Annotated in this window: 39 protein-coding genes (1 of these 39 running past the window's edge); 16 read left to right on the top strand and 23 right to left on the bottom strand. The window is 72.1% G+C overall.

The window, feature by feature from the left end; genetic code table 11:
- From GCN81_RS15185 to GCN81_RS15175, 3 genes are all read right to left on the bottom strand, one after another.
- A protein-coding gene (locus GCN81_RS15185) for a non-ribosomal peptide synthetase (RefSeq protein WP_156725143.1) crosses the window boundary here: on the bottom strand, nt 1–13955 show its 5' portion. The gene continues 664 nt to the left of window position 1, outside the view; 13955 of the gene's 14619 nt are visible here — the first part of the coding sequence; it begins with the start codon at nt 13953–13955; its stop codon lies off the left edge, out of view.
- 67 nt (nt 13956–14022) lie between these two features.
- Nucleotides 14023–15090 (bottom strand): iron-siderophore ABC transporter substrate-binding protein, encoded by a 1068-nt coding sequence (locus GCN81_RS15180; protein ID WP_197287646.1) that lies wholly within the window; start codon nt 15088–15090, stop codon nt 14023–14025.
- 76 nt (nt 15091–15166) lie between these two features.
- The gene (locus tag GCN81_RS15175) at nt 15167–16519 is read right to left on the bottom strand and encodes a lysine N(6)-hydroxylase/L-ornithine N(5)-oxygenase family protein (RefSeq protein ID WP_156725142.1); all 1353 of its coding nucleotides are present in this window, start codon (nt 16517–16519) and stop codon (nt 15167–15169) included.
- Between the two features lie 131 nt (nt 16520–16650).
- On the opposite strand from GCN81_RS15175, the gene GCN81_RS15170 reads away from it, so the two are divergent.
- The gene (locus GCN81_RS15170) at nt 16651–17598 is read left to right on the top strand and encodes a methionyl-tRNA formyltransferase (RefSeq protein WP_156725141.1); all 948 of its coding nucleotides are present in this window, start codon (nt 16651–16653) and stop codon (nt 17596–17598) included.
- Nucleotides 17598–18053: a MarR family winged helix-turn-helix transcriptional regulator gene (locus GCN81_RS15165; RefSeq protein WP_156725140.1), complete on the top strand. Its 456-nt coding sequence runs from the start codon at nt 17598–17600 to the stop codon at nt 18051–18053. The genes GCN81_RS15170 and GCN81_RS15165 overlap by 1 nt, the downstream gene beginning before the upstream one ends.
- A gap of 73 nt (nt 18054–18126) precedes the next feature.
- Here GCN81_RS15165 and GCN81_RS15160 read toward each other — a convergent pair whose 3' ends face one another.
- Entirely contained in the window at nt 18127–19635 is a 1509-nt protein-coding gene (locus tag GCN81_RS15160) for a dihydrolipoyl dehydrogenase family protein (RefSeq protein ID WP_156725139.1), read from the bottom strand.
- A 131-nt stretch (nt 19636–19766) separates the two neighbouring features.
- Between GCN81_RS15160 and trxA the strand changes: the two genes are divergently transcribed.
- Nucleotides 19767–20162, top strand: a complete 396-nt coding sequence (trxA, locus tag GCN81_RS15155) for a thioredoxin (protein ID WP_156725138.1) — start codon at nt 19767–19769, stop codon at nt 20160–20162.
- Between the two features lie 12 nt (nt 20163–20174).
- Here the strand turns inward: trxA and GCN81_RS15150 are convergent, their stop codons facing one another.
- Nucleotides 20175–21374, bottom strand: coding sequence for a thiolase family protein (locus tag GCN81_RS15150; protein WP_156725137.1), 1200 nt, complete (start codon nt 21372–21374; stop codon nt 20175–20177).
- Nucleotides 21375–21473: 99 nt separating this feature from the next.
- Entirely contained in the window at nt 21474–22541 is a 1068-nt protein-coding gene (locus tag GCN81_RS15145; RefSeq protein ID WP_156725136.1) for a LacI family DNA-binding transcriptional regulator, read from the bottom strand.
- A gap of 165 nt (nt 22542–22706) precedes the next feature.
- On the opposite strand from GCN81_RS15145, the gene GCN81_RS15140 reads away from it, so the two are divergent.
- The 6 genes from GCN81_RS15140 to egtD all read left to right on the top strand — a co-directional run bounded on the left by GCN81_RS15140 (nt 22707) and on the right by egtD (nt 29368).
- The gene (locus GCN81_RS15140; RefSeq protein WP_156725135.1) at nt 22707–24188 is read left to right on the top strand and encodes an amidase; all 1482 of its coding nucleotides are present in this window, start codon (nt 22707–22709) and stop codon (nt 24186–24188) included.
- 81 nt (nt 24189–24269) lie between these two features.
- Nucleotides 24270–24737, top strand: coding sequence for a type II toxin-antitoxin system PemK/MazF family toxin (locus GCN81_RS15135; RefSeq protein ID WP_156725223.1), 468 nt, complete (start codon nt 24270–24272; stop codon nt 24735–24737).
- 206 nt (nt 24738–24943) lie between these two features.
- Complete coding sequence (gene egtA / locus GCN81_RS15130) at nt 24944–26239, top strand: ergothioneine biosynthesis glutamate--cysteine ligase EgtA (protein WP_156725134.1); 1296 nt, start codon at nt 24944–24946, stop codon at nt 26237–26239.
- Complete coding sequence (egtB, locus tag GCN81_RS15125) at nt 26236–27582, top strand: ergothioneine biosynthesis protein EgtB (protein ID WP_156725133.1); 1347 nt, start codon at nt 26236–26238, stop codon at nt 27580–27582. The genes egtA and egtB overlap by 4 nt, the downstream gene beginning before the upstream one ends.
- Complete coding sequence (gene egtC, locus GCN81_RS15120) at nt 27582–28412, top strand: ergothioneine biosynthesis protein EgtC (protein WP_156725132.1); 831 nt, start codon at nt 27582–27584, stop codon at nt 28410–28412. Before egtB ends, egtC begins: the two co-directional genes overlap by 1 nt.
- Nucleotides 28409–29368, top strand: a complete 960-nt coding sequence (gene egtD, locus GCN81_RS15115) for an L-histidine N(alpha)-methyltransferase (protein WP_156725131.1) — start codon at nt 28409–28411, stop codon at nt 29366–29368. The genes egtC and egtD overlap by 4 nt, the downstream gene beginning before the upstream one ends.
- A gap of 199 nt (nt 29369–29567) precedes the next feature.
- On the opposite strand, the gene GCN81_RS15110 is transcribed toward egtD, so the two are convergent.
- Together GCN81_RS15110 and GCN81_RS15105 are read right to left on the bottom strand one after the other, a co-directional pair.
- The gene (locus GCN81_RS15110) at nt 29568–30116 is read right to left on the bottom strand and encodes a hypothetical protein (protein WP_156725130.1); all 549 of its coding nucleotides are present in this window, start codon (nt 30114–30116) and stop codon (nt 29568–29570) included.
- 333 nt (nt 30117–30449) lie between these two features.
- The gene (locus tag GCN81_RS15105) at nt 30450–31715 is read right to left on the bottom strand and encodes an extracellular solute-binding protein (RefSeq protein ID WP_456115048.1); all 1266 of its coding nucleotides are present in this window, start codon (nt 31713–31715) and stop codon (nt 30450–30452) included.
- A 211-nt stretch (nt 31716–31926) separates the two neighbouring features.
- Here GCN81_RS15105 and GCN81_RS15100 point away from each other — a divergent pair, with 211 nt between their 5' ends.
- Nucleotides 31927–32145, top strand: coding sequence for a dodecin (locus GCN81_RS15100; protein ID WP_156725129.1), 219 nt, complete (start codon nt 31927–31929; stop codon nt 32143–32145).
- A 34-nt stretch (nt 32146–32179) separates the two neighbouring features.
- Here GCN81_RS15100 and GCN81_RS15095 read toward each other — a convergent pair whose 3' ends face one another.
- On the bottom strand, nt 32180–32668 hold the full coding sequence (locus GCN81_RS15095) for a phosphatase domain-containing protein (RefSeq protein WP_156725128.1): 489 nt from the start codon (nt 32666–32668) through the stop codon (nt 32180–32182).
- Nucleotides 32669–32735: 67 nt separating this feature from the next.
- On the opposite strand from GCN81_RS15095, the gene GCN81_RS15090 reads away from it, so the two are divergent.
- Entirely contained in the window at nt 32736–33749 is a 1014-nt protein-coding gene (locus tag GCN81_RS15090) for an MsnO8 family LLM class oxidoreductase (protein ID WP_156725127.1), read from the top strand.
- Nucleotides 33750–33784: 35 nt separating this feature from the next.
- On the opposite strand, the gene GCN81_RS15085 is transcribed toward GCN81_RS15090, so the two are convergent.
- The 3 genes from GCN81_RS15085 to GCN81_RS15075 all read right to left on the bottom strand — a co-directional run bounded on the left by GCN81_RS15085 (nt 33785) and on the right by GCN81_RS15075 (nt 38027).
- On the bottom strand, nt 33785–35923 hold the full coding sequence (locus tag GCN81_RS15085; RefSeq protein WP_156725126.1) for a putative bifunctional diguanylate cyclase/phosphodiesterase: 2139 nt from the start codon (nt 35921–35923) through the stop codon (nt 33785–33787).
- Complete coding sequence (locus tag GCN81_RS15080; protein ID WP_156725125.1) at nt 35920–36732, bottom strand: SAM-dependent methyltransferase; 813 nt, start codon at nt 36730–36732, stop codon at nt 35920–35922. Before GCN81_RS15080 ends, GCN81_RS15085 begins: the two co-directional genes overlap by 4 nt.
- Nucleotides 36733–36974: 242 nt before the next feature.
- Complete coding sequence (locus GCN81_RS15075) at nt 36975–38027, bottom strand: SCO0930 family lipoprotein (RefSeq protein ID WP_156725124.1); 1053 nt, start codon at nt 38025–38027, stop codon at nt 36975–36977.
- A 284-nt stretch (nt 38028–38311) separates the two neighbouring features.
- On the opposite strand from GCN81_RS15075, the gene GCN81_RS15070 reads away from it, so the two are divergent.
- Nucleotides 38312–38839, top strand: coding sequence for a hypothetical protein (locus GCN81_RS15070; RefSeq protein WP_156725123.1), 528 nt, complete (start codon nt 38312–38314; stop codon nt 38837–38839).
- Nucleotides 38840–38952: 113 nt separating this feature from the next.
- Here the strand turns inward: GCN81_RS15070 and GCN81_RS15065 are convergent, their stop codons facing one another.
- Nucleotides 38953–39435 (bottom strand): hypothetical protein, encoded by a 483-nt coding sequence (locus GCN81_RS15065; protein WP_156725122.1) that lies wholly within the window; start codon nt 39433–39435, stop codon nt 38953–38955.
- A 309-nt stretch (nt 39436–39744) separates the two neighbouring features.
- Between GCN81_RS15065 and GCN81_RS15060 the strand changes: the two genes are divergently transcribed.
- Complete coding sequence (locus GCN81_RS15060) at nt 39745–40407, top strand: class F sortase (RefSeq protein ID WP_156725121.1); 663 nt, start codon at nt 39745–39747, stop codon at nt 40405–40407.
- Between the two features lie 41 nt (nt 40408–40448).
- Here GCN81_RS15060 and GCN81_RS15055 read toward each other — a convergent pair whose 3' ends face one another.
- The 3 genes from GCN81_RS15055 to GCN81_RS15045 form a co-directional block, all read right to left on the bottom strand.
- Nucleotides 40449–41324: a polysaccharide deacetylase family protein gene (locus GCN81_RS15055; protein WP_156725120.1), complete on the bottom strand. Its 876-nt coding sequence runs from the start codon at nt 41322–41324 to the stop codon at nt 40449–40451.
- Nucleotides 41325–41449: 125 nt separating this feature from the next.
- Nucleotides 41450–44797, bottom strand: a complete 3348-nt coding sequence (lysX, locus tag GCN81_RS15050) for a bifunctional lysylphosphatidylglycerol synthetase/lysine--tRNA ligase LysX (RefSeq protein ID WP_156725119.1) — start codon at nt 44795–44797, stop codon at nt 41450–41452.
- Between the two features lie 108 nt (nt 44798–44905).
- Nucleotides 44906–46117 carry a CapA family protein gene (locus tag GCN81_RS15045; protein WP_156725118.1) on the bottom strand — a complete coding sequence of 404 codons (1212 nt, stop codon included), beginning with the start codon at nt 46115–46117 and terminating at the stop codon, nt 44906–44908.
- 188 nt (nt 46118–46305) lie between these two features.
- Between GCN81_RS15045 and GCN81_RS15040 the strand changes: the two genes are divergently transcribed.
- Together GCN81_RS15040 and GCN81_RS15035 are read left to right on the top strand one after the other, a co-directional pair.
- Nucleotides 46306–46869: a sigma-70 family RNA polymerase sigma factor gene (locus GCN81_RS15040; protein ID WP_156725117.1), complete on the top strand. Its 564-nt coding sequence runs from the start codon at nt 46306–46308 to the stop codon at nt 46867–46869.
- A gap of 145 nt (nt 46870–47014) precedes the next feature.
- Nucleotides 47015–47521 carry a hypothetical protein gene (locus GCN81_RS15035; RefSeq protein ID WP_156725116.1) on the top strand — a complete coding sequence of 169 codons (507 nt, stop codon included), beginning with the start codon at nt 47015–47017 and terminating at the stop codon, nt 47519–47521.
- Nucleotides 47522–47574: 53 nt separating this feature from the next.
- On the opposite strand, the gene GCN81_RS15030 is transcribed toward GCN81_RS15035, so the two are convergent.
- The 6 genes from GCN81_RS15030 to GCN81_RS15005 form a co-directional block, all read right to left on the bottom strand.
- Entirely contained in the window at nt 47575–48780 is a 1206-nt protein-coding gene (locus GCN81_RS15030) for a sensor histidine kinase (protein WP_231626738.1), read from the bottom strand.
- Nucleotides 48777–50507, bottom strand: coding sequence for a sodium/solute symporter (locus GCN81_RS15025; protein WP_231626737.1), 1731 nt, complete (start codon nt 50505–50507; stop codon nt 48777–48779). Before GCN81_RS15025 ends, GCN81_RS15030 begins: the two co-directional genes overlap by 4 nt.
- Nucleotides 50508–50514: 7 nt before the next feature.
- Complete coding sequence (locus tag GCN81_RS15020) at nt 50515–50943, bottom strand: DUF485 domain-containing protein (RefSeq protein WP_231626736.1); 429 nt, start codon at nt 50941–50943, stop codon at nt 50515–50517.
- A gap of 102 nt (nt 50944–51045) precedes the next feature.
- Complete coding sequence (locus GCN81_RS15015) at nt 51046–51822, bottom strand: LytR/AlgR family response regulator transcription factor (RefSeq protein ID WP_156725114.1); 777 nt, start codon at nt 51820–51822, stop codon at nt 51046–51048.
- A 118-nt stretch (nt 51823–51940) separates the two neighbouring features.
- Nucleotides 51941–54016, bottom strand: coding sequence for a SpoIIE family protein phosphatase (locus GCN81_RS15010; protein WP_156725113.1), 2076 nt, complete (start codon nt 54014–54016; stop codon nt 51941–51943).
- Between the two features lie 53 nt (nt 54017–54069).
- Complete coding sequence (locus GCN81_RS15005) at nt 54070–55287, bottom strand: DUF6777 domain-containing protein (protein ID WP_156725112.1); 1218 nt, start codon at nt 55285–55287, stop codon at nt 54070–54072.
- Nucleotides 55288–55437: 150 nt separating this feature from the next.
- Between GCN81_RS15005 and GCN81_RS15000 the strand changes: the two genes are divergently transcribed.
- Nucleotides 55438–56880 (top strand): lipase maturation factor family protein, encoded by a 1443-nt coding sequence (locus GCN81_RS15000; protein WP_156725221.1) that lies wholly within the window; start codon nt 55438–55440, stop codon nt 56878–56880.
- 38 nt (nt 56881–56918) lie between these two features.
- On the opposite strand, the gene GCN81_RS14995 is transcribed toward GCN81_RS15000, so the two are convergent.
- Nucleotides 56919–57671: ABC transporter ATP-binding protein (locus tag GCN81_RS14995; RefSeq protein WP_231626735.1), on the bottom strand; the 753-nt coding region annotated here is incomplete at its 5' end.

Below are 57671 nucleotides of genomic sequence, written 5' to 3'. Positions count from 1 at the left end.
CGGTGTGGCACCGCCGGGCGTGGCCGGTCCGAAGGCAGCGCCAGTTCGGCTGGCAGGTCCGTGAGGGTCCGCTGCCAGTAGGCCAGTTGGCGGCCGCCGACGCTGTCGGGGTCGGTCAGGTCGCCGAGTACCTGGTGGGCCCAGTGGGTGTAGTCGGCGTAGCTCACCGGTAGCGGCGCCCAGTCGGGTTCCTGACCGCGGGTCCTGGCGGCGTAGGCCGTGGTGAGGTCGCGGAACAGGGGGACCACCGACCACTCGTCCACGGCGAGGTAGTGCATGGTCAGCAGGACGGCCTGGGTGCCGTCCGCGCCGGTCAGCAGTCGGGCCCGTACGGGTGGCTGGCGGGTCAGGTCCGGTGCCTGGGCGGCGAGTTCGGTGAGCTTGGCCTCCAGGTCGGTGCAGCGCAGGGCCTCCAGGGCGGGCGGTGCGACGTCGTCCTGGTAGACCGCCCCGTCCCGCTCGGCGAAGACCGTGCGCAGCGGCGCGTGCCGGGCCACCACGTCGCCGAGCGCGGCCGCGAGCGCGTCGGAGTCAAGGCCGCCGCCGGGCGAGCGCAGGACGAGCGCGTGGTCGTAGCCCGCGTGCCGTCGGTACGACGACCACTGCCACCGCTGTACGGGGGCGAGAGGCTGGGCCCCGCCGTCCGCTGGCCGCTCGGCCGGACTGAGCGGGGGCCTGGCGGCCGCCGCCCCCGCCAGCTTCTCGGCGAGACCGGCGACGGTCAGCGCGTCGAACACGTCCCGGATGCTCAGTTCGGCCCCGAAGACGGAACGGATGCGTCCCAGCAGCCGCATCGCCGCCATCGAATGGCCGCCCAGCGCGAAGAAGTTGTCGTGCACGCCGACGTCCGTCAGCTGGAGGATCTCCCCGAACAGCTCGGCCAGCCGGGCCTGCGCGGCCGTGGCCGGGCGGGCGTCGCCGGTCAGTCGCGTCCAGTCGGGCGCGGGCAGCGCCTTGCGGTCCAGCTTGCCGTTGGGGGTCAGCGGCAGCGGGCCGTCCAGCGGCACCACGAGGGCGGGCACCATGTACTCGGGCAGCAGCCCGGCGACATGGGTGCGCAGCGCCCGCGGGTCGAGGGCCGAGGCGTCGCCAGCCGGTGCGGCGTAGCCCACCAGGCGCACGATGTCGCCCGTACGGTCCGGCAGGACGACCGCCTGGCCGACCGTCGGATGCCCGGCGAGCGCCGCCTCGATCTCGCCCAGCTCGATGCGGAAGCCGCGGATCTTCACCTGGGTGTCGACCCGGCCGAGGAAGTCGAGCGTGCCGTCGTGGCGCCACCGGACCCGGTCTCCGGTGCGGTACATCCGGCTGCCAGCAGGCCCGTACGGGTCGGCGACGAACCGCTCCGCGGTCAGCCCGGGCCTGCCGAGGTAGCCGCGGGCCAGGCCGCGCCCGGACACGTACAGCTCACCCGGCACGCCCGGGGGGACCGGGCGGAGACGGTCGTCCAGCACGTAGCAGACCGTGTTGGGGTCGGGGTGGCCGATCGGCACCCGGCCGGTCGGCCTGCCACCCGCCTGGCGGGCGGGCCAGAGCGTGGAGTTCACCGTGGCCTCGGTCAGGCCGTACGCCGCGATCAGGTTGGCCGTGGCGCCGAAGCGCTCGAAGAGGTCCGGTGGCACGGTCTCCGTGCCGACCAGGATGGTCGACCCCTCGGGCAGTTCGCAGCCCGCGGGCAGCGCCGACACCAGCGAGGGCGGCAGGATCATGTGGCTGATCCGCTGGTCCGCCAGGAAGTCGGTGAGCGCGGGTCCCGCGACGCGTGCCTCATCGGAGATGAGGACGAGTCGGCCGCCCTGGCACAGCGCCATCGACAGCTCGAACACGAAGACGTCGAAACCGATCGACGCGAACTGCAGGACCCTGCTGTCGCGTTCCAGGCCCATCCGGTCGACCGCGGTGGCCACCAGGCTGGCGATGCCCTCGTGCGGAACGACCACGCCCTTGGGGCGGCCGGTCGATCCGGAGGTGTAGATCACGTAGGCGGCCTGGTGCAGGCGCACCGGGGGGACGTCCGGCGTGGTCTCGGGCAGCAGGGCGAGTTCGGCGGTGGTCTCGGGCGCGTCGAGCAACACCACGGACGTGCCCGCCACTTCGGGGATCTTCCCGGCCACCGGCTCGGTTCCCACGACGAGGGTGGCTCCGGAGTCCTCGATCATGTAGCGGAGCCGGTCGGCGGGGTGGGCCAGGTCGAGCGGGAGGAACGCGGCGCCCAGCTTGAGTACGGCGAGCACCGTGGCGACCATGTCGGCCGAGCGGGGCACGGCCACGCCGACCACGCTCTCGGCGGCGACCCCGCGCCCGGCCAGCAGCTGGGCGATACGGGACGCGCGGGCGTCCAGCTGGGCGTAGCTGACGGACCTGGCGCCGTCCACGACGGCCACCGCGTCCGGCCGCTCGGCGAGCCGCTGGGCGAACAGCGCGGGCAGCGGGGCCTCGTCGACCGCGCGGGCCGTGGCGTTGAAGCCCTCCAGCACCAACCGCCGTTCGTCGGCGGCGAGTACCTCGGCCTGGGAGACCGGGGCCTCCGGCTCGCTCACCACGGCCGCGACGAGCCGTCGCAGGCGCTCCCCGAGCCGCTCCGCGGTCGCCTGGTCGAACAGCTCGGTGGCGAACTCCAGACGGCAGCCGAGCGCACCCACGTCCCCGTCTCCGTCGACGGCGCCAGCCCCGGCCCCGCCCGCTGGCACCTGCTCGGTGAAGCTGAACACGAGGTCGAACTTGGCCGACTTGATCCGGAACGGCTGGTACTCCACGGCGAGTCCGGGCAGCTCCAGCGCGTCCCCGGTGCGGCTGTGGTAACCCACCATCACCTGGAACAGCGGGTTCCGGGAGAGCGAGCGGGTCGGGTTGAGCCGCTCGACGACGGACTCGAAGGGGACGTCCGCGTGCGAGAACGCGGCGAGGTCGGTCTCCCGGACCCGTGCCAGGAGTTCGGTGAAGCTGGGGTCGCCGCTCAGGTCGGCGCGCAGCACCAGGGTGTTGACGAAGAAGCCGACCAGGTCGTCGAGCGCCTCGTCGCTCCGTCCGGCGATGGGCGAGCCGAGCGGGATGTCCGTTCCGGCGCCCAGCCGGTGCAGCAGCGCGGCGACGGCCGCGTGCACCACCATGAACATGCTGGCGCCGCTCTCCCGGGACAGCCGCTTCAGGCCCCGGTAGGACGTGCCGTCGAACTCGATGTCGAGCTCGGCACCGGTGAAGGACGGACGTGCCGGACGGGGCCGGTCGGCGGGCAGCTCAAGCTCCTCGGGCGCGCCCTCCAACGCCGTGCTCCAGTAGTCCAGTTGCCGGGCGGCCAGGCTCTGCGGGTCGGCCGGGTCACCGAGGAGACGCTGCTGCCACAGCGCGTAGTCGGCGTACTGGACGGGCAGCGGCTCCCAGTGCGGCGCCGTGTCGGACCGCCGGGCGGCGTAGGCCGTGGCGAGGTCGCGCAGGAACGGCCGGTCCGACCACTCGTCGGTGGTGATGTGGTGCAGCAGGGTGACGAGGATGTGGTCGTCGGGCGCGATCTCGATGACGGTCGCGCGCAGCGGCAGTTCGACGGCGAGGTCGAACGGGCGGTTGACGGCGGCGTCGATGAGGGCCGCCGCATCCTCCTCCCGCGCCCGCACCACGTCCACCACGGGCCGCGCCTGCTCAGCGGGCAGGACGCGCTGGAAGGCCTGGCCGTCGCGCTCGGCGAAGACCGTCCGCAGCGCTTCGTGACGGGCTGTCACATCAGCGAGTGCCGCGCGCCACGCGTCCACGTCGAGCGGTCCGCGCAGCCGCATCACCAGCGGGAAGTTGTACGCGGCCGAGGTGCACTCGATCTGCTGGATGACCCACAGCCGCTGCTGGGCGTGCGAGAGCGGCAGCTCGGCGGGCCGCTCACCCGCGGTCAGCGCCGGTCGGTCGGCGGTGGGTGCGCCACTCGCGCGCTCCACCAGCTCGGCGACGGTCGGCGCCTCGAACAGGTCGCGGATCGCGAGTTCCGCCGAGAGGGCGGTACGGGCCCGGCTGATCAGCTTCGTCGCCAGCAGCGAGTGGCCGCCGAGGTCGAAGAAGTCACTGTCGATGCCCACGCTGCCCTCGGGGAGTCCGAGTACCTCGGCGAAGAGCGCGCAGAGCGTCTCCTCACGGGGCGACCGGGGCGGGCGGCTGCTGCTCGACCCGGTGAAGTCGGGGGCGGGCAGGGCCTTCACGTCCAGCTTTCCGTTGACGGTCAGCGGGAGCGCCTCGACCGGCACCAGCGCGGCCGGGACCATGTAGTCCGGCAGCCCGGCCTTCAGGTGCTCGCGCAGCGACGCGAGCAGCCGCTCGCCCGCCGTGTCGGCCTCGCCCTCGCTCTCGCCCAGTACGGCAGGGTCCGTCGGCACGACGTACCCGACCAGGCGCTTGGAGCCGGCGCGCTCCGCCACCACGACCGCCGCGTGCGCGATCTCGGGATGTGCGGCCAGCGCGGAAGTGATCTCGCCCAGTTCGATCCGGTAGCCGCGGATCTTGACCTGGTCGTCGGTGCGGCCGAGGAAGTCGATGAGACCGTCCGGACGCTGGCGTACGAGGTCGCCGGTCCGGTACATCCGCTCGCCGGGCTCGCCGAACGGGTCCGCCACGAAGCGCTCCGCCGTCAGCCCGGGCCGGTCGTGGTAGCCGCGGGCCAGGCCGGTCCCGGCGATGTACAGCTCGCCGGGGCTGCCGGGCGGGACCGGGCGCAGCATCGCGTCGAGCACGTACGCCCGGGTGTTGCGGATCGGCATACCGACGGTGGGGGTGGCGCTGTCCGTGGTGGAGCCGCCGAGTGTGTTGATGGTGTACTCGGTCGGCCCGTACAGGTTGTAGCCGTAGGTGCCGTCGGTGCGGCGCAGCCGCGTCCACACCGCGTCGGAGACGGCCTCGCCGCCGAGCAGTACCAGCGCGGGCCGGTGGCGGCCCGCCTCCTGGTCCTCCTCGAGCAGGCCCTCCTCGATGAGCAACTGGGCATAGGTGGGCGTGACGTTGACGACGTCGACACGGTGCTCGTCGCAGTAGGCGACCAGCGCCTCGGCGTCGCGGCGCAGGTCCTCGTCGCAGATGTGCACCTCGTGGCCCTCGACGAGCCAGAGCAGCTCCTCCCAGGACATGTCGAAGGCGAAGGACACGGTGTGGGCGATACGCAGCCGCCGTCCGCCCGCCGCCGCGATCGCCGGGTCGAATATCTCCCGCTGGTGGTTGAGCTGCATGTTGGTCAGGCCCCGGTACGGCGTGACGACGCCCTTGGGGCGGCCGGTCGATCCGGAGGTGTAGATGACGTACGCGGGGTGCTCCAGGCGGCCCGGCACACCGTGCGCGAACGCGGGCCGCTCCGCGTCCGTGACCTCCCCGGGCGGCAGGTCGGCCAGCTCCGCCGTGACGGCCGCGTCGTCGAGCTGCACCTCGGGCGCCAGGGCGCCGGAGTCAGCGCGCAGCGTCGGCGCGACGGCCGTCGTCGAGAGCAGGCACAGCGGACCGGTGTCCTCGACCATCAGCCGCAGCCGGTCGGCGGGGTGGTCCAGGTCGAGCGGCAGATACGCGGCGCCGGTGCGCAGTACGGCGAACAGCGCCACGACCATCTCGATCGAGCGGGGCAGAGCCAGCGCGACGACCTTCTCCGGGCCCGCGCCGCGCGCGAGGAGCAGCCGGGCCAGCCGGTTGATCCGCGCATCCAGTTCGGCGTAGGTCAGGGTGCGGTCGCCGAACACCAGCGCCGTCGTGTCCGGAGTGTGGGCCGTCTGGATGGCGAGCAGGTCGGCGATCGTCTCGTCGGTCACCGGGTGGCGGGTGTCGGCCCGTTCGGCGGCCAGCGCGGCGCGCTCTTCGGGCAGCAGCAGGTCGACGTCGTGGGTGCGGACGGCGGCCTTGGCTCCGGGCGTGAGGGCGTCGGCGGCGAGGGCGGCGGCGGCGAGGGCGGCGGCCAGCCGCTCCAGGACGGTCGTGAAGCGGGTGAGGATCTTCGTCGCGTCGTCGGCGTCGAACAGGTCGGGCCGGGCCGCCAGGGTCACCCGTAGCCGGGTCTCGGGGGTGACGATCAGGGTGAGCGGGAAGTGGGTGCCGTCCACGTTGGACACGTCGGCGATGCCGTGCCGCTGGCTGAGCGCGGCAGCCCGGTCCTCGCCGTCGGCCGAGCGGAGCACGAACAGCGTGTCGAAGAGCCGCCGGTGGCCGGTCTCCTGCTGCAACGCGCCGAGGCCCACATGCTCGTACGGCATGACGGCCGCGCGCTCGGACTGCATCCGGCGCAGCAGGTCCACCAGCGTCTCGCCGGGGGCGAAGGCGACCCGGGTCGGCACGGTGTTGAGGAACATGCCGATGACCCGCTCGACGTCCGGGAGGTCGGTGGGCCGTCCGGCGACCGCCGTGCCGAAGGCGACATCGCTCCGGCCCACCACGGCCGACAGGACGAGGCCCCAGGCGGCGTTCAGCACGGTGTTGAGGGTGAGTCCGTGGCGGCGGGCGAGCGCCCGCAGCCTGTCACTGGTGTCCTGCTCCAGCACCGCGTCGAAGTCGGCCGGGATCACCGGTTCGCCGTCGCGACCGGCTGGTGCCACCAGGGTCGGCTCGTCGAATCCGGCGAGCGCCGTGCTCCAGGCCGCCAGGGCGGCCGTGTGGTCCTGCTCGTCCAGCCAAGCCAGGTAGTCGCGGTAGGAGCCCGCGGGCCGCAGCCCGGTGGCGTCACCGGCGCGCTCGTACAGCGTGAACAGCTCTTCCAGGAACAGCCAGGCGGACCAGCCGTCCCACAGGATGAGGTGGTGGGTGACGACGAGCTTGTCCCGGCCGCCGGGCAGCCGGATCAGCAGCAGTCGGCACAGCGGCGGTGCGGCGAGGTCGAAGCGCTGCTGGCGGTCGGCTGCCAGCAGGGCGTCGACGCGCGCCTGCTGGTCGGCGGCGGCCACCTCGGAGAGATCGACCTCGGTGAGCGGGATCTCGGCCCCGTCCACGATGAACTGCACGGGCCCTGGCAGGCCCTCGCTGGTGAACCCGGCGCGCAGGCCGGTGTTCCGGGCGAGCAGGGTACGGGAGGCCGCCCGCAGCCGGTCGGCGTCGACCCGGCGGTCCATGTCCAGGGTCTCCTGGGACAGGTAGACGTCCAGGGTTCCCACGTCGTAGCTGGCGTGGAAGTACATGCCCTCCTGGAGGGGCGAGAGGGGCCAGATGTCGGCGACCGGGAGTCCCCCGGCCGTCTGGGCCACCTGGTCCTGCTCCTCCTGGGTGAGCACGAGCCCGCCCAGCGGCTTGGCGGGCGCCGGGGATGCCGGGGTTGCCTCGGGGCCGGAGGAGGCGGCGGTGGAGGCGGCGACGAGCTGGTCGAGCAGGGCTTGCAGGGCCGGGTCGACGGTGTCGCCCGACTGCTGGGCCAGCATGGCCTGGAGGGCGGCCGCGGCCTGCCCGGCGTCCGCCGCGGCCACCGTCACGCCCGGCGCGGCGGCTTCGCCGACGGGCTCGGCGGGCTCGGCAGGCTCGGCAGGGACCGCTTCGGTCCTGGCGATGGCGGCGAGCGCGGCCGGAGTACGGCTCGCGAAGACGTCGCGCGTGGTGATCGTCAGTCCCTTCTCCCGGGCCTGGGTGGCCACGGCGATGGAGGTGAGGCTGTCACCGCCCAGCACGAAGAAGTCGTCGTCCGCGCCGACTTCGCGCAGCTTGAGTACGGCGGCGAACACCTCACAGAAGGCGCGCTCGCGGTCGTCGCGCGGCGCGCGGCCGCCGGTCACGGCTGCCTGCACGGGGGCGGGCAGGGCGCTTTGGTCCAGCTTTCCGCTGGGCGTCAGGGGCAGTTCCGACAGGATCACGAGGGCGGACGGCACCATCGTCGCGGGCAGCGCGTCGCTCAGCGCCGCGCGCAGGACGTCGGCGTCCAAGGCGTCGGCGGGCGCCTCCGGCAGGCGTACCGCGTAGCCGACGAGTGCGCCGTCCCGTACGGTCACGGCTGCGGCCGCGACGCCCGGCTGGGCCGCCAACGCGGCCTCGATCTCGCCGAGTTCGATGCGGTTGCCGCGTACCTTCACCTGGCGGTCGGTACGGCCGAGGTACTCGATCGCCCCGTCCGCACGCCGTCGTACCAGGTCGCCGGTCCGGTACATCCGCTCCCCCGGCATGCCGTACGGATCGGCCACGAACCGGTCGGCGGTCAGGGCGGGGCGGTCGTGGTAACCGCGGGCCAGCTGGACCCCGGCGAGGTAGAGCTCACCGGGTACGCCGTCGGGGACCCGGCGCAGGAAGGGGTCCAGGACATGCAGGCGGGTGTTCCAGACCGGGTGCCCGATCGGGACCGCCAGCTCGTCGCCGCCCTCGTAGGGGAACCAGGTGACGTCCACGGCCGCCTCGGTGGGCCCGTACAGATTGTGCAGCGGCACCGGGCCGCCGTGCGCACGGCGTGAGGTCAGCTCCCACCAGCGCCGGGCCACGTCGCCGGTGAGCGCCTCGCCACTGGCGAAGACCCGGCGCAGGCTCGCGGCCCAGTCCCCGGCGCCTGGCTGGTCCGCGGAGGCCTCCATCGCCTGGACGAACGCGGCCAGCATCGAGGGCACGAAGTGCAGCGTCGTGACGCGCTCGGCCCGGATCAGCTCGGCCAGGTAGGCGGGGTCCCGGTGGCCGTCCGGCCGGGCGAGTACCACCGTGGCGCCTTCCACGAGGGCCCAGAAGAACTCCCACACCGACACGTCGAAACTGGACGGCGTCTTCTGCAACACCCGGTCGTCAGCGGCGAGTCCGTACTGGCCCTGCATCCAGGCGAGCCGGTTGACGATCGCCCGGTGTGTGACCACCACGCCCTTGGGGCGGCCGGTGGATCCTGAGGTGTAGATCAGGTAGGCGGGGTGGTCGGGGTCCGCGGGGGTGACCGGCAGGGCGGGGAGGTCCGTGACGTCCGCGAGGTCGTCGAGTACGAGCCGCTCGAGCCCGGCCGCCTCAGGGAGCCGCCCGGCCACCGCGGACGTGGTCACGACGGTCCGCGCGCCCGAGTCGGCGAGCATGAACGCCACCCGGTCCGCGGGGTAGTCCGGATCGACGGGCAGATAGGCGGCACCCGACTTGAGTACGCCCAGCAGCGCGACCATCAGTTCGGCCGAGCGCGGCACGGCGACCGCGACGAACCGCTCCGGGCCCGCGCCGCTGGCCCGCAGCCGCCGGGCCAGCAGTTCGGCGCGCCGGTCGAGTTCGGCGTACGACAGGGTGCTGCCGGCGAAGACCACCGCGTCGGCGTCCGGCGTGCGGGCGGTCTGCGCGGCGAAGAGGGAGGCGAGGGTCGCGTCGGGCACGGGGCGCGCGGTGGCGTTGAGCGCGCCCAGGCGCTCGTGCTCGCGCGGGGAGAGCAGGTCGAGTTGGGCGATGCGCTGGTCGGGTTCGGTCACCACGGTCCACAGCAGCGACTCGAAGCGTCTGGCGATGGCCGCCACCGCGAGTTGGCTGAGCCGTGCGGCGTCGTGCTTGAAGCGCAGGGCCAGTGCCCCGGCAGGCAACGTTTGCCCGTTAAGGAGCGGCGTCCGGTGCGTGCTCTCGGCGTGCCGGGTGCGAGCCCTCGTACTGGATGTACTTGGGCTTGTGCCCGGTGCGCCGAGAGTGCGTGCCGGGCGTCGCGACGGGGCGAACGTTGCCTGTTGGGGCACTGGCTGCTCGCCGGGGTGGATGATCAGGGCCAGCGGGTAGTGCACGGCGTCGAAGACCTCGACGCTGGTGATGCGCGGCGCGTCCGCGTCCGCATCGGCGGGCTCTTCGGTCGGGTAGTTCTCGAACACCACCAGGGTGTCGAAGAGTTCACCGCCGCCGGTGAGTCGCTGGATGTCGGCGAGTCCGAGGTGCTGGTGGTCCAGGAGCCCAGCGTGCTCGTCCTGCACCCGCTGCAGCAGCTCGGTGAGCGAGTCGTCCGGCCGCGTCCGCACCCGTGCGGGCACGGTGTTGATGAACAAGCCGACGGCGGAGTCCAGGCCGTCGACCTCGGTGGTGCGGCCGGACACGGTGGTGCCGAACACCACGTCCGAGCCACCGGTGAGTCCGCCGATGAGCAGGCCCCAGACGCCGTGCAGCACGGTGCTCAGGGTGAGGCCGTGGGTGCGCGCGTACGTGGCCAGGTCCGCGGTGAGTCCCTCCGGCAGCCGGACGTCGATGTGCTCGGGGCGGGCGGGTGCCGCCCCGCCCTGACCCGCGTCGCCGCTCGGCGCGATCAGCCGGGTGGGTCCCTCGAGTCCGGCCAGCGCCTCGCGCCAGGCGTCGCGGGCGGCGTCCCGGTCCCGGTCGGCGAGCCAGGCCAGATACGAGTACGGGGCGGGCGGGGCCGGGAGCTCCGCGCCTCGGTAGGCGGCGAGCAGTTCGCGCAGCAGGACCGTCACCGACCAGCCGTCGGCGATGATGTGATGCAGCGTCAGCAGTAGGCGGTGGTGCTGCCCGTCGCGGATCAGCGTGGCCCGCAGCAGCGGCGGCCGTGCGAGGTCGAACCCTTCGGCCCGGTCGGCGCGCAGCTGTTCGTCCAGCGCGCCGTCGGCCGTCGCGTCGTCGGCCGACCCGTCCCCCGCCAGCTGCACCTCACGCCACGGCAGCGTGACGTCGTCGGCCAGCCGCTGGACGACCTCGCCGCCCGGAAGCTGGGTGAACGACGCGCGCAGCAGCGGATGCCGGTCGAGTAGCGTCTGCAGGGCGCCCCGCAGCCGGTCGGCATCGACGGGTCCGGCGAGGTCGAGGAGTTCCTGGACCACATACAGGTCGGCGGCCTCGGCGTCGAACCGCGCGTGGAAGAAGAAGCCTTCCTGAAGCGGGGACACCGGCAGCGCGGCCTCATCGAGGACGCTCACATCCGGCCGCACCGGTCCTGGGCCTTCGCCGGGCGCGGCGGTGCCCGCCACGCTGGCGAGCGCCGCCACCGTACGGCGCCGGAACACCTCGCGCGGGGTGAGCGTCAGACCGGCCTCGCGGGCGCGGTTGACGAGCTGGATCGCGACGATGCTGTCGCCGCCGAGCTCGAAGAAGCTGTCGTGTACGCCGACCACCGGCAGGCCGAGCACCTCGGCGAACAGCCCGGCGATTACGGCCTCTTCGGGGGTCGTGGGCGGGGCGTCTCCGGCTGTGGCCGTCCACTGGGGCTCGGGGAGCGACCGGGTGTCGAGCTTGCCGTTGGGGGTCAGCGGGAGCGGGCCGTCCAGGATGACGACGGCCGACGGTGCCATGTAGTCCGGCAGGGTGTCCGCCACGCTGGCGCGTGCCGTCGCGACGGCCGCCGCGGTGTCGTCCGTACCGGCCTCGCCCACCAGGTAGGCGACCAGGCGGTGCACGCCACGGTGGTCGTCGCGTACCAGGACGGCGGCCTGGGCGATGCCCGGGCAGGCCATGAACGCGCTCTCGATCTCGCCCGGTTCGATTCGGTGGCCGCGGATCTTGAGCTGGCCGTCGGCGCGGCCGAGGAACTCCAGGTTGCCGTCGGCGCGCCAGCGGACGCGGTCACCGGTGCGGTACATCCGCGCGCCGGGTGCGCCGAACGGGTCGGCGACGAAGCGCTCCGAGGTCAGTCCGGCGCGCCCGAGGTAGCCGCGGGCCAGTCCGCGCCCGGCGACGTACAGCTCGCCCTCGACGCCCACGCGGACCGGGCTCAGCGCCGAGTCCAGTACGTAGCAGCGGGTGTTGGGGTCGGGGCGGCCGATCGGTACCGGGCCCTGCCAGTTGGGGTCCGCGGGCCACAGCGTGGAGTTGACGGTGGCCTCGGTCAGGCCGTAGGCGACGACGACTCGCAGGCGTCCGGCCCAGCGGGCGATGAGTTCGCCGGGCACCGCCTCGGTGCCGACCACGAGCACCGCGCCCTCGGGGAGTTCGCAGTCCTGCGGCAGCGCCGCGACCAGCGACGGCGGCAGGATCATATGGGTGGCCTGGTGTTCTTCGATGTACTCGGTGAGGGCGGGCCCGGCGACCCGGCGCTCGGCGGGGACCACGATGACGGTGCCGCCGACGCACAGGGACATGATCAGGTCCCAGACCGTCACGTCGAAGCCGACGGAGGCGAACTGCACGACGCGGCTGGTGGCGTCGATGCCGATCCGGTCGGTGGCGGTCGCGATCAGGCTGCCGACGCCGTCGTGGGTGACGACGACTCCCTTGGGGCGGCCGGTGGAACCCGAGGTGTAGATGACGTACGCGGCCTGGTCGAGGACGACCGGCAGGCCGGGCCGGGCGCTGTCGGCCGAGGCGAGCGCCGCGAGCGTGGCCGCGTCGTCGATCAGTACGCGCTCGACTCCGGGGATCTCGGGCAGCTCGGCGGCGAGTTCGCCGGTGGTGACGACGGCCCGGGCGCCCGCGTCGGAGAGCATGTAGGCGAGGCGGTCCTGCGGGTGGTCGGCGTCCAGAGGCAGATACGCGGCTCCCGCCTTCATCACCGCCAGCAGGCAGCTGACCAGTTCGGGCGAGCGCGGCAGCGCGACGGCGACGATGTCCTCGGGGCGCACCCCGCGGGCGATGAGGTGGTGTGCCAGCCGGTTCGCGGCGGCGTCGAGTTCCGCGTACGACAGCTCGCGGTCCTCGCAGACGAGCGCGACGGCGTCCGGCGTGTGCCGCACCCGCTGTTCGAAGGCGGCGGGCCAGGACAGTTCGGGGACTTCGCGGGGCGCGGACCCGAACTCTTCGAGCAGCTCGGCTCGTTCAGTGGCGGACACCAGCGCGATGTGCGCCAGGGGCTGGTCCGAGTCGGCCGCGAGTGCGTCCAGGAGCAGCAGGAAGCGGCGCTCGTGGTCGGCGAGTGTCTGGGGGTCGCAGGCGTCGGCGTCGGCGTCGAGGTCGATACGGAGGCCGTCGCTGTCGCCGGTCTCGGTGAAGCTGATGGCCAGGTCGCTGACCGGTCCGAGCCACAGCGGGTGGAGTTCGGCCCGATGGTCGCCGAAGCGCAGGTCACCGGCGCGCGGCAGGACGTTGACCGTCGGGCCGACCAGCTCCGGGACTCCGTCGACGAGGCCCAGATCTCTGGCCAGGTCCTCGGCGCGGTAGCGCCCGTGGGCGACGGCCCCGGTGATCTCCTGGTCCACGGCCGCCACGAGCGCGGCCATGGTCATCTCGCCGCGGACCGCCAGGCGCAGCGGAAGGACGTTGGAGGCCATGCCGGGTACGTCCCGCGCCGCGGCGTCCAGCCGGGCCGCGACCGGCAGGCCGAGTACGAGGTCGCGCTCGCCGGTGACCCGGTGCAGGTAGGCGGCGACGGAGGCGACCAGCAGGCGGGACGTCTTGGCCCCCACGCGGCGGGCCGCGTCATCCAGCCGGGCCGCGCGGCCCGGCGATAGCTCGACCGTGCGCCGTAGCCGTCGGGTCATGGGTGTGGCGGAGCGCTCGACCAGGCGGACGGGCTCGGGGCGGTCGGCCAGCCGGTCCAGCCAGTACGCGCGGTCGGTGCCGGACTGAGGGGACGCGCGGTAGGCGAGGTCGGAGTCGACGAACCGGGACAGCGCCCAGTCGCGCGCGGGGGGCGCGTCGGCGGCGGGGGTGCCGCCCAGGGTGTAGAGCTCGCCCGCGCGACGGGTGATCAGGGCTACGCCCATGCCGTCGAGCACGATGTGGTGGTAGCGCTGATACCACAGGACGCGGTCGTCAGCGACGCGGAGCAGCGCGTGTCCGAACAGCGGGCCGTCCGCGAGGTCGAGGGGCCGGGTGCGGTCGGCGTCCATCCAGTCCGCCGCCGCGGCGCTCGGGTCGGGCTCGCCGCGCAGGTCAACCAGCGGGACGTGGACGGGGAACGGCGTGGGCGTCTGCCGTGCTCCCCTGCCCTCGGGGCTGATCCGTACGTGCAGGCACTCCGCCTCCTCGACCGCCTGCCGCACCGAGGCGGCCAGGCGGTCGAGGTCGGTGTCGCCCCACAGTTCCAGGGAGAACGCGATGTGGAAGACCGAGCTGTCGGGCTCGATCTGCTGAGCCAGCCAGATGCCGGTTTGGGCACCGGTCACGGGGGTCCCCAACTGGGGTATCCCGGACGCGGATGTCCGGTCGGACTCGGCCTCGCGCATGGTTCGGTTCGCCTTCCCTGGTCGTACGTTCAGCGGTGGTGCGGTGAGATAGGGGCTCTGTGAGCCGTTACTTGATGGGCTTCAGCAGCGGCTCGATCTCTTCGATCGCGTAGGGGATCGAGAGGACCGTGTTGAAGGAGAACGCCGCGCCGACATCCGGGTCCTGGTAGGGCACGAACAGGTCGCGCTTCTCCTGGGAGACCTTCAGCTTCTTGTACAGCGGCTCGGCCTTGATGCGGTCGTTGGCCTCGGTGCTGGAGGTGACCCAGACGAGCCGGTCGGTGTCGAGTACGTCCAGCTTCTCGGCGCTCAGCTCAGCGACGTTCCAGCCCGGCTTGGCCAGCTTGTCAATCTCGGGGTTGAGCTTGAAGCCGAGCTCGGAGAAGAAGATCGCCTTGGGGTCGGTCTTGGTGAAGCCCGAGTACTTGCCCGCCTCGAAGCTGTCCGCGACGGCCAGGGTCTGCTTCGCGTACTCGGGGTGCTTGTCGCGTACGGCCTTGAACTTGGCGTCGATGTCCGCGATCTTCTTCTTGGCCTCGTCCTCCTTGCCGAGGGCCTTGCCGATCTGCTGGGTCATGGTCTGCCACGGCGCCGCGTAGTCGGCGTGGTCCTTGGGCTGCGCCACGACCTTGGCGATCTTGGAGAGCGTGTCGTACTGCTCCTTCTTCATGCCCGAGTACTGGGCGATGATCAGATCCGGCTTGAGGGCCGCGATCTTCTCCATGTTGTACTCGTCACGCTCGCCGACGATCGTGGGCTTGTCCGAGCCCCACTTGTCCTTGGCCCAGGGCCACTTGCCGTACGGGTCCTCCTTGAACCAGTCCACCGCGCCGACCGGCTTGACGCCGAGCGCGAGCACCGCGTCCTGGTCGGACAGGCCGAGGGTGACGACCTTCTTCGGCTCTTCCTTGATCTCGGTGCTGCCGTACTTGTGCTCGACCGTGACCGGGAAGGCCTCGGACCCGGCACTCTCCTTGGCCTTGCCGGCCGACTTCGTGTCGTTCTTCGCATCGTCATCGTCGGAGCCGCTGCCGCAGGAGCTCAGGGCAAGCGTGGCGGCGACGGCGAGCGCCACGCGGGGGACATGTCTGACGTACTTGCTCAGCGCGGGGCTGCGGCGGGTGCCAACGGACACGGGTGTTTCCTTTCACGGGGGTTGATCAGGTCGATCAGGTTGATCAAGTGGCTCTGGCGAAACGAGCGGGGGCAGCTTAGAGGGCGGTGCTGATCTCGTCAGCGGCGAGGCGCGGCTGGCTCGACGCGGGCTGCTGGCCGCGCTCCACGATCGAGTCGAGGATCTCTCCTACCCGGACCGCGGTGTTGGACAGCAGGGACGAGGTGATGCCGTGGGTGTGCTCGGTGCCGCCCTGGAGGTAGATGCCACACCGCAGTTCGGCGTCGGTCGCGAGTCGGTAGTCGCGTCCGACGCGGACCCGCCCCTGGTCGTCGCGGTGGCAGCGCTCGCCGACCTCACCGAGGATCCCGAGGGCGTCGGCGGACTGGTAGCCGGTGGCGTAGACGACCACGTCGGCGTCGAGCGGGGTGCGTTCGCCGGTGACCAGGGACTCGACGGTCGCACGGACCTTGTCCGGCGTCTCGACGACGTCGGTGAGGCGGGACACGTTGAGGAAGCGGAGCCGCTCCGAGCCGAGGACCTTCTCGCGGTACGCCTGGCGGTACAGGTCGTCGATCAGGTCGATGTCCACCACGGCGTAGTTGGTGTTGCCGTGGTAGTCCATCAGCTTTCGCTTGATCTCGTCCGGCGCGGTGAAGTAGTCGTCCACCGCGTCGGGGTCGAAGATCCGGTTGGCGAAGCTGCTGTCGTCCGCCGGGCTGTAGCCGTAGCGGGAGAATACGGCACAGACCTCGGCATTGGGGAAGCGGCGCCGCAGGAAGGCCACGTTCTCCGCGGCGCTCTGACCGGCACCGACCACCACGAAACGGGACGGTTCAGACTCGTCGAGCGCGTCCACCTTGGACAGCAGCTCGGAGTTGTGCCAGATCCTCTCCGTCCGCTCGACGCCGTCCGGCATCCGCGGCCGCAGGCCGGTGCCGACGACGAGGTTGCGGGCCCGGTGGACCACGGTCTCCTGGCCCGAACGGGCCGTCACATCCACGTACTCCACGACCCCGTCGCGTACGACGGGCCGTACGGCGACGACTTCGTGCCCGTACGACACCATGTCGTCGACCTGGGCCGCGGCCCACTCGAAGTAGTCGTGGAACTCGACGCGCAGCGGGAAGAGGCTCTTGCCGTTGACGAAGTCGACCAGCCGCCCCTTGCTCTGGAGATAGCACAGGAAGCTGAACTCGCTCGACGGGTTGCGCAGGGTGACCAGGTCCTTGAGGAAGGACACCTGCATCGTGGCGTCGTCGATCAGCATGCCTCGGTGCCAGCCGAAGCGCGGTTGCCGCTCGAAGAAGTGAGCGGTGACCGCCTCCTGCCTGCCGACGCGTGCGTTGTGCTCACTGAGCGCTATCGCCATGGCCACATTGGACGGCCCGAAGCCAATTCCTATGAGGTCGTGGGTCGGTGGTGCGTCGTCAGGAAGAGCCGGTGACATGTCACTCCCATCTGGGGGGCGATTGGAACTTAGGCAAAGCTAACCTAATCCTGTGCGCCTGTCGACGTTGCAAACTTAGGTAAGCCTTGCTTTACTATTCCGGTCCATCGCTGCACCTGAGGAGGAACCCTATGCGGGTCGTCATGTTCGGTTATCAGACCTGGGGACATCGCACCCTGCGCGCTCTCCTGGACTCCGAGCACGACGTGGTGCTGGTGGTGACCCACCCCAAGAGCGAGCACGCGTACGAGAAGATCTGGAGTGACTCGGTCGCCGACCTCGCCACCGAGCACGGTGTGCCCGTACTGATCCGCAACCGCCCGGACGACGAGGAACTGTTCAGCCGGCTCAAGGAAGCCGACCCGGACATCATCGTGGCCAACAACTGGCGGACCTGGATTCCGCCGCGCATCTTCGGCCTGCCCCGGCACGGCACGCTGAACGTGCACGACTCGCTGCTGCCCAAGTACGCGGGCTTCTCACCGATCATCTGGGCGCTGATCAACGGTGAGCGTGAAGTGGGCGTCACCGCGCACATGATGGACGACACACTCGACGCCGGTGACATCGTCAAGCAAGCGGCGGTGCCGGTCGAGCCGACCGACACGGCCACGGATCTGTTCCACAAGACCGTCGACCTGATCGCCCCGGTCACCACCGGCGCGCTCGACCTCATCGCGTCCGGGCACACGGACTTCACCCCGCAGGACCGGTCGCAGGCGACCTTCTTCCACAAGCGGGCCGCCGAGGACATCCGCATCGACTGGAACTGGCCCGCCGAGGACCTGGAACGCCTGGTGCGCGCTCAGTCCGCCCCGTACCCCAGCGCGTTCACCCACCACAAGGGCAAGCGCCTCGAGATCGTGTCGGCCCGCGTGTCCGAGGGCCGTTACGGCGGCACGCCCGGCCGCATCTTCTACCGCGAGGACGACGGCGTGGTCATCGTCGCCGGAGCCGACGCACGCACCGGCCGCAACCACGGCCTGGCGATCACCCGGATACGTACCGAGGACGGCGAGGAACTGCCAGCGACCGACTACTTCACGTCGATGGGCGGCTACCTCACCGGCCACCCCTGATGGTCGAGGACCCGGCCGCCGCCCCGCGCCCCACCAGCGTGCTCGACCTCAACGCCTACCTGATGTACACGATGGGCAAGGCCGCCCGTCGCAGCATCACGGAACGGCTGACGGCGCGGGGGCTGCGGCTGTGGCACGCGACCGTGCTGGACTTACTCGCCGAACTCGGCCCGCAGTCCAAGGGGGACCTGGCGACGCGCCTGGACATGCACCCCAGCGACCTCGTCAAGATCGTGAACGACCTGACCAAGACGGGCTGGGTCACCTGCACCCGGGACACGCTCGACCGCCGCCGTATCGAGGTCGCCCTGACCTCGGACGGCCGCGCCGCGCTGGCCTCGCTGAGCGCCGACATCTCCTCCGTCGACGACGACCTCCTGGCCCCGTTGACGGAGGCGGAACGCAGCCAACTCGGCACACTGCTCCGCCGCCTGCGTTCGGCCCAGCGGGCCTAGCGGGAAGCGCAGGCATAGGTGTCCGTGTCATGCGGGCCGGGCGATCGTGACGATCGCCCGGCTCGCATGACACCTACCCCCGGTACGCCTCCAGGAGCCGCAGCCACACCTCGCTGATCGTCGGAAACGCGGGCACGGCATGCCAGAGCCGGTCGATCGGCACCTCGCCGCTGACCGCGATGGTCGCCGCGTGCAGCAGTTCACCGACGCCGGGGCCGACGAAGGTCGCGCCGAGCAGGACCTCCCGGTCGAGGTCGACGAGCATGCGGGCCTGCCCCCGGTAGCCGCGCCCGTACAGGCTCGCGCCCGCTACCGAGCCCAAGTCGTAGTCGACGGCGCGGACCCGGTGCCCGGCCGCCACCGCTTCGGCGTGGGTCGGGCCGACGGCCGCTACCTCCGGATGGGTGAAGACGACCTGGGGTACGGCGGCGTGGTCGGCGGTCGCGGCGTGCGCGCCCCACGCGTCCGACTCCAGGATGGGTACGCCCTGCGCGCGGGCCACGATCGCGGCCCCGGCGATCCGTGCCTGGTACTTGCCCTGGTGGGTGAGGAGCGCCCGGTGGTTGACGTCGCCCACCCCGTACAGCCAGGTGCTGCCCTCGACCCGGCAGCTGTCGTCGACGCTCAGCCAGGTGCCCGGCGTGAGCCCGACGGTGTCCAGGCCGATGTCGTCGGTGCGCGGGGCACGTCCGGTGGCGAAGAGGACCTCGTCGGCCTCGACCATGTCGCCGTTCTCCAGGGTGAGCGTGACCGTGTCCGAGGCGCGCGAGACCGCCGTCACCGAGGTCTCGGTCCGTACGTCGGCACCTGCCTCGCGCAGTGCCTCGGCGACCAGCTCCCCGGCGAACGGCTCCATCCTCGGCAGCAGCCCCGGGCCGCGTACCAGCAAGGTGACCTGCGAGCCGAGCGCCTGCCAGGCCGTGGCCATCTCGGTGCCGACGACCCCGCCGCCGACCACCGCGAGCCGCCTCGGCGCCTGATGAGCGCTGGTCGCCTCGTGGCTCGTCCAGACCTTGGCGCCCTTGACGCCGGGGAGGTCAGGCACCACGGCGCGGCTGCCCGTGCACACGGCGACCGCGTGCCGGGCCGTGAGCACATGGTGGTCGCCCTCCGGGCTGGTGACCGCGACCCGTTTGGGTCCGGTGATGCGGCCGTGGCCTCGGTAGATCCGTACGCCGACGGAGTCGAGCCAGCCCACCTGGCCGTCGTCCTTCCAGTGCGAGGTGACGCGGTCCCGGTGTCCGAGTACCGCGCCCGCGTCCAGCGGGCCCTGGACGGTCCCGCTGAGGCCCGGCACCGCGCGGGCCTCAGCGCGGGCGATGGCCGGGCGCAGGAGCGCCTTGCTCGGCATACAGGCCCAGTACGAGCAATCGCCGCCGATCAGGTCGCTCTCCACGACGGCCGCGCTCAAGCCCGCGGCGCGGGCGCGATCGGCCACGTTCTCGCCGGTCGAGCCCGCTCCGATCACGATGACGTCGTACGCGACGGGCGGTGGGTGTCCGGGGGTGTGTCCCGGTGCGTGGTCCGGTGCGTGGTCCGGTGCGTGGTCCGGTGCGTGTTCCTGTCCGTATCGCTGTCCCATATCAGCCAGTCTTGCTGGAGGTGTGCGGCACGGCCACAGGGGGCAGCCGGACCAGTGTCCCGGAATAGGGACAACGCCCCGCGGGGTTGTGCGGGGCACACGACGTAGTCGCCCGGAAGAGGTAGGAAGCTGTGAGCACCCAGGAACTCACCAAGGACAATTTCGACGCGATCGTGTCGGAGAACGACTTCGTCGTGATCGACTTCTGGGCGGAGTGGTGCGGCCCCTGCCGCCAGTTCGGCCCGGTCTACGAGGACGTCTCCGAGCGCCACCCCGACGTGGTCTTCGGCAAGGTCGACACCGAGGCACAGCCCGAGCTGGCGCAGGCCTTCGGGGTCCAGTCGATCCCGACGCTGGCGGTCATCAGGGACCAGGTGGCGATCTTCGCGCAGCCCGGCGCGCTGCCCGAGTCCACGTTGGAGGACGTGATCGGGCAGGCCCGCAAGGTGGACATGGACGAGGTCCGTAAGGCGATCGCCACGGAGCAGAAGGAGCAGAGCGAGAAGGGCCAGCAGCAGGAAGGCTGAGAGCCTGAGCCCTCAGCGCTCCAGTACGAGGGCGAGGCCCTGGCCGACGCCGATGCACAGCGCGGCCAGGCCCGTCCCCGAGCCCGCCGCCGCGAGCTGGTGCGCGACCGAGCCCGCCAGCCTGGCCCCGGACGCGCCGAGCGGGTGCCCGATCGCGAGGGCGCCGCCGCGCGGGTTGACCACGGACGGGTCCAGGTCCGGCCACTCGGCGAGGCAGCCGAGCGACTGCGCGGCGAAGGCCTCGTTCAGCTCGAAGGTGGCCAGGTCGGCGAAGGACCGCCCGGCCTTGGTCAGGGCGCGCTGGACGGCGTCGACCGGGCCGAGGCCGAAGAGCTGCGGCTCGATGCCGGTGACCGCCGAGGCGCTGATCCGGGCCAGCGGCTCACGGCCGGTGGCGCGCAGGCCCTCCTCGTCGACGAGGAGCAGCGCCGCGGCGCCGTCGTTCAGCGGCGAGGAGTTACCCGGCGTGACCGTGCCACCGTCCTTACGGAAGGCGGGCTTCAGCCGGGCGAGTGCGGCCATGTCGGTGTTCTCGCGGACGCACTCGTCGCGGGTCAGCTCGCTGCCGTCGTACGGGACGACCTCGCCGTCGTACAGGCCCGCGGTCCAGGCCTTGGCGGCCTTCTGGTGGCTGGTGAGGGCGAAGACGTCCTGCTGTTCGCGGGTGATGCCGTGCTGGTCGGCGATCAGCTCGGCGCCTTCGCCCAGCGAGACGGTCCACTCGGCGGGCATCTTCGGGTTGACCATGCGCCAGCCGAGCGTGCTCGAGTGCAGTTGCTGGTGACCGGCGGGGTAGGCGCGTTCGGGCTTCTGCAGGACCCAGGGGGCGCGGGACATGGACTCGACACCGCCCGCGATGGCGACCGAGGCGTCGCCGAGCGCGATGGCGCGGGCCGCCTGGATCACCGCCTCCAAGCCAGAGCCGCAGAGGCGGTTGACGGTCACGCCGGGCACGGAGACCGGGAGTCCGGCGAGCAGGACGGCCATCCGGGCCACGTCACGGTTGTCCTCACCCGCGCCGTTGGCGTCACCGAACACGACATCGTCGATCCGGGCGGGGTCCAGCTCCGGCGTACGGTCGACGAGCGCGCGGACGACGTGCGCGGCCAGGTCGTCGGGGCGTACGGAGGCGAGGGCGCCGCCGAACTTGCCGATCGGGGTGCGGACGGCGTCGACGATGTAGACGTCGCGGACGGCGGGGCGGGTGCTCATCGCTGCGGGCTCCTGAGGTTGTCGGGGCGGGTCGAGTCTCTGGGCGCGGATGCGCGGTGTCAACGGCCGGTTGATCTCCCCGGCCCGGGAAACTCAACGTCAGCTGGACTGGCGTGCGATGAGGCTCGTCGTCAGCACGTCGTGCGTCTCCAGGGCGCCCCCCGGGTCCCGTACCGCCCGGTCGACCAGCTCCGCGAGGCGCTCGCCCGACAGCAGCTCCAGACGGACCGTCGACAGCCGGGGCCGCAGCAGGCGCCCGAGCAGCAGATCGTCCGCGCCGATGACGGCGGTGTCGCCCGGTACGTCGATCCCCTCGTCCTGCAACGCCCGCATCAGCAGCATCGCGTACGCGTCGTTGTAGGCGAACACGGCGTCCAGACCGAGCCCGCGCCACCGCCCCGCCAGCGCGGCCGCCGACTCCTCCTCGTAGGCGAGCCGCAGCGGCTCGACCCGCGCGCCGGTGCCCGCCACGGCCTGCCGTACGCCGTCGAGCCGGGGCCCGGACAAGGTGTCCAGGCCCGGTTCGCTGGGGACGACCACGCCGATCCGGCGGCGTCCGCGCTCGAGCAGATGCGTGCCCGCGCGGTGGCCGATCTCCCGTAGGTCCATCAGCAGGGCGTGCGCGCCCTCGACGCGCTCGGGGCCCAGGGTCAGCACGGCGCGGGCGCCGGAGCGCTTCAGGACCGTCACCCCGCGTGGCGTGAGGGTGCCCGCACCCGGCAGCAGGACGGCGACCGGGCGCAGTTCGGCCCAGGCGCGAGCGGCGTCGTCGCCGCGCATGCCGACGCTGCCGTACTGCACGACGGTGTAGTCGAGGCGCCGCAGCGCCCACTGGAGTTCGCTGATGAACTGGCTGTACAGCGGCCCGACGGGGGCCTGCGGAGTGGGCATCAGCACCATCCGGCTGTGCCCGGCGCGCAGGCTTCGGGCGGCGGCGTGCGGGACATAGCCGAGTTCCTCGGCGGCCTCGCGGACGCGCCTGCGGGTGGCGTCGCTGATGCGGACGGCCTCGGTGTTGTTCAGGACGTACGACACGGTCGCGCGGGAGACTCCGGCCAGCCGCGCCACGTCGGCACTGGTCGGCACGGGGCCCGGCGCGGGCGGCCGCGGCGGCCGCGGCGGCCGCTGGGCGGACGGCTGTGGTGGCTGCTTCGGTATGTGCGCCATGACAGCTCGCATCCTCGCAGACGGGGGTTGCCGGGCACGGGGCCGGGCCCGGCAACGCGACGAAATCCGTTGCGCGTCGGGCGCGATGTGCCTTTGGCATGCCGTGACCGCCGTCGGCGGCTAGCGTGCGTTCACACGGACAGGCCCCGGTGAGAGGTGTTTCGTATGACCCCCGACCGCGCGACCCCCAACCGTGCGACTCCCGACCATGCGCCCCCGGACCAGGCCACCCCGGACCGGGCGGCAGGCCTGGCGCGGACCGCCAGGGCGCTGGCCGACGGCTCGGCCTCGTCCAGGGCGCTGGTCGAGGAGACGCTGACGCGGATCGCGGCGGCGCAGCCCACGCTCAACGCCTTCCGGCGGGTACGCGGGGACGCGGCGCTGGAGGAGGCCGACGCGGCGGACCGTCGGCTGGCGGCGGGTGAGCGGCTGCCGTTGCTCGGCGTGCCGGTCGCGGTGAAGGACGACATGGACGTGGCGGGCGAGCCCACCGCGTTCGGCTGCCGTGGCGACTTCCCACCCCAGGACGAGGACGCCGAGGCGGTGCGCAGGCTGCGGGCGGCCGGTGCGGTAATCGTCGGCAAGGCCAACACCTGCGAGCTGGGCCAGTGGCCGTTCACCGAGGGCCCGGCCTTCGGCGACACCCGCAACCCGTGGAACACCGCGCACACGCCCGGAGGTTCGTCGGGCGGCTCGGCGGCGGCCGTCGCGGCGGGTCTGGTGCCCGCCGCGCTCGGCTCCGACGGCGCGGGATCGGTGCGGATACCCGCGTCCTGGACCCACCTCGTCGGGATCAAGCCGCAGCGCGGCCGGATCTCCACCTGGCCGCATCCCGAGGCGTTCCAGGGGATCACGGTGAACGGCCCGCTGGCCAGAACGGTCGAGGACGCGGCGCTGCTGCTCGACTGCGCGAGCGGCGGCCATCCCGGTGATCTGCACCGGCCGCCCCCGCTGCGGCTCAGCGACGCCGTGGGCCGCGACCCGGGGCGGCTACGGATCGCGCTCTCGCTGCGGATGCCGTTCACGGCGACGCCCAAGAGCCTTGATCCCGTGGTACGGGCAGCCGTACTGCGGCTCGCGGACCAGCTCGCGGCGCTCGGCCATACGGTGGAGGAGGCGGACCCGCGCTACGGGCAGATCGGCCTGGCGTTCGTGCCGCGCGCTACGGCGGGAATAGCCGAGTGGGCGGCGCGGGTCCCCGACCCCTCGCTCCTCGATCCGCGCACCAGGGACGCGGCCCGGCTCGGCCGGAAGCTCGGCGGGGCACCGCTGCGGCTGGCCCGCCGGGCGGAGGTGACCCTGCACCGACGGGTTGGAGAGATCTTCCGGCGGTACGACGTGGTCCTCGCCCCGACGACGGCCACTCCCCCGCCCCGTATCGGTACGTTCGCCCAGCTAAACGGCTGGCGCACCGACCAGGCGATGATCGCCGCCTGCCCGTACGCCTGGCCGTGGAACGTCCTCGGCTGGCCCGGCGTCAACGTCCCCGCGGGATTCACGCCGGGCGGCCTGCCCGTAGGGGCGCAGCTCCTGGGGCCCGCCAACTGCGAGCCGCTGTTGGTGTCGCTGGCCGCGCAGTTGGAGGCGGACCAGCGGTGGGACGAGCGGTGGCCCGCGCCAGACCCGCGCCGGGCCACCACGGCGTAGAGCGGCGCGACCCCGCGCGGCACCCGGCTTCGCGGGAGCCCTAGCCTTCCCCGCGTGACGACGAACACGCGGAACCCCCAGATGCCCGACTCCTCCAACTCCTCCAACTCCTCCGACTTCCCCGAGTCCCCCGGCCGCAGCGGCCCTTGCGCGACCACCGAGGCCGATCCCGCCCGGGTGGGCCAGGTACAAACGGACTACGCGCCCGAGCAGGACGGCGAGCCGGACCCCGGAGAAATCGTCTGGACCTGGGTGCCCTACGAAGAGAACGACGGCCGGGGCAAGGACCGCCCGGTGCTGATCGTCGCCCGTGAGGCGGCGGGCACGCTGCTCGGTGTGCAGCTGTCCAGCCGGGCGCGCGGGAACGACCGGGACTGGGTAGCGTTGGGGAGTGGCCCGTGGGACCGCTCGGGGCGTGACTCCTGGGCGGACACCGACCGGGTGCTGCGGGTGCACGACCAGGGCATGCGGCGCGAGGCGTGTGCGCTGGACCGGATGCGGTTCAACCTGGTCGTGCGGCGGTTGCGGGAGCGGTACGGCTGGAAGTGAGGCGTGCGCCAGGCCGGGGCGCAGGTAGCCGTGTGAACACACGGTGAGCCCCTGATGTCTGGGGGCACAAAAGAATTCCCGTGCGCCCGATGCGCCCTTGTGTGAAGCTCCCCGAACGTCTTGGGTTGATGAGGCGTTCGCCAGGCCGGGTCACCCGTACCCGGGCGGGCGGACCCTCGGCTGGTCTTCGGAAGGAGCGTACGGCCATGACAGAGGCCGACTGTACTCACCGGCACCAGAGGGTGAGCGAGAGTGAGGTAGAGGCGCTGATCCACGGCATCTGCTTCAAGACGGGCCCCCCTCGCGCCCTCGGTGTCGAACTGGAATGGCTCGTCCACGAGCTGCGCGAACCGCGGCTCCCCGTACCACGCGACCGGCGCGCGGCGGCCTACGCCGCGGTACGCGCCCTCCCCCTCAGTTCGGCCGTCACGGTCGAACCCGGCGGCCAGTTGGAGCTCAGCTCACTGCCCGCCGACTCCCCCGCCCAGTGCCTCGCCGCCGTCCAGGCCGACCTGGACCTGGTGCGCGCCGAGCTCCGTGGCTTCGGGCTCGGCCTCACCGGAGCGGGACAGGACCCCTGGCATCCACCCCACCGGTTGCTGCGTGAGCCGCGCTACGACGCGATGGAGACCTATCTCGACCGTACGGGTCCCGCGGGCCGCGCGATGATGTGCTCCACCGCGTCCGTGCAGGTCTGCGTCGACGCCGGTTACGAGGAGCCGGGGCCCCGTGGTCACGCGCGGCGCTGGCGGCTGGCGCATCTGCTGGGCGCGGTGCTGGTGGCCGCGTTCGCCAACTCGCCGCTGGACACCGGCCGGTTAACGGGCTGGCGGTCGACGCGCCAGGCGGTGTGGGCCGCGATCGAGCCCGGCCGGTCGGCGGCGCCGCCGCTGGACGCGGAGCCCAGGTCCGCGTGGACCCGGCAGGTGCTGGACTCCCCCGTGATGTGCGTCCGGACGCCCGAAGGGCCCTGGGCGGTGCCGCGCGGGCTGACCTTCCGCGACTGGCTGCGCGGCGGGCTGCCCCGGCCGCCGACCCGCGCCGACCTCGACTACCACATGACGACGCTGTTTCCCCCCGTACGGCCGCGCGGCCATCTCGAACTCCGGATGATCGACGCCCAGTCGGGCGACGACGGCTGGATGGTGCCGCTCGCGGTCGTGGACGCGCTCTTCGACGACCCGGAGGCGGCCGAGGACGCCTATCGCACCGTCAAGCCCCTGGCCGAACGGACCCTGGCCGCCCTCGACTCCGGCGGCACCCCCGCCGTCACCGCGCCGCACGACCCCCTGTGGCTGGACGCCGCGCGGCACGGCCTGGCCGACCCCGAACTGCGCGAGGCCGCCGCTGGCTGCTTCGCCGCGGCCCTCGCGGCGCTGCCCAGGCGCGGTGTCCCCACGGTCGTACAGGACGCGGTCGGAGCGTTCACGGAGCGCTACGTGGACCGCGGGCGCTGCCCCGCCGACGATCTGCTGGACCGAGTACACGGGAGGCAACCGTGACCGCCACCTTCGAGAGCCCCCCGCACCCAGAGGCCCTGCGCGCGGGCGCCGTCGCCGCGCTCAGCACGGCCCGGGACCGCACCGACCTGCTGACCAGCTGCGTCGAGGACGACCAGCTCACCGCGCAGCACTCGCCGTTGATGTCGCCGCTGGTCTGGGACCTGGCGCATATCGGCAACCAGGAGGAACAGTGGCTGCTGCGCGCCGTCGCCGGACGGGAGCCGATGCGTCCCGAGATCGACTCGGTCTACGACGCGTTCGAGCACCCGCGGGCCGAGCGCCCCACCCTGCCGCTGCTGCCGCCCGCCGAGGCCCGGCAGTACGCGTCGGAGGTACGCGGCCGGGTCCTGGACCTGCTGGAGCGCACCCCGCTGGAGGGCAGCACGCTGCTGGACGCGGGCTTCGCCTTCGGGATGATCGCCCAGCATGAGCAGCAGCACGACGAAACGATGCTCATCACCCACCAGCTGCGCCGCGGCCCGGCCGCGCTGACCGCCCCCGACCCGTCCCCCGCTTCCGACGCGGCGTCGCTGCCCCGCGAAGTCCTGGTACCTGGCGGCCCGTTCACCATGGGTACGTCGGCCGAGCCATGGGCGCTGGACAACGAACGCCCGGCGCACCAGCGCGAGGTAGCCGTGTACTGGATCGACACGACGCCGGTGACCTGTGGCGCGTATCTGGAGTTCATGGCGGACGGCGGGTACGCGCGGGAGAGCTGCTGGGACCCGGTCGGATGGGCGCTGATCCAGCGGCAGGGCATCGAGGCCCCGCTGTTCTGGCACCGCGAGGGCGGTCAGTGGCTGCGCCGGCGCTTCGGGGTGACGGAGCCGGTGCCGCTGAACGAGCCCGTACTGCACGTCAGTTGGTACGAGGCTGACGCCTACGCCCGCTGGGCCGGACGCCGCCTGCCCACCGAGACCGAGTGGGAGAAGGCCGCCCGGCACGACCCGGCGACGGGCCGCTCGCTGCGCTACCCGTGGGGCGACACGGACCCGACCGCGCGCCACGCCAACCTGGGGCAGCGGCATCTGCGCCCGGCTCCCGCCGGGAGCTACCCGGCGGGGGCTTCACCGCTCGGGGTCCGCCAGTTGATCGGCGATGTGTGGGAGTGGACGGCGAGCGACTTCCTGCCGTATCCGGGGTTCGCCGCCTTTCCGTACCGGGAGTACTCGGAGGTGTTCTTCGGCCCCGACCACAAGGTGCTGCGCGGCGGGTCCTTCGCGGTCGACGCGGTCGCCTGCCGGGGCACGTTCCGCAACTGGGACTATCCGGTGCGGCGGCAGATCTTCTCCGGGTTCCGTACCGCGCGGGACGCCGGCCCGGCGGCGGGGGGTCGTGGCTGATGTGCCGTCATCTCGCGTTCCTCGGCCGGCCGGAGCCGCTGGGTGAGCTGCTGGTGCGGCCGCCGCACAGCCTGTACCGGCAGTCCTGGGCGCCGCGTCGGCAGCGGTACGGCACGGTCAACGCCGACGGTTTCGGGGTCGGCTGGTACGCCGACGGCGACCCGGTGCCCGCCCGGTACCGCCGGGCGGGTCCGGTGTGGGCCGACGCCTCGTTCGCCGATCTGACCCGGGTGGTGCGCAGCGGGGCCGTGCTCGCCGCGGTCCGGGACGCCACCGTGGCGTGCCCGGACGGGGAGGCGGCGGCCGCGCCGTTCGGCGCGGACCGCTGGCTGTTCAGCCACAACGGCGCGGTGTCCGGCTGGCCGCGCTCGCTGGCCGCCGTGGCGGCCGGGCTGCCGCCGGAGCGGCTGCTCGCCCTGGAGGCCCGCTGCGACGCGGCGCTGGTCTGGGAGCTGGTGCTGCACCGGCTGCGGTCCGGCGTGGACGAGGCGCGGGCGCTGGCCGACACCGTGCTGGAGGTCGCGGCCGCCGCCCCTGCCTCGCGGCTTAACCTCCTGCTGACAGACGGCGCGTCGATCGCCGCCACCACCTGGGGCGACAGCCTCTGGTACCTGACCGTTCCCGGCCGCGGCACGGTCGTCGCGTCGGAGCCGTACGACGACGATCCGCACTGGCAGGAGGTCCCCGACCGGACGCTGCTGACCGCGACCCCGTCCGACGTCCTGCTGACCCCGCTGACCGCGCTGACCGCGCTCAAGCAACCGGCCGCGGCACCCGAAGAAGAGTGCGCGACCGCCCCAACCGTACCCACCAAGGAGCCCCTGGCGTGAGTCCGTTCCACCTCACCCGTACGTTGCCCGAGGACGCCACCGACGCCGCGCTGCGCGCCGACGTGCTGCACGGGCTGACCCAGGCCCCCAAGACCCTGCCGCCCAAGTGGTTCTACGACGCCCAGGGCAGCGAGCTATTCGAGCGGATCACCGCACTGCCCGAGTACTATCCGACGCGCGCCGAGCGGGAGATCCTGCTCGCCCGCGCGGGTGAGATCGCCGCCGTCTCCGGAGCCCGCACGCTGGTCGAACTGGGCTCGGGTTCGTCCGACAAGACCCGGCACCTGCTGGACGCGCTGCCCGGCCTCGACGCGTATGTCCCGGTCGATGTCAGCGCCAGCGCGCTGGAGCAGGCCGGGCAGGCGCTGGCGGCCGAGCGCCCCGAACTCGACGTACACGCCCTCATCGCGGACTTCACCCACGAGCTTGAGCTGCCGGACACACCAGGGCCACGTCTGGTGGTGTTCCTCGGCGGCACGATCGGCAATCTGCTGCCCGCCGAGCGCGCGGAGTTCCTGGCGCTGGTACGCGGCATCCTCGCCCCCGGTGACACGCTGCTGCTCGGCACCGACCTGGTCAAGGACGAGGCCGAGCTGGTCGCCGCGTACGACGACGCGGCCGGGGTGACCGCCGCCTTCAACAAGAACGTCCTGAAGGTCATCAACCGCGAGCTGGGGGCCGACTTCGACCCCGAGGCATTCGACCACGTCGCGCGCTGGGACGCCGAGCGCCAGTGGATCGAGATGCGGCTGCGGGCGCGCACCGCGTGCACCGTGAAGGTGCCCGCGCTGAATCTGGCCGTGGACTTCACGGCGGGCGAGGAGCTGCGTACGGAGGTGTCGGCGAAGTTCTCCGAAGAGCGGGTCCGCGCCGAACTCACCGCCGCCGGACTCGAACCCGTCCGCTGGTGGACGGACCCGGCGGGCCGCTTCGCGCTGTCGCTGGCACGCGGCTGACGACTGACGGCTCTCGGGAACAAGTTCGTGAGTTCGCTCAGGTTCGCTTCCCGAGATCCCGTCCGCCGCAGCGTTCCGGGCTTGAGCCGCGCAGCTGATCACGGTCATGTCAGCAGCGAGTGACGCAGGGAGGCCGGTCCCGGCGGTTGGGCGGTTCGGCGAGTGCGCGGACAGCCCCACCGTTCGCGGACACCACCGGTTACGGGCCGCCTGAGGCAGTGGCGTGCTCGGCGCGACGGGCCACGGCGCGCAGTACCTCAATCCTGATGTACGCCGCCCCGCCCAGCTGGATAAGTAGCCAGTAGGCCCGGAAGGCGCGTCGGGCATGGGCGTCGGTGGAGTGCACCCGGGTCTCGAACGACAGGAGGGAGCCACCGCTGTCGGGGACGACACGCAGGCTCAGGGCCGCTTTGGCCCAGCCCGAATCGTCGAACGCGATGAAGGCCCCCGCGTCCCCCGGGGTGACCGGGGCGGGCTGGGGGCGGGTCTTCCAGAACCGGGCGACCATGCCCTTGACCAGTTCCTCGCCCTCCACCGTGACCAAGGTCGGCGTGGGGAAACTGTCGACGAACGGCCCCTCGACCCGGCCCCGGCCACCCAGGCGCAGCCGCATCAGCGTCCGGTAGACAGGCAGTTCCGCGACGGTGACCTCGGTCAGTGCCCGCCACACGGTCGCCGGGTCCGCCGCGATCCGCCGGGCGAACCGCGAGCGCAGATCGTAGCGGGGAAGCAGACGGTCGAGTTCCATCGCACCCACCAGCTTATCGGTTCACGCACACGTCGGCCCTGCGGACACTCCTGCTCTCGCTGGCCCGGTGTTCGGGCCGATCGCCCCAATGGTTACGGGACGTTCTCCGGGGCGTGTTCATGTCGACGCGAAGACAAGGCGAGGCAGGCGACGACGGATCCGGCCCCCGGCCTCTCGTGAGGGACCGGGAATTCCGCTGACTCGCCTGTCCCAACGACGTCCCGACAACCACACAGGTTACGGGACATCTGGGGAGCTATCACGCTAGGGGGCGGAGAAGGGGGCACCGCCCACGCAGCCGGGCCCTCTCCCCGTCCCCGCTTGCGAACCCCCTCAGGAGCGGCTGTTGTCGAGGAGTTCGGTGATCCGGCGGGAGGCTTTCCTGGCTTCCGTCGCCGGATCGCCGCCGATCAGCACGTCGGTCATGTACCGCTTGATCGGGTTGTCGGCCTCGACGGCCGCCCACCGCTTGGAGCCCGGCGTGGCGCGCCCGTGCGCCGCGCCCTTCGCCATGGCGGCGACCCCTTCCTCGTCCGCGACGACCTCGGCCAGGGTCGTCTTGTTCGGCACGTAGTTCATGGTTCTGGCCAGTTCGGTCTGCCACTCCCTTCCGGCCAGCGCCGCGACCACCTTGACCGCTCCCCGCTGCTGGTCGGTGCGCTGGGGGATCACCAGGTCAGAGCCGCCGGTGAAGACGGCGCCGGGCTTGTTCTTGCTCTTTCCGGGGATGGGAAAGAAGCCGAGTCTGCCCTTGAGCGCGGGGTTCTGCTCTTCGATGAGGGTGGCCGTTCCCGGGACGGAGATGATCTGGGCGACCCCGCCCTTGGCGAAGACTCCGGCCTGCGGCGGGTCCTCCTCGTCCGCGGCCTTGGGGCCCTGGCCGAGGGCCTGGAGCCGCGCGTAGAAGTCCATGCCGCGCAGCGCGGCGTCGCTGTCCAGCGCGCCTTTCCAGCGCCCGCCCTTCTCTTCGGCGAGCTCGCCGCCCTCCTCCCAGACGAACCCGGCGAGGGTGTACCAGTCCTGTCCCGCGAGGTAGATCCCTTGATTCGAGCCGGTGTTGAGACGTGCGGTGTCCCGTAGCCAGTCGGCCTGGGTGGTCGGCGGATTCTTGATCCCGGCTTCCTCGAAGAGCTGCTTGTCGTAGATCACGACGCGGTTGGCGGCGTACCAGGGGATGCCGTACTGGGCGCCGCGGTAGCTGCCGGGGTCGGCGAGGCCCGGCAGCCAGTCGTCCATCCCGAAGTCCCGCATGGACTCCAGGGTGAGGTCGAGGAGCCCGCCGCCGTCCACGTACTGGGCGACCTGGGTGTTTCCGACCTCGATGACATCGGGGGCGTCGGCGTCCGGGGCCTCCAGTGCGGCGGAGACCTTGGGGCCGATACCGCTCCAGTCCTGGATCTGGACGTCGAGGGCGAGGTCGGTGTGCTCCCGCTCGAACTCCTCGGTGAACTTCTCCAGGAACCCGCTCGACGCACTGCCCTTCATCAGCCAGACGGTGATGGTCTCGCGCCCCTCTTCCTCGCCGGGGAGGAGTCCGCAGCCGCTCAGCGCGGCCGTGGTGGCGAGGGCCAGACAGGCGGCGAGAAATCGCTGTTGCACGTAGGTCACCCTTTGGTGTGCGGACATGGTGGATAGCCCGACGTGGGGTAAGCGCCATGCGCTGTTCGGGTGTGGCTGGATTTTGGTATGTACCAACGGGCGGGTCAAGGGGTTACCCGCCGTCTACCTGGGCCAGTGGACCCCATCGCCTCGCGCGTCGCGGCGCGCTGGGGCACGGTGGAGTAACCAGCGACTTAAGGAGTGCGACTCCATGTCCGACCACACCTACCGGGTCACCGAGATCGTCGGCACCTCGACGGAGGGCATCGATCAGGCCATCCGCAACGGCATCGACCGCGCCTCACAGACGCTGCGCGGACTGGACTGGTTCGAGGTCACACAGATGCGCGGCTACATCGTGGAGGGTGCCATCCAGCACTACCAGGTGGGCCTGAAACTGGGCTTCCGCCTGGAGGACGCGGAGGGCTGACCGCGTCCCCGGCCTGATCCGCCGGGACCAGGCCCTACGTGCGGCCCTCGCGTTCCTGGGCGTCCTTGAGTTCCGCCGACTCCGCCGCCCAGCGGGCCCGGACGACGGTGAACCCGGCGCGCTCGGCCTCGTCGCAGACCAGTTCATCGTCGTCCACGAGTATCCGCACCTGACGGCCGCGGGCCAGTCGGCGCAGGATGGCCAGCTTGGTGTGTCTGGCCGGTCTGCGGTCGTCGTTGCGGCGCATCCACACCCGGCCCGGGGGCAGGCCGTGGCGCTCCAGCCACTCCACGGTGTCCGCGCGGCACCGCTCGGGCCGCCCGGTGAGGTACTGCACCTCGCACTCCTCGGCGCTGCTCAGCACCAGTTCGACGCCCTGCCGCAGCGGTGGGTCGTGCGGCGCGGCGGCGAAGAAGGCTGACCAGTCGCGGGGCCTGCGCTCCAGGTACCGCTGGCGGTGCGCGGTGTCCGCGAGGGTGTTGTCCAGGTCGAACACGGCCAACGGCCGCTGCGCCTCATCCATGCCCACACCCTACGACCCGCCTCTGACAGCCAGGGAATCCCCACCGTCGCCAGGCGTTGAACCAGAGGTGACCTCAGTTATCGCCCAGACCCGCTTCTCCGTCCTGGACCGCTCCCGCACCCGCCAGGGCCACAGCGCCCCGCAGGCGCTGCGCGACACGGTGCGCCTCGCCCAGCAAGTGGAGGCGCTCGGCTTCCACCGGTTCTGGGTGTCGGAGCACCACAGCGTGCCAGGCGTCGCGGGTTCGGCCCCGACGGTGCTGGCGGCCGCCGTCGCCGCGGCCACCTCCACGATCCGGGTCGGTACGGGTGGGGTGATGCTGCCCAACCATCAGCCGCTGGTCGTGGCTGAGCAGTTCGGCGTCCTGGAGTCGCTGTTTCCGGGCCGGATCGACATGGGGCTCGGCCGTTCGGTCGGCTTCACGGGGCTGATCCGCAAGGCGCTGGGCCGTGACAAGGAGGACGCCGAGGACTTCGCGGAGCAGCTGCGGCTGTTGCTCGGCTTCCTCACCGGCGAGCAGCGGGCCTTCCCCCAGGTGCACGCGCACCCGGCGGAGGGCCTGCGGATACCGCCGTACGTGCTGGCCACCGGTGCGGGGGCGGACATCGCGGCGGACGCCGGGCTGCCGCTGGTCATCGGTGACCTGCGCGGCCGGGGCCGGATGCTGGCCGCGATCGAGCGCTACCGCGACCGGTTCCGGCCCTCTGGCTGGGCGGCCGCGCCGTATGTCGTCATCTCGGGCAGCGTGGCGGTCGCCGACACCACCGAACGCGCCCGTCGGCTGCTCATCCCGGAGGCCTGGTCGCTCGCGTACTCGCGCACCCACGGTGACTTCCCCCCGCTCGTCCCGGCCGAGGAGACGGAGGCGCGCGAGATGACGGCCAAGGAGCGGGAGCTGTACGAGTCCGGGCTGCGCGGGCAGCTGTACGGCACCGAGGACGAGGTCGCCGCCGCGCTGGAGGACCTGCTCACGGCGAGCGCCGCCGACGAGGTGCTGGTCACGACGTCGACGTACGACCAGGGCGAGCTGTTGGACTCCTACCGGGGCCTGGCCCGCCTGGCGGGACTCCCGCACACCTAGATCGTCGAGTTTGTCCCCTTCCGGGTCACGGACTCTCAGCCCACCGCGTCCACCAGGGCCAGCGTGTGCAGCCGGTCTGGGGGGCCGGGGCGGGCGTAGTACCAGCCCTGTGCCGTGTCGCAGCCGAGGCGGCGCAGTTGGTCGGCCTGGACTGCGGTCTCCACTCCCTCCACGGTCACCGACAGGTTCAGGCTGTGGGCCAGCGACACGATCCCCTCGACGATCTTGAGGTCGACCTGGTCCGCCGGGTAGTGCTGCATGCCCTGGGTGAAGGAACGGTCCAGCTTGAGTTCGCTGACCGGCAGCCGACGCAGGTTGGCCAGGTTCGAGTAGCCCGTGCCGAAGTCGTCGAGGGCGATGTTGACGCCCATCTCGGCCAGCAGGCGCAGGGGTTTGAGCAGGTCGTCGTCGGCGCCGATCAGGGCCGACTCGGTGACTTCGAGGCAGAGCGAGCCGGGTTCCAGGCCGACCCGCTCCAGGATGTCCACCGTGTCGGCGACCAGCCCAGGGTGGTAGAGCTGGCAGGGCGACAGGTTGACGTTGATGCGCACCGGGCCGCCCGGCAGGTGCCGCTGGTGCCAGGCGTGAGCCTGGCGTACGGACTCCTCCAGGACCCAGCGCCCGAGCGGCACGATGAGTCCGGTGTCCTCGGCGAGCGGGATGAACCGGTCCGGCCCGAGGACGCCGTGCTGCGGGTGCAGCCAGCGGACCAGAGCCTCGGCGCCGGACACACTGCCCTCGCCGAGGTGCACGAGGGGCTGGTACTCGATGAAGAACTCGCCCCGCTCCAGGGCCGCGGGCAGCGCGGTGGTGAGCGAGTGCCGGGTGATGGTGCTGGCGTCCACCTTGGGGTCAGCGAGCTCGAAGCGGTTTCCACCAGCCGACTTGGCGCGGTACATCGTGATGTCGGCGCTGCGCAGCACCTCCGCCGGGGTGCGCTCGCCCGCGGGTCCCTCGACGATGCCGATGGAGCCCCGTACGGTCAGCTCCCTGCCCTCGATGCGGACCGGGATCGCCAGCATGCTGAGGATGCGTCCGGCGAGTTCGTCGACCTCGCGCTCGGTGTCCGGGCCCGTGGTGAGCGCGACGAACTCGTCGCCGCCGAGCCGGGCGACCATCTCACCCGGTGCGGTGGCGCAGGACTGCAGCCGGTCGGCGACCTCCACGAGGAGCCGGTCGCCCGCGGCGTGGCCGAGGCTGTCGTTGATCGCCTTGAAGCCGTCCAGGTCCAGGTAGCACAGGCCGAAGCGCTTGCCGTCGGGCGCGCTGAGTGCCTTCTCCAGGCGCTCGAAGAACAGGGTGCGGTTGGGCAGCCCGGTCAGCGCGTCATGGGTCGCCTCGTAGCGCAGCCGCAGGTTGAGCAGTCGGCGCTCGGTGGTGTCCTCCATGAGCGCCAGTTGGTACTGCGGCCTGCCGTCGGCGTCGCGCAGCAGGGAGACCGTCAGGTTGGTCCACAGGACGGTGCCGTCCTGGCGGTAGTACGGCTTCTCCACGCGGTAGTGGTCGCGTTCGCCCCGCACCAGCTCCTCGTAGAGCCGCCATACCTGCGGGGCGTCGTCCGGGTGCGTCCACTCGTTGACCTTGCGGCCGCGGATGTACTTGTCGAGGCCGCCGCCGAACATCCGCAGCATGGCCTCGTTGACTTGGAGAACCGTTCCGTCGAGGTCGGCGATGCCGATGCCGATGGCGGCGCCTTCGAAGACGGCGCGGAAGCGTGCCTCGCTGGCGTGCAGCGCCTCGGCCACCGCGTGCCGGGCGTCCAGCGCGGCGCGGGAGATCGCCTCCTGCTCCGCCCGGGTCCGCTCGCGCAGCGCCTGGGCGAACCCCGCGGCGACGGCGTGCTGCACCCGGGCGCAGCGCGCCCGCAGCTCCTCCGGGTCGCGCTCGGCGCCGCAGTACAGGACCAGATAGGCGTCGACGACGTCGAGGGTGCGGCTGAGCGCCTCCGGGTCGGTGCAGTGGACGTCAACGAGCGCGCTGCCCACCGCGTGCCCGGTGGCGGAGTCGAAGACGCGGGCCGTGAGGGCGTCGCGCAGGACACGGGCGTGGGGCAGGAGCTGTTCCTCGAACTCCTGCCGGGTCAGGGACGTCGCCGTGACGGGGAAGATCGCCCGGCTCCATATCGTGGCGAACCGGCGCAGTCTTCCCTCCGGCCCGTCCGGCTCCTTGTTCACGCGGTGCGCCCCACACCGGCGTAGCCGGAGAAGGCGAAGGGGTCTTCCTGCTCCAGGGATGCCTCCGGCCGCCAGCGCGCGATCGACACCAGACCCGGTTCCACCATCTCGTACCCCTCGAAGAATCGCGCGATCGCGTCGCGTGAGCGCATGACCAACGGACTGCGGATGTTCTTGTATACCCCGACCGTGCCGGACGCCTGCTCCTCGGGGACCGGAATACCGTCGAACGAGGCGTGGGAGAGGATCAGCAGGCTGCCGGGCGCCAGCGCGCTGCGCAGTTCCGCGACCGCCGCGTACGGGTCGTCCGCGTCCTCCAGGAAGTGCAGGACAGCGACCAGCATCAGGGCCACCGGCCGTTCCAGGTCGAGCAGTTCGCTGACCGGCACGCTGCGCAGGATCTCCTGGGGCTTGCGGAGGTCCCCGGCGACCACGCCAGCGTCGGGGTTGCCCTCGAGCACCGCGCGGCTGTGCGCGACGGCGACGGGGTCATGGTCGGCGTAGACGACACGGGCGCCGGGGTGCGCGCCCTGGGCGACCTCGTGGACGTTGCCGAAGGTGGGGATGCCGGAGCCGATGTCGAGGAACTGGGTGACGCCCTGCGCGATCGCGTAGCGCACGGCCCGCCGCATGAACGCGCGGTTCGCCTGCATGATCTTCGGCAGTCCCGGCATGAACTCCATGGCCGCGCGGGCCGCCTCGCGATCCGCCTCGAAGTTGTGCGAACCGCCCAGGTAGTAGTCGTACACGCGGGCCACGCTGGGTATCGATATGTCGATGCCCTGTGGGGCCCAGGCGGGTCGCTCCATGGTGTCTCCAACGTATAGGCGTGCCAGTGTTCGAGCCGAGGCTACTGATCGCTCGCCAACGGGTCGAGTAGAAACGGAAATTGCTCGTCCGTTCTCGGTCACAGCCCTCGGCGCATGCATCTGCAGCTGCACGTGCATACCTTCGACTCACTGGAAATACCCATAAGTAGGCCCCTCTTCCGCCTGGGCGGAGAGGGGCCTACCTGGGATCACGCCGACTTACGTCACTCCTTTCTCTCCGGTCAGCTCTTGGGGGCGCCGACCAGCTTTCCCTCGGGTGAGACGGCGTACCATGAGCCGCCCACCCCCTGGCCGTTGGTGTCGCCGGGCTTCTTGTCCGCGGCGAAGGTGTAGAGCGGCCAGCAGTCGATGGTCTGCTGCTTGATTCCGTCCGGGCGGTCGAAGACGACAAAGCCCCGATTCCCGCTGCTGCCCTTGAGTTCGATGCCCTTGGTGTCGTTGGCTTCGACGGGCTTGACCGCGGGCCACTTCTCCAGGCATTCGCCGGTGCAGGCGGTCTTCATCGGCCAGGCGGAGTCCTTCGTGAAGCGGTAGACCGTCATGCCGTTCTTGTCGACGACGATCTCGCCCAGCTTGGGGTCCTCGCGGGTCGACATCCCGGGCAGGTCGGCCACGTCGCCCGCTTCGGGCTGGTCGCCGCCCGCGTCTCCTCCGTCGCCGTAGTCCCCGCCAGCGTCGTCACCCTCGCCGCCACCGCCACCGTCCGCTGCCCCCGCTGCCGCCTTCTTGCCGTCGGGCGCCGCGGCGTACCAGGTCCCGCCAACCCCCTGCCCCTTGGCGTCACCGGCCTTCTTGTCCTGGGCGTACCGGTACATCGGCCACCCGGCGATGGTCAGCTGCTCGGTGCCGTCGGCGCGCTCGACGCTGCCGATCAGGGCGACGTCCACGCCGGGCGGCGCCTTGACGTCGTCCGCCGCGACCACCGGCCAGGCCTTGGCGCAGTCCCCCTCGCAGTTCGACTTGGGCGGCTCGGCGGTGTCCTTGTCGAAGCGGTAGAGCGTGAGGCCCGCGCTGTCCGTGACGACCTTGCCCAGCTTCTTGCTGTCCCACACCGCGAGCTGACCCGCGGACTTGGCCTCGGCCGCCCCGCCCTCGGCGTTGGCGTCCGCTCCGTCGCCGTAGCTGCCACCCGCCCCGTAGCCGCCTTCCGCCGGGACGGCGTTGCCCACGGACCCCTTGGGGGAGTCGGAGCCCTGGTCCTGACCGCACGCCGCCGTCAACGTCAACACGGCCGCGGCCGCCACCGCCATCGAGGCGCTGCGCCAGGTATTCATCGTCCGTCAACTCCTGCCGTTCTCCGGTATGTCGCGGAGCTCGGATGCGCCGCACATGGTCCTAGATACGGGCGCCGGTGGCGGAAGTGTTCAACGAGCGCGGGGAATCTTTTTTCGACGGCGCGCCGCGCGGGTCCCCTGACCGGAGTACGCCGATGACCCATTCGCCCGGCAGCGATCGCGGCCTCGGGGGGCGTTCTCTAGCGTTTCGGACATCGAGGTGCATATACGGCATACGTGGAAGAGGTCCGCGGGCTGCTCCTCGGGGACCTGGAGGATTCACCATGCGCGCGATACCGATGGCGTCCGTCGCCCTGCTCTCGGCCGGTGCCCTGGCACTCGGCTCTCCCGTCGCGAGTGCGGCCGTCACCGGCGACCCCAGTGGCAACATCACGTCGTTCGGCTTCAGCGTCACGCCGTCGACGGTTCAGGCCGGTGGCCAGGTCAAACTCAAGGCCGACGGCTGCGACAAACCGGTCATCGTCACCTCCGGGGTCTTCGACACCGTCACGATCCCCAAGGGCGACGTCGTGTCGGCCAAGGTGGACTGGGACGCCAAGCCGGGTGCGTCGTACACGGTCACCTTCGACTGCAAGGGTGAGAAGGGCACCACCGATCTCACCATCGCGGCCGGAGGCAACAACCAGACCACCACGGGCGGCAACATCCACCGGGGTGTCAAGGCGGGCATCGGCGGCAGTTTCGGCGACCTGAACCTCGGCGAGCTCGCCCTGGGCGCCGCGCTGATCGTCGGCGCGCTGGGTTCGGCGGTCTACTGGGCGCGTCGTCGCACCGGCGAGGACGACGCCTGAACCACCCGCCGTCTGGAGCCCCCGTCAGAACAGCGCTTCGCCCCGGGATTCCCACGAATCCCGGGGCGAAGCGCTGTTCTGACGCCGTGCCGACCGCACGGACGGCGGGTGGTTCAGGCCCTGGACTCACCGCGGCGACGCATCCAGAAGACGCCTCCGCCGATCGCCGCGGCCGCCACCAGGCCACCGCCGATCGCCATGTCGGTGGCGGTCGCGCCGGTGCTGGTGCTGCCCCCGACACCGCCACGGACCCCGCCGTGGATGACGGTGAAGGCCGCGTTCTTGGTGACCGAGCTGCTGCCGCAGTGCACCGTCACGTCCTTCGCGCCGATGCTGGCGTTCGAGTTGACGGTGGCGCGGGCCTTGAACACGTCACCCTGGTGGTGCCGCAGCCTCGCGGTGGGGAACGCGTCCGAGAACACCCGCCCGCCCGAGCAGGCGTGCTCCTTGACCTTGATGGTGACCTCACCGCCGCGCGGGACGGCATGGGGCGAGACGCTGACCGCGCTGGCATCCCAGGCACTCGCAGCAGGCGCTGCGAGCCCAAGGAACGTTCCGGCGACGGCCGCGACCGCCAGGGCGCGAGTAGTACGCATAGGGACCTCCGCGGCAGGCGCCCCGGGGAACCGTCCCCGGTCGATTGGCGAGAGCGCCTCCCAGACTGACCCTCAGGCGCCTTGCCAGGGGCCGCATTTCGGCGCTCCGCCGTACTGGTGAGGCGACACGCCGCGCGAAGACCCGATGAAATGACGTACTCGCAGGTCACGGACCGTCAGAAATCTCCTGGCGCGGGCAACTCGGATGGCGCACGGACCGGTGGCCCACCACCCGTTCGCCCGCGCTCTGTCGCCGGTCACGCGCCGTGGACTTAGCGTTCTGCCACAGGCTCTTAGAGGGGATTGCCGATGCCTACGTCCCACCCGGCCGCGGAGGGGGAGCCGCAGCGCAAGCGCGCGCCCTGGGGTGTGATAGCGCTGGTGCTGCTGACCGGTCTCGCGTTGATACGGAATGGGTCCGGCGAGTTCGACGTGGGGCCGCCGCAACCCGCGAGCGCCGCCGCCGCCGACGCCGCGATGCCCGCGGCGCCGAAGACCCTGGGTCCCACGCCGCTGCCCTTCTCGCTGGCGGACCGCATCAGGATTCCGGCGATCCAGGTGGACGCGCCGATCCAGCCCGTGGGACTGGACCCGGAGGGCTGGGTGGACGCCCCGCCGGCGCAGGAGCCGAATCTCGCGGGCTGGTTCACCGGTGCCGTGTCACCCGGCGAGAAGGGGACCGCCGTCATCGACGGCCATGTGGACAACGACCAGGGCCCGGCCGTGTTCTACGGGCTTGGTTCGCTGAAGAAGGGGAACCGCGTCGAGGTCCTGCGCAAGGACGGCCGCACCGCCGTGTTCGAGATCTACGGCATCGAGGTGTTCGACAAGCGGAACTTCCCCGGCACCAAGGTCTACGGAAGCACCGGCGCCGCGGAGCTACGCGTCATCACCTGCGGCGGCGGGTTCTCCAAGAGCGACGGCTACGACGGAAACGTCGTGGTGTTCGCCCGCCTGGCCAGTACGCACTGACCGGGCGGGCGGCAGCCCCGTACCGCTCTCGGGCCACCCCGTCAGATCCGCATGCTCCTGGGCGCGCTGAACTCGTAGCCCGCGTCCAGCAGGCGCGGCAGGTACACGCGCAGCGCCTGGACGCTCTGCGAGCGGTCGCCGCCCGCGTCATGGGAGAGCACCACCACGCCGGGACCGGCGCCGTCCAGGACGCGCCGGACGATCGTGCCGCTGCCCGGCTCGCGCCAGTCGAGGGTGTCCACGGTCCAGGCGAGCGGCTCCATGCCGAGTGCGGAGCCCAGTTCGAAGGTGTCGCGGTTCCATGCCCCGTACGGCGCGCGGAACCACCGTGGCGGCTCTCCCACCAGGGCGTCGACGAGATCGCTGGTGCGCTCGATCTGGCGGCGGATCGCGGACCGGGTCAGCCGGGTGAGTTCGGGGTGCGACCAGGTGTGGTTTTCGACGGCGTGCCCGTCGTCGGCCATCTGCCGCAGCAGGTCGGGGTGGGCCTCGGCCATCTCGCCGCAGACGAAGAACATCGCCCGTACGTCGTACTGGCGCAGGGTCTTGAGGATGCGGGAGGTGTAGCGGGGGTCGGGCCCGTCGTCGAAGGTCAGCACCATCCGGCGGTCGGCGCCCGTCATTCTCAGGATCGGCGCGGCGCGTACGGCGGGCCGGACGGGCAGCTCCCGCGGCGGGCCCATGCCGGTCATCGGACGCAGCCGGTAGGCGGACGCGTTCTGGGGGCGGCTCGCCGGCGGGCCCGGCGCGGGGGACGCCGCGGGGGTGGGCGTCTTGGTCGGCGTACCCGGCCGGTCCGCGCTTGAGCACCCGGCCGCGGCGAGGAGGCCGAAGAGCGCGGCGCCACGCAGCAGTGTGCGTCGGCCTGGAAGCCCCGGAAGCCCAGCAACCCCCGGAAGCGGTTCATCATTTTTCATGACTACTAACTCGCACGGCCGTGTACCGGCGGGTCTCACCAACACGGCGGCGTGGGCGAAAGCACCCGATGAGACCGGCTCGGGGTGCGGAATGCCGCGCGAGGCCGTAAGGAGGGAAGACGTCCTCAGCGGCGGCGCACGAGCGGGAACGGCAGCGTCTCGCGGATGGTCAGGCCGGTGAGGAACATGACCAGGCGGTCCACGCCGATGCCCAGGCCACCGGTGGGCGGCATCGCGTACTCCAGCGCCTCCAGGAAGTCCTCGTCCAGCTCCATCGCCTCCGGATCACCGCCCGCGGCGAGCAGCGACTGCGCGGTCAGCCTGCGCCGCTGCTCCACCGGATCGGTCAACTCCGAGTAGGCGGTGCCCAGTTCCGTGCCGAAGGCGACCAGGTCCCAGCGCTCGGCGAGCCGTGGGTCATGGCGGTGCTGGCGCGTGAGCGGGGAGACATCGGTCGGGAAGTCCTTGTAGAAGGTGGGCAGCGTGGTCTTCTCCTCGACCAGGCGCTCGTACATCTCCAGGACGATGTCGCCGCGGCCGTCGTCGGGGGCGCACGGCACTCCGGTCCGGTCGCAGTGCCGGTGCAGTACGGCCACCTCGGTGTCGGCGTCGATCTCTTCCCCGAGCGCGTCGGAGATCGCGCCGTACACGGTCCTGACCGGCCAGGGCCCGGAGATGTCGTGGGCGACGAGGCGGCCGCCCGCGTCCTGCCGGTGGGCGACCGCGGCGCCGAAGGCGGCGGTGGCCGCGCCCTGGACGAGTTCGCGGGTGAGGTCGAGCATCACGTCGTAGTCGGCGAAGGCCTGGTAGGCCTCCAGCATCGTGAACTCGGGGTTGTGCTTGTAGCTCACGCCTTCGTTGCGGAAGGTGCGGCCCATCTCGAAGACCTTCTCCAGGCCGCCCACGCAGAGCCGCTTGAGGTACAGCTCGGGGGCGATACGGAGATAGAGGTCGAGGTCGTAGGCGTTGATATGGGTGGTGAAGGGGCGGGCGTTGGCGCCGCCGTGGATCTGCTGGAGCATCGGTGTCTCGACCTCCAGATAGCCGCGCTCCAGCAGGCCCTGGCGCAGCGCCTGGACGGCGGTGGAGCGGTGGCGGACGACGTCCCGGGCGCCCGGGCTCACGACCAGGTCCACCGCGCGGCGGCGTACCTTGGCCTCGGGGTCGGCCAGGCCCCGGCGTTTGTCGGGCAGCGGGCGCAGGCATTTGCCGGTGAGCTGCCAGTCGCTGACGAAGACGGTGAGTTCGCCCCGGTCGCTGACGCCGACCTCGCCGCTCGCCGTGATGTGGTCGCCGATGTCGGTGTCGGTGGTGAAGGCGTCCAGCGTGCTGCCGGAGTCGACACGGGTGAGGGCCAGTTGGAGGTCGCCCGACCAGTCGCGCAGGACGACGAAGACGATGCCGCCCAGGTCGCGTACGAGCATCACCCGGCCCGCGACGGTGACGCGCTCGCCCGTACGGGTGCCCGCGGGGAGCGCCGGGTGCGCGGCGCGGACGGCGGCCAGGGTGTGGGTGCGCTGGGCGACCCCGACGGGGTACGGGTCGGTGCCGTCAGCGCGCAGCCGGGCCAGCTTGCGGTGGCGGACGCGGACCTGTTCGGGCAGCGCGTCGGTGGGGTCGCGGTCGGCGCCGGGGGTGCTGCCGCCGAGGCCGAGCGCCTCGATGGGTGGCAGGCCCTCGGTGGTGGACGGCTGTACGGCGAACCTGGCGGGCTGGTGGCCGTTGCCCCACAGGGTGCGCAGGCTGGGTACGGAGACGAAGCCTTCGGCGATGCCGGAGGCCAGGCCGACCCGGGGCAGCGAGCCGGCGTCGCCGTAGCAGATGAAGCGTGGGTACCACTCGGGGTCGTACTTGGCGTTGGAGCGGTACAGGGCCTCCAGCTGCCACCACTTGGAGAAGAACAGCAGCAGCTTGCGCCACAGGCGCAGCACGGGACCGGCGCCGATGCGGGCGCCCTCTTCGAAGACCGAGCGGAACACCGCGAAGTTCAGGGAGATCCGGCGCACTCCCAGCTTGCCCGCCTGGGCGCACACTTCGGCGACCATGAACTCCATCACGCCGTTGGGTGCGCCGCGGTCGCGGCGCATCAGGTCGAGCGAGATGCCGTCCCGGCCCCAGGGGACGAAGGAGAGCAGGGCGAGGAGCTTTCCGTCAGCGTCGTGCGCCTCGGCGAGCAGGCAGTCGCCGTCGGCCGGGTCGCCGAGCCGGTCGAGTGCCATCGAGAAGCCGCGTTCGGTCTCGGTGTCCCGCCAGGCGTCGGCGCGGTCGATGACCTCCTCCATCTCCGCTTCGGAGAGGGTGGCGTGGCGGCGTACGCGGCAGCTGGCGCCGGTGCGCTGGACGCGGTTGACGGCCTGTCGGGTGACGCGCATGTCGCGGCCGTTCAGGTCGAACCTGGCGGTGTGCAGGATCGCCTCGTCGCCGAGTTGCAGGGCGCCGAGTCCGACGCGCGCGTACGCCGTGGCTCCTTCTTCGGACGCGCCCATGACGGCTGGGGCCCAGGCGTAGCGACGCGCGGCGGCCAGCCAGGCGTCGATGGCGGGCCCCCAGGCTCCTGGGTCGCCGACCGGGTCGCCGCTGGCCAGGCAGACGCCCGCCTCGACCCGGTAGGTGACGGCTGCCTTGCCGCTGGGCGCGAAGATCACGGCCTTGTCGCGGCGGGTGGCGAAGTAGCCGAGCGAGTCCTGGCCCCCGTAGGCGGCGAGCAGGGCCCGGACGCGGGCCTCCTCGTCGCCGTGCAGGGCGGCCTCCATGCGCTGTGAGCGGAAGAGGGTGGCCACGGCGTTCAGCAGGGCCAGCGCGCCGAACAGGCCGAGCAGGAAGTTCACCGGTCGGCGCGGGCTGCCGTCGAAGTGGCCCGCGGTCACCAGCCCGCCGCAGACCCGGTTGACCGACCAGAGCAGCCGCTGGCCGCGCTCCAGTGTGCCGGGGAAGAGCTCGACCAGACCCCAGCCGACGAGGATGGCGAGGGCCAGTCCCCCGGCCAGGACCGCGAGCGCCCGCGGGAAGGCGCCGCGCCGGGAGTCCGCGGAGAACTCCTTGTGCGCCAGCAGGAGCAGCACCAGCGCGGCACCGCACACGATCGCCGACGGCAGCGCCTCCCGCCAGTGGCCCTCGGCGGTCCATACTCCGTCCACGATGAGCAGCAGGGACAGATAGGCGACGACGAGCCGCCAGGCGATGGCCTTACGGGACGCGCAGGCCGCCGCCAGCAGGAACAGGAACACCGCGTAGGCGAGGTTCGCGCTGAACGGGACGGTGAGGGTGTCCAGCAGGTCGGTGAAGGGCCGCAGCAGTCGGCGGAGCGGGTGGACCAGGGCGAGCAGCGCGCAGAACGCGCCGAGCAGCCCGAAGAAGGTCGCGAAGCCCTCGGGTACCTTGCGCAGGAAGCGGTCGGCGGGGCGTTCCCGGTGCCTGTCCCTGGTCGCGTCCTCGCCGGTGGCGGGCCCGGATTCCTGCACGGTGGCGCTCATGGTCCGACTCTAGGAACACCTGGGCGAGGTCGCCCGTCGAGTGGCCGCCACCCGCCACCCGCCACCCGCCACCCGCCTGCGGCCACCCGCCCGTCACGCTTGCCCGTCCTACTGGCCCATCACCAGGCCCGCCTTGGCCCCACCGCGGCTCATCACGACGCGCTGGATGCGGTCGCGCAGGGCGGTGTGGTCGGCGCCGTCGTCGATGGCGGCGTTCACGTTGACGACGCGCCCGGCGTCGGTGTCGTACCACTGGGGGATGAACTCGGCCTTGCTGACTTCCCAGCGGCCGTCGGGCTCGGCGGGCGGCGCGAACGTGAACCGGCCGATGGTTCCCTGGTTGCCACGCGGGTCCTGTGCGCCGGAGTGGTTGAACATGGCACCAGCGATCTGGTCGCCGAGGCCGTACGCCACCCAGGAGCCGTTGACCTTCTCGTACGCCTGCGGGACATGCGCGTGGGTGCCGACGATGAGGTCGATGTCGGGGCGGCCGTCGGTCTGGGACGCGGTGAGCGCCTTGGCGAGGCGGAGCTGCTGGGCGTTCGGCTCGTCCTGCCACTCCTGGCCCCAGTGGGGGCTGACCACGACGACGTCGGCGCCCGCTCTGCGGGCGGCGCGGGCGTCGGAGATGATCTTCTCGTCGTTGAGGAGGTTGACCGCCCACGGACGGCCGGTGGGCAGCGGGAGGCCGTTGGTGCCGTAGGTGTACGCGAGATGGGCGACCTTGGCACCTCCCGCCGTGAGCATGGTGATCTGCCGGGCCTCGGCCTCCGAGCGGGCCGACCCGGCGTGTTTGACGCCCGCCTCGTCGAGCGCGTCCAGGGTGCGGCGCAGCCCTTCGGACCCGTCGTCCAGGGTGTGGTTGGAGGCGGTGGAGCACGAGTCGTACCCGGTGTCGGCGAGCGCGACGGCGACCTCGGGCGGTGACTTGAAGGTGGGGTAGCCGGTGTAGTCGCCGTCCGCGCCGTAGACGGTCTCCATATGGCAGATCGCCAGGTCCGCCTTGGAGATCACGGGTTTCACCCCGGCGAACATCGGGCGGAAGTCGTAGCCCGCGCCGCCCGCGTCCGCGCGTGCCTGCTCGATGACCGAACTGTGCGGGAGCACGTCACCGGTGGCGACGAGGGTGAACGCCCGCATCCCGGCGGAGGCGCCACGGACCGCTGACGGACCGCCTGACGCGGCGGGCTTCGCGGCGGGCTTCGCGGCGGGGGCGCGCGGCGGTGCCGGTGGGGATTCCTGCGGCGGGGACGCGCAGGCCGCGGCGGCCGCTGCCAGGAGGGCGGTGAGTGCGGTGGTACGCGCTGCGCGCTGGGTCATCGGCCGGGCTCCGTCATTCGGCGATACTGGCCATATCAAGAGATATTCGTAGAAACGCCGCGTCAAGGAACAAGGCCGCCACAGTCCCTGAATCGGACGCGCATACGGCCGTTCGCCCGCCCGGTGGCCCGCTCGCCGCACCGCTCGCCGACCTCTTCGACCGCCCGCCGCAGGCGTCCGTACGCCATATGTCCGCGCGCCGCGCGCTGCGCTGCCATACCGCCATGACGACGGCGACCCGCACCGACGAACACACCCTGGCCGAGCTGCAGCGCGAGCACGGACCGGCCCTGCTCGGCTTTCTGCACCGGCTCACTCTCGGCGACCGGCAGCGCGCCGAGGACCTGGCCCAGGAGACGCTGCTCCGCGCCTGGCAGCACCCCGAGGCGCTGCGCTCCGACCACGCCTCGATCCGGCCCTGGCTGTTCACCGTGGCCCGCCGCCTGGCGATCGACGCGCGCCGCCAGCGGCTGGCCAGGCCCCTCGAAGTGAGCGGTCAGGTGCTGGAGAGCGCCCCGGTCTGCGCGGACCACGCGGAGCGCGCCACGGCGGTGCTGGACGTACGCCAGGCCGTAGGGACACTCAGCCCCGAGCACCGTGCGGTGCTCCATCAGGTGTACTTCCGGGGGGCGAGCATGGCGGAGGCGGCTGCGGAGCTCGGTATCCCTACCGGTACCGTGAAGTCCCGCGCGTACTACGCTCTGCGCGCGCTGCGGCGAGTTCTTCCGGGCTACGCGGGTGACCTGCGGTGAAACGAACGGCTAGGTCAAACCTCCGTAAAGCGCCTTGCCCATGGGCCGGTTGAGTAATCGGCTACTCCCATCCGTGTTTCGGTACGAGGGCTGGGGGGCCTCGCTGAGTCCACGGACCGGAGATCCCGGAGGAAGGCGGAAGAGGATGCCACACAGAAGCACCGACGACGGCCTCGGAGGCAGTGCCGAACTGTCTATCCCGATGGCGTGGTTGTACGCCGAGTACATCGCCGACGAGCTGTTACGCACCGGCGACCTGATGCCGCCCACGTCCTTCGAGTACCGGGCGGGACGCGATGCGCTGGCTCTGACGATCTTCCTGTCCGACTCCGGCGGCGAGCTGTCCGGCATCCGGGTCATCACCCAGCTGGAGACCTGGCTCGCACTCACCGCGTACGACCAGCCCTGGCAGGACTGGGTCCGCGAGCGGCTGGCCGACGAGGCGCTCGGCGCCGAGCGCGCCGGGCCCGATCTGCACCTGGCGCGGCTGGCCTGGCAGTGGCTGGAGGAGACCGAACTCCTCGCGCCCGACCTGGACGCGGTGGTGCTCGACGGCGGGGCGCCGCCCGACGAGGACGGCGGGCCGCAGGTGTGGACGCCCGCCTGGCAGCTCGGACTGCCGCTCGGGCACCTGGCGATCCATCTGTTCTGAGGGCCTGTCGCTGAGCGCCGGTCGCTGAGTACCGGTCAGACCGCGCCCAGACCCTAGGGTCTGTCCGGCGGTCCCGTAGGTGAGGAGTGCACTCCGGCGCGGTACTTGGGAATCCGTACGGTGATCTTCATCCCCGCCCCCACGCCGGTCTCGATGACCAGCCCGTACCCGTCGCCGAACACCTGCCGCAGCCGGTCGTCCACGTTCGACAGGCCGATACCGGCCGACGGATCGCACTCGCCGCGCAGTATCCGCCGCAGCCGCTCCGGGTCCATACCGACTCCGTTGTCCTCGATGACGACCTCCGCGTCGGCGCCCGCGTCCCGGGCGCCGATGGTGATCCGGCTGCGGGTGACCGCGCCCTCCAGACCGTGCTTCACGGCGTTCTCCACCAGCGGCTGAAGACACAGGAACGGCAGGGTCACCGGCAGCACTTCGGGCGCGATCTGCAACGTCACCGCGAGCCGGTCACCGAACCGGGCGCGGACCAGGGCCAGATACTGGTCGATGGAATGCAGCTCGTCGGCGAGGGTCGTGAAATCACCGTGCCTGCGGAACGAATAGCGGGTGAAGTCGGCGAACTCCAGCAGGAGTTCCCGCGCCCGCTCAGGGTCGGTACGCACGAACGACGCGATCGCGGCGAGGGAGTTGAAGACGAAGTGCGGGGAGATCTGGGCCCGTAGCGCCTTGATCTCCGCCTCGATGACACGGGTACGGGAGCGGTCGAGCTCGGCGAGCTCCAGCTGTACGGAGACCCAGCGGGCCACTTCGTCGGTAGCCCTGGCGAGTACCGCCGACTCCCTGGGCGCGTACGCCACCAGCGCGCCAAGGACCCGCTGGTCGACAACGATCGGCGCGGCCACCGCCCAGCGCTGCGGGCAGTCAAGGTCCCCGCAGGCGCAGTCGAATGCGGCGCTGCGCCCGGTGTCCAGCAGAACGCCGAGCGCCTTCAGCACCTGCTGGCCGTGCTGCTCCCCCGCCCCGTCCCAGGCGAGCACCGCACTGCGGTTGGTCAGGCAGAGCGCGTCGGTGCCGAGCAGCGAGCGCAGCCGTCCGGCGGCCTTGCGCGCGGTGTCCTCGGTGAGCCCGGCACGGAGCGGGGGCGCGGCCAGCGAGGCGGTGTGCAGGGTCTCGAAGGTGGCCCGCTCGACGGGTGTGCCGACGTCGCTGCGGCCGAGGGGGTGGGCGGTACGGCGGCCGAGCAGGAAGCCGCCCGCGAGCAGCAGGGGGCAGAGCGCGAGCAGGATGGCGACGGTCACTTCCGCTCTCCTTCCGCGGCGGTGGCGGTCTGCCGCACGGTCAGCGACTCGGGCAGATGCAGCCGGGTCATGGTGGCACTGGTGTGCGGCGGCACACTGCCGGGTGTGGCGAGCGAGCCAAGCACCATGGCCAGGAACCCGATCGGCACCGACCATACGGCGGGCCAGGCCAGCAGCGTGTGCGGCCAGCCCGAGCCGACCGCCCCACCCACCGTGAGCCCGACCGCGACCGTCGCCGAGCCCCCGCCGAGCAGCAGCCCGGCGACGGCGCCCGGCGGGGTGAGCCGCCGCCACCAGATGCCCAGCACCAGCAGCGGGCAGAACGACGAGGCCGACACCGCGAAGGCCATCCCCACCGCGTCCGCCACCGGCACCCCGGTGACCAGCAGCGCACCGGCCAACGGCACCAGGGTGGCCAGCACGGTGGCGAGCCGGAAGTGCCGTACGCCGCGCGAGGGCAGCACATCCTGGCTGAGCACCCCGGCCACGGCCATGGTCAGGCCCGACGCGGTGGACAGGAAGGCGGCGAACGCCCCACCCGCTACCAGCGCGCCCAGCAGGTCGCCGCCGAGCCCGCCGATCACCCGCTCGGGCAGCAGCAGGACGGCGGCGTCGGCGTGTCCGGTGAGGGTGAGCTCGGGGGCGTACAGCCTGCCGAGTGCTCCGTACAGGGGCGGCAGCAGGTAGAAGGCGCCGATCAGGGCGAGCACCACGACGGTGGTGCGGCGGGCGGTGCGGCCGTTGGGGCTGGTGTAGAAGCGCACCACGACATGCGGCAGGCCCATGGTGCCCAGGAAGGTGGCGACGATCAGCCCGTAGGTGGCGTAGAGCGGATGGTCGGCGCGGCTGGTGGCCAGCGGCCGGCTGGCGCTGGAGCTGGGCTCGGCGGCGGGGACCTGGGAGCCCTCGGGGAACGTCAGCCGGGTGCCGCCGTCGATGCGGTGGGTGCCCTCGGCGAGCGTCACGCGCGCGTCGTCGTACGCACGGCCGTCGACCGCGCCCGTGAGGGTGACGGCAAGCGGGGCGTTCAGCCTGATGTCGACCGGCTCGGTGACGCGTACGGACTGCTGCTGGCGCAGGCCTGCGGGCTCGTCGAACTCGGCGTGCGGGCGCCCGTCGCCCTGCCAGGCGAGGACCAGGAACAGCGCGGGCACCAGCAGGGCGGTGAGCTTGAGCCAGTACTGGAAGGCCTGGACGAAGGTGATGCTGCGCATCCCGCCCGCGGCGACGGCGAGCACCACCACGGCGGCGACCAGGGTGCCGCCGAGCCAGCGGGGCGCGCCGGTGAGGATCTCCAGGGTCAGTCCGGCGCCCTGGAGTTGGGGCACCAGGTAGAGCCAGCCCGCGCCGACCACGAACACGCTGACCAGCCTGCGCACCTGCCGGGACTCCAGGCGGCCCTCGGCGAAGTCCGGCAGGGTGTACGCGCCTGAGCGGCGCAGGGGGGCGGCGACGAAGATCAGCAGGACGAGGTATCCGGCGGTGTAGCCGACGGGGTACCAGAGCATGTCGGGGCCGTGCAGGAGCAGCAGTCCGGCGATGCCCAGGAAGGAGGCGGCCGAGAGGTACTCGCCGCTGATCGCGGCGGCGTTCAGGGACGGGCCGACGGTGCGTGAGGCGACGTAGAAGTCCGATGTGGTGCGGGAGATCCGCAGGCCGAAGCCGCCGATCAGGACGGTGGCGAGGACGACGGCGGCGACGGCGGGTATCGCGTACGACTGGTGCACGGCTGGTTCAGCGGCCTTCCGTGCCGTCGGAGGCCGGTGCGGCGTCGGAAGCCGAGGCGGCGCCGTCGGAGGCCGGGGAGGACTCGGCGCCCTGGACCAGGCGGGCGAAGTCGCGCTCGTTGCGCTCGGCTCGGCGCACGTACCACCAGGCGATCAGGACGAGCACCGGATAGCAGCCGAAGCCGAGTACGGTCCAGACGACCACGGGTCGGCCGAGCGCGCCGAAGAACAGGGGCAGGGTCGCGGCGGTGAGGGCGAGCACGCCGAAGGCGGTGAGCCCGGCGCGCAGCTGGCTGCGCATCAGGGACCGGACGTAGGCAGCGCCGAGGGTGGTCTGCTCGTCGATCTCTGACTGGGTGCGGTGCCCCGGTGGCCGATGCACCCGCCGGGGTTCCCCGGTCACCACTTCGCGGCGGGGCGCGGGCTCTGCGGACACGGCTGGAGTGTACGCAGCGCGGACGGGGTGGCGGAAGGCCGAGGGCCTGTCCGGCGGATCATGGCCGGGTCCGCCGGACAGGCCCTGGTCAGACAGGCTTTCTCAGCTGCGGTCTGTGCGCATCAGCAGGTCACGCAGGCGGCTGGCGTGCCGCCGGGACACGGCCAGCTCCGCGCCGCCGACGCGGACGCTCATGGAACCGGCGTCGAGCCGGAGTTCGTCGATGCGGTGCAGGGCGACCAGATGGCGGCGGTGGATACGGACGAAGCCGTGCGGCTGCCAGCGCTCTTCGAGCGTGGTGAGCGGGACACGGACGAGGTGGCTCTCCTGGCCGGTGTACAGCCGCGCGTAGTCGCCGTGCGCCTCGACGTAGACGATGTCGGCGACCGGCACCAGCCGGGTCACCCCGCCCAGCTCGACGGGGATGTGCCCGGCCGTGGTCTCCGGCACCGGGCGCGGCGGCCGGTTCTCCTGGGCGGCGGTCTGCGCGGCGAGTTGCTCGGCGGCCCGGCGTACGGCCTGGGCGAGGCGCTCGGTACGGACCGGCTTGAGTACGTAGTCCACGGCGTTGAGGTCGAAGGCCTGGACGGCGAAGCCCTCGTGTGCGGTGACGAAGACGATCAGCGGCGGCCGGGCGAAACCCGCGAGCAGCCGGGCCACGTCGAGCCCGGTGAGCCCCGCCATCTGGATGTCCAGAAAGAGTACGTCGATCGCGTCCGGACTGCCCTGGCCCGCGTCGATGGCCTGGGAGATCCGGCGCAGCGCGTCGGTGGCGTCCGTCGCGCCCTCCGCGCTGTGCACATGGGGGTCGGCCCGGAGCAGGTAGAGCAGCTCGGCGAGCGCGGGTTCCTCGTCGTCGACGGCCAGTATGCGCAGCATGCGGGTGGAGTGTATGGGGTCACCCGACGGGGGCCAATCCGCGGGCCCGCGCTCCGCAGGCCCGCGCTCCGCGCTCCCCGCTCTTCGCGCCCCACTCCCCGAGCCCCACTCCGCGCTCCTACTCGCGGTCCGGCACGGTGAACTCGCACCACACGCACTTGCCGGTGCCCCGCGACTCCACTCCCCAGACGTCCGTCAGCCGGTCCACCAGCAGCAGTCCCCGTCCGGATACCCCTGACTCGCCCGCCTCGCGGCGGCGCGGCAGGGCGCTGGAGCTGTCCTCGACCTCGAGGCGTACCCGCCGGGCGGCACCCGTCAGCACCCGCAGGGTGACGATCGCCGCGCCCTCGGTGTGCAGCAGCGCGTTGGTGACCAGTTCGTCGGCGATCAGCTCGACCTCGTCGGCGCGTTCCCCGGCTCCCCAGGCGCGCGCGGCGGCCCTGACCATGTGCCGGGCCTCGCTCAGCCCGTCGGGGTCGTTCGGCGCGACATGCTGCTGGAGGCGGCCGCCCGCCTGCGGAGCGTCGGTGCTGCTGCGGCGCAGCAGGAGCAGCGCGGCGTCGTCGTCGCCCCCGCGCTCGTCCACCACCTCGCACAGCCGGTCGGCCAGCTTGTCCAGGGCGTCAGGACCCGAGGCGATCAGCGCGGTCAGCGTCTGCATCCCGTCGTCGAGGTCGGCGCCGGGCACTTCGACCATGCCGTCGGTGCAGAGCACCATCGTCTCCCCGGGGTCGAGCTCGACGGTGGACACCGGGTACTCCAGACGCCCGAACTCGGCGGAGAGGCCCAGCGGAAGCCCGCCTTCCAGGCGCAGCCTGCGGCAGCTGCCGTCGGGCTGGCGTACCAGCGGCTCAAGGTGCCCGGCGCGGACGAACTGGACGACTCCGGTGCCGAGGTCGACCTGGGCGTACAGACAGGTCGCGAACCGGTCGGTGTCCAGTTCGTGCAGGAAGGCGGAGGCGCGCGCCATGACCGTGGCGGGGGTGTGCCCCTCGGCGGCGTAGGCGCGCAGCACGATCCGCAGCTGGCCCATGACGGCGGCGGCGTGCGTGTCGTGCCCCTGGACGTCACCGATGACCGCGCCGACCCGGCCGCCGGGCAGCGGGATCACGTCGTACCAGTCGCCGCCAATGCCCCGGCCCAGCTTGGCCGAGCGGTAGCGCACCGCGGTCTCCGCGCCCGGGATGCCGGGGATACTGCGCGGCAGCATGGCCGTCTGCAGCCCCTGGGCCAGCTCCTTCTCCTGCTCGAAGAGCATCGCCCGCTGCAGGCTCTGCGCGATGCTGCTGCTGAGCGCGACCAGGACGTTGCGCTCCTCGGCGGTGAAGCCCGTTTTGTCCCGGTAGAGCAGTCCGAGCGCGCCGATCGGCCTGGCCTGGGCGATCAGCGGGAGGTAGGCGGCTGAGCTGATCTTCAGGTCGGTGAGGTGCGGCCACAACAGGGGGTACCGGTAGGCGAACTCCTCCGGTGACTCGATATAGCAGGGGGACAGGGTCCGTACGACCTCGCTCATCGGGTACTGCTCGTCGATGCGGGTGAAGCGAGTGCCGGGCACGAAGCTGCCCGCGGGCCCCTCGGCGACCAGGTGGATCCGCCCGGCCTCGACCAGACCCATGACCAGACTGGTGGCCCCCAGCCGGGCCAGGCCCTGACTGTCCCCCAGGACATCGATGACGTCCTGGACGGTGCGGGCGTGCGCGAGGGCGGCGGCGGTTCCCTGGACGACGCTGGTCTGGCGGCTTGTCGCCTCCCGCAGATCGGCCCGCTCGCGGCGCTGGGCCAGGTCCTCGAGCTCCTGCCGCGCGTCTCTGACGATGCCGACGATCCGGCGCGGGCGGCCGGTCTCGTCGCGTCGGATGTAGCCCTGGGTGTGGGTCCAGCGCAGGGTGCCGTCGCGCAGCCGGACCCGGAAGTAGGCGCCGTAGTTCTCGCTGCCGTCCTTCAGGGCCCCCGAGACCAGGGCGTCCAGGCGGTGGCTCTCGGCCGGGGGGACCCGGGGCGCCAGGGACTCCGGACGTCCGTCGTATTCGTCGGGCCGTAGATCGAAGATCTCGTGGGCCCGGGCGTCCATGTGCATCTGGCCGCTGTCCAGGTCCCAGTCGAAGGTGCCCATGAGGTTGAGCGCCAGGATCGGGTCCGGGTGGGCGGGCCAACCGTCCGGCATGGGCAGGGCACTCGCTCCCCGATCAACCATGTGCCTACCTTGTCACCATTTATCTGATTTCACGAGCTCGACTGTAGACGATTTCAGGTGTCGAAGACTTCGAGATCCGTGGACTCGTCGGGGGCATCGAGGTCGTCGGGGGCAGTCGGCACATTGGGGGCGGTGGGGGCGGTCGGCGTGTCCTCGTCGCCCTCCGTGCCGGGGTCTGCCGGGTCGGCCGGGTCGGCCGGGGGTGGCGTCGGGCAGCCGGACGGCAGCGGCGACAGCGAGGGCGCGGGAGACGGGGTGGTGGGCAGCACGCTCGGGCAGTCGGTGGGGGTGTCGCCCGGGGGGTCGCCTGGAGTGTCGCCGGGAGTGGGCGTGTCCGTCTCGTCCGGCGACGGAGACCCGTCCGTCTCGTTGGGCGATGCGCTGTCCGACTCATCGGGTGACGCGGTCCCTTCCGACTCATCGGGCGACGGGCTGCCGTCGTCCGGCGAGGCGCCCGGGTCGAGCGAGGGGTCCGGGGACGGCGGCGGCGGTACGACCCGGTCGTCGCGGCCGTCGTCGCCGATCCGGCGCTCGATCCAGATGTTGTCGGTGATGTTGACGATGATGATGGTGGTGATCACCTGCGGCGCCCGGGTGATCACGACCGTCCTGGTGGGGTGGTAGCCGTCCCAGGGCTGGCCCCGGTGGGTCGCGTCGCCCCGCACCGCGGTCGGCGGGCTCAGCGGATTGCCGCACGCGCACCGCACCCGCGGCAGCCCCCGGTCGTCGACCAGTACGGCGGTACCGGTCTGCAGTACGGACGGGAAGCTGGTGGGCCGCCCGTCGCGGTAACCGTGGCTGGTCACCCGCGTGTCGGCCCGCACCTGGACGGGAGCGAGGCCGCGCAGCCAGCCCGCGATGCCGGACGGCTCGATCCCCGCGGCGTCGGCGAAAGCGCGGGACTTGTCCTGGTCCGAGGTGAGGAGGCGGGCCTGCTGGTCCACATCGCAGCTCGCGACGGAGTAGGTCCCGCCGTACAGGCCGGGAGTGCCGCCCTCGATGCCCCGAACGCCCTGAGGTGTGGGCGAACCGGTGGGGGGCGGCTGCGGCGTTCGGGTGACGGGCGGGGTGGCGTCCGTGGTGTCCGTGGCCGTCGCGGTGGAGTCGGTGAACGGGTCAGGGCCCTGCGCGGCGACGGGCTGGAGGAACACCTCGTCCGGCGGCTTCGTCGCGTCCGCCGCGCCCTGGCCGCTGTCGCCGGAGCAGCTCGCGACCAGCAGGGCCGTGGATATCGCGAAGGCCGCCGCATAGCGCCTGATGGGTGAGTGCACGCGGTTCTCCCGCCTCTGACCGGCCCCCTTCGCCCCGATGACCCCCATATCCTCCACTCTCGCGGAGTGGTTCGCCTCCGCTGCGCGGGCTGCCGGGTGTGTCATTCGGCCCGCGAGCCGAATCACGCACCCGGCGCCACAATGACGGATGTGGAGTGGTTCACCGGACCCGACTACTGGCTGGCCCGGCTGGTCTTCCAGCGGGCGCTGGCCGCGGTCTATCTGGTCGCCTTCGTGAGCGCGGCGCTGCAGTTCCGGGCGCTGATCGGCGAGCGCGGGATGCTGCCGGTGCCGCGCTACGTGGCGCGGGTCCCGCTGCGCGCCGCGCCCAGCCTGTTCCAATGGCGCTACTCGGACCGGCTGTTCGCGTGCTGCGCCTGGACGGGCGCGCTGCTCTCCGCCGCGCTGCTCGCGGGTGTCGACGGGCTGGTGCCGCTGTGGGCGGCGATGCTGATGTGGGCGGTGCCGTGGGCGCTGTATCTGTCCATCGTCAATGTGGGGCAGACCTGGTACAGCTTCGGCTGGGAGTCGCTGCTGCTTGAGGTGGGCTTCCTCGCGGTGTTCCTCGGCAACGACGACACCGCGCCACCGGTGCTCGTCCTGTGGCTGCTGCGCTGGGTGCTGTTCCGGGTGGAGTTCGGCGCCGGGCTGATCAAGCTACGGGGCGACGCCTGCTGGCGGAACCTGACGTGCCTCTACTACCACCACGAGACCCAGCCGATGCCCAACCCGCTGAGCTGGTTCTTCCACCATCTGCCCCGGCCGCTGCACCGGGTGGAGGTGGCGGCGAACCACGTCACCCAACTTGCGGTGCCTTTCCTGCTGTTCACTCCGCAGCCGATCGCCTCCATCGCGGCTTGCGCCATGATCGCCACGCAGCTGTGGCTGATCCTCTCCGGGAACTTCTCCTGGCTGAACTGGCTGACCATCGTGCTCGCGCTGTCCGCGATCGACTTCACCCCGCTGGCGGGCGCGCCGCCGTCGCTCGCCGCTCCCCCGCTCTGGTACGAGGTCGTCGTGATCGCCGTCACGGCCCTGGTACTCGGCCTGAGTTACCGCCCCGCGCGCAATCTGATCTCCCGTGGCCAGATCATGAACTACTCCTTCGACCCGTTCCATCTCGTCAACGCCTACGGCGCGTTCGGCACCGTGGGCCGGGTCCGCTACGAGGTGGTCGTCGAGGGTACGGCGGAGCCGGTGCCCCCGCCGGACGACACCGGGTGGCGGGAGTACGAGTTCCACGGCAAGCCGGGTGATCCTCGGCGGCTGCCCCGGCAGTTCGCGCCGTACCATCTGCGCCTGGACTGGCTGATGTGGTTCGCGGCGCTGTCCCCCGGCTATGCCAGGCCCTGGTTCGGGGCGTTCGTCGAGCGGCTGCTGGAGAACGACCGGGACACCCTGCGGCTGCTGCGCGGGAACCCCTTCCCGGACGCCCCGCCGACGCATGTACGGGCCGTGCTGTACCACTATCGCTTCACCACCTGGCGGGAGTTGCGGGACACGGGGGCCTGGTGGCACCGGACGTACGTACGCGAGTTTCTGCCGCCGACCCGCTTGGAGCGCCCGTCCGACACCTGGCAGCGGGACGGCTGACGCGGCTCAGCTGTGTCTACGTCCGTACTACCGCCGTGCTACCTCCGCACGACGCGCTGGAACGCCCCGTCCGACGTGGCCAGTTCAGCCCAGCTGCCCTCCTGTACGACGCGGCCGTGTTCCAGTACGGCGATCCGGTCGGCCCGTCGAATGGTCGCGGGGCGGTGGGCGATGACCAGCGTGGTGCGTCCCTGGGAGACGGTACGCAGGGCCGCGGCGAGTTCGGCGTCGCCCGCGGTGTCCAGGTGCGCGGTCGTTTCGTCCAGGACGAGGACGCGCGGGGCGGCGAGCAAGGCGCGGGCCAGCGCGACGCGGGCCCGCTGGCCGCCGGACAGGGTGGCGCCGCGCTCTCCGACCAGGGTCGCGTACCCGTCCGGGAGGTCGCCCGCGACCCGGTCGACGCCGCACACACGGGCCGCCTCCTGTAGCGCGGTGTCGCTGGCGTCGGGCGCGGCCAGGCGCAGGTTCTCGGCCAGGGTGCCGTGGAACAGCGGTGCCTCCTGGCCGACCACGGCGAGGGCCTGGCGCAGGTCACGGTCGGCCAGTTCCCGTACGTCGACGGGCGCGCCGCTGACCGGGAGCAGCTCGACCGCGCCGGACGCCGGGTCCCAGAAGCGGGCCAGCAGGTGGGCGCAGGTGGACTTGCCCGCACCGGAGGCACCGACAAGGGCGACGGTGCGGCCGGGTTCGACGGTCAGGTCGACCCCGTCCAGGACCGGGTCCCCGCCGTAGTCGAACCGCACGCCCCGCAGCCGTACGCCCAACGGACCATCCGGGAGCGGCCGGGGCGC

It is taken from the genome of Streptomyces apocyni (genome assembly GCF_009739465.1).
GTDB classification, from domain to species: Bacteria; Actinomycetota; Actinomycetes; order Streptomycetales; family Streptomycetaceae; genus Streptomyces; species Streptomyces apocyni.
This window is presented reverse-complemented; position numbering and strand designations above follow the sequence as displayed.

What these genes read in the sequence shown, in the direction of transcription:
- GCN81_RS15175 (WP_156725142.1), bottom strand. Translation starts at nt 16,519, where the DNA reads ATGTCACCGGCTCTTCCTGACGACGCACCACCGACCCACGACCTCATA.
- GCN81_RS15170 (WP_156725141.1), top strand. Translation starts at nt 16,651, where the DNA reads ATGCGGGTCGTCATGTTCGGTTATCAGACCTGGGGACATCGCACCCTG.
- GCN81_RS15165 (WP_156725140.1), top strand. Translation starts at nt 17,598, where the DNA reads ATGGTCGAGGACCCGGCCGCCGCCCCGCGCCCCACCAGCGTGCTCGAC.
- GCN81_RS15160 (WP_156725139.1), bottom strand. Translation starts at nt 19,635, where the DNA reads ATGGGACAGCGATACGGACAGGAACACGCACCGGACCACGCACCGGAC.
- GCN81_RS15150 (WP_156725137.1), bottom strand. Translation starts at nt 21,374, where the DNA reads ATGAGCACCCGCCCCGCCGTCCGCGACGTCTACATCGTCGACGCCGTC.
- GCN81_RS15145 (WP_156725136.1), bottom strand. Translation starts at nt 22,541, where the DNA reads ATGGCGCACATACCGAAGCAGCCACCACAGCCGTCCGCCCAGCGGCCG.
- GCN81_RS15140 (WP_156725135.1), top strand. Translation starts at nt 22,707, where the DNA reads ATGACCCCCGACCGCGCGACCCCCAACCGTGCGACTCCCGACCATGCG.
- GCN81_RS15135 (WP_156725223.1), top strand. Translation starts at nt 24,270, where the DNA reads ATGCCCGACTCCTCCAACTCCTCCAACTCCTCCGACTTCCCCGAGTCC.
- egtA (WP_156725134.1), top strand. Translation starts at nt 24,944, where the DNA reads ATGACAGAGGCCGACTGTACTCACCGGCACCAGAGGGTGAGCGAGAGT.
- egtC (WP_156725132.1), top strand. Translation starts at nt 27,582, where the DNA reads ATGTGCCGTCATCTCGCGTTCCTCGGCCGGCCGGAGCCGCTGGGTGAG.
- GCN81_RS15110 (WP_156725130.1), bottom strand. Translation starts at nt 30,116, where the DNA reads ATGGAACTCGACCGTCTGCTTCCCCGCTACGATCTGCGCTCGCGGTTC.
- GCN81_RS15100 (WP_156725129.1), top strand. Translation starts at nt 31,927, where the DNA reads ATGTCCGACCACACCTACCGGGTCACCGAGATCGTCGGCACCTCGACG.
- GCN81_RS15095 (WP_156725128.1), bottom strand. Translation starts at nt 32,668, where the DNA reads ATGGATGAGGCGCAGCGGCCGTTGGCCGTGTTCGACCTGGACAACACC.
- GCN81_RS15080 (WP_156725125.1), bottom strand. Translation starts at nt 36,732, where the DNA reads ATGGAGCGACCCGCCTGGGCCCCACAGGGCATCGACATATCGATACCC.
- GCN81_RS15075 (WP_156725124.1), bottom strand. Translation starts at nt 38,027, where the DNA reads ATGAATACCTGGCGCAGCGCCTCGATGGCGGTGGCGGCCGCGGCCGTG.
- GCN81_RS15070 (WP_156725123.1), top strand. Translation starts at nt 38,312, where the DNA reads ATGCGCGCGATACCGATGGCGTCCGTCGCCCTGCTCTCGGCCGGTGCC.
- GCN81_RS15065 (WP_156725122.1), bottom strand. Translation starts at nt 39,435, where the DNA reads ATGCGTACTACTCGCGCCCTGGCGGTCGCGGCCGTCGCCGGAACGTTC.
- GCN81_RS15060 (WP_156725121.1), top strand. Translation starts at nt 39,745, where the DNA reads ATGCCTACGTCCCACCCGGCCGCGGAGGGGGAGCCGCAGCGCAAGCGC.
- GCN81_RS15055 (WP_156725120.1), bottom strand. Translation starts at nt 41,324, where the DNA reads ATGAAAAATGATGAACCGCTTCCGGGGGTTGCTGGGCTTCCGGGGCTT.
- lysX (WP_156725119.1), bottom strand. Translation starts at nt 44,797, where the DNA reads ATGAGCGCCACCGTGCAGGAATCCGGGCCCGCCACCGGCGAGGACGCG.
- GCN81_RS15045 (WP_156725118.1), bottom strand. Translation starts at nt 46,117, where the DNA reads ATGACCCAGCGCGCAGCGCGTACCACCGCACTCACCGCCCTCCTGGCA.
- GCN81_RS15040 (WP_156725117.1), top strand. Translation starts at nt 46,306, where the DNA reads ATGTCCGCGCGCCGCGCGCTGCGCTGCCATACCGCCATGACGACGGCG.
- GCN81_RS15035 (WP_156725116.1), top strand. Translation starts at nt 47,015, where the DNA reads ATGCCACACAGAAGCACCGACGACGGCCTCGGAGGCAGTGCCGAACTG.
- GCN81_RS15015 (WP_156725114.1), bottom strand. Translation starts at nt 51,822, where the DNA reads ATGCTGCGCATACTGGCCGTCGACGACGAGGAACCCGCGCTCGCCGAG.
- GCN81_RS15010 (WP_156725113.1), bottom strand. Translation starts at nt 54,016, where the DNA reads ATGGTTGATCGGGGAGCGAGTGCCCTGCCCATGCCGGACGGTTGGCCC.